Below are 57,671 nucleotides of genomic sequence, written 5' to 3' on the forward strand. Positions count from 1 at the left end.
TTGGCTGTGCGCGTTAGTGTATAGTTTTTCCCCCCAAAGCCCTCGGGCCAATAGTAGTAGAGGTCCCCCCTAAACCCGCTACAGAATCATTTAGAAACCCTGCCGCTAAACCATTACTACTCAGAGTTGCTAAACATCGAGAAGAATAGGGTTGGGGCGCTACTTCATACTGGGTCGCTTGATTAACCACCATTTCCAAGTCTTCTTGGATCCAACTCACTGCTTCATCATATTGAGTGGCTACAACGCGGAACGCAGTAGAGGTAACAATGGCTTGCATCGTCATAGAGACAAAAACAGCGGCAACAATCATCGCCACAAGTACTTCTATCAACGTAAAACCCATCCCTCGACTGTCAGCACAAGTTGAACTGGCTGGCATCAATTTCAATTGCAGCACCAGCCGCTGAATCAGATTCCTCACCTCACTTTGACGCATCCTCATAGCCTCATCAGCGTTCAAATCTTACACTCATCAAATGATGTAGCATCAATTCGTTCTCAACATCCGGTCAATATCAAACCTTAATTGGTGCTCTAAACTCAATACCCCTAACACTGCCATGCCCCTTCATTGGAGGGCCTTGTAAACGTGAGGCATCTAATTTATGAAGGCATCGATAGACCCACTAACAACTTTCATTGAAAGAAATGTATCTTTACACCTAATTCTCATTATTCGTTGGTCTCGCAATTTTTTCGACCGGAGGAACACTGATATTCGAGACCTCAGGGAATTATATTCTTCCCTGTAAATCTGTTATATTCTCACTCACTCCGTAGTTTTGACTAGACTAATGAGAAGAAAACTGAGTAAATTAACCTGGACTTGATCGAGAGACCTCTGTTGCCAAACAAACTCGATTTCGGCCCAGTTTCTTCGCTTGAAATAGGGCCTGATCGGCTTTTCGTAAAAGCGCCTCTTCTGACTGCACATCACTCGGAAATGTTGCTAACCCCAAACTTGCCGTTAGATGGATGCGATCTTCCGAAGAAATACGAATGGGTTGAATTGCAATTTCTCGACGAATACGATGGGCCACAGCTACACTGTCTTCTACAGAGGATTTGGGTAATATAATCGCAAATTCCTCTCCGCCATAGCGGCTGACGATATCCCCTGGACGCACTTCTTTCCTGAGAAGTTGAGCAACACAACATAACGCTTCATCCCCAGCCTGATGACCATAGGTATCATTTAATTGTTTGAAATGATCGAGATCCACCATAATTAAAGAAACGGGATGTTCATCGCGTCTAGACCGTTCAAACTCCACCGATAACCAGCGGTTAAATTCTCGGCGGTTATACACCTCCGTCAGGCCATCTAAAGTTGCTAACCGTTCTAAATCTGTTTGGCTTTGCTCTAAACTTCCTGCCATGGCATTAAAAGTATTGGCTAGGCGAGAAAACTCATCTTGGGTTTTGAGTTTAATTCGATATTTCAAGTTGCCATCTGCTAAATGCTTTACCCCCTCTTGTAACCGATACAAAGGAACCAAGATCGATCGAGATAAAGCATAGGCACAAATCACCGCTATGGTTAAAGCCAAAAGGAAAATGATGGCAACTAATAGCCTGACCCTTCCTCTGACTAATTGAGCTTGGCGAAGATTTTCTGTATTTTGAAATGCAATGAGTCGATAATTGAGCTCTTGTACATTTTGCAGTATTTCCTGCAGTTTTAACTGAAATTCTGATATTTTGGCATTTTTATCCGCTTTATAAGCCTGAATACTAGATCCTACGATCTCTAAGCCTAAATCTTCTAGTTGATTCCATTCTTCCTGAATGCGGTATATCGATTCATTCCGTTCAGGCAATTGTGAAGGCCGAGTTAAGATAATTTTAAAATTGTAGTTAATATCAGCAGCAGTTTTTTCAAATTTAGCAACAGAAACTGTTTTAGAGGTGGTATCTTCTACATTTACAACCCCAGAAATGTCAAGCATTAATCCCTCTATTCTAGCTAAGGGGAATAATTCTTCTAGTCCAACATTTTCTTGCTTTTCAAAACTATCTATTGCTCCCTCAAAGGATACCAATGCCCCTCCTGCCAGTAATAAAAAGGGGACTAACATCGTTCCTAGGCCGATGCTTAAACGCTGGCGGAGGGAGGTCTGGCGAGGAGACCTAATGCGCATAAGGAGCAAACTATACAAAGGGGGTAATTTTATTATTCCCTAATCATGAGGACTTGATAAAATTATGAAGCAGCGTATTGGTAATCCACTAAAGAATTTTCAATTATTTTAGAAACCCCATACTTATATTTGTCATTCTTAACTACCTTTACTCCATTTTTTGCAGTATAGATTGGTAATTATGACCTCCACAAAACAATATAATGCTTTTGAGGCAATCTTATTGAACAACAATCATATTCGACAGGTTGTCATTGTCGGGGGAACCCATGGGAACGAACGTATAGGATTGTACTTAGTCAAGAAATTTAATCAAGATTCATCATTACTCTTTCGCCCTAACCTGACAACCACTTGTCTAATTGGCAATCCCCAAGCTTGCAAAGAAAATCGACGATACATTGATACTGATTTGAACCGGTGTTTTATCAAAGCTGATTTAGATAATCAGCTTTTAGGTCGACACGAAGAGAGACAGGCTAAAGTCCTTCACCAGCAATTAGGTCCTAAAGGGAATTCCGATAATTTCCTATTAGATCTACATTCCACCACAGCCAATATGGGTCTAACTCTCATACTGGTAAATGACCATCCCTTTAATCTTCATTTAGCGGCCTACTTGACCCATCACAATCCTCAAGTGCGGGTCTACCGATGGACCCAAGGGAACCAGGAGAATGCTTTTGTCAGCTCCCTGTGTCAACTGGGTTTCGCTATAGAAGTGGGGCCCATTCCCCAAGGCATTCTATTAGCGTCCTTATTTCAGGAGACCGAAACTTTAATTCATCAAACCCTGGACTATTTGGAGCAAATCAATCGAGATGTCTCCCTCCCGTTACCCAGAACTCTGCCTCTATTTCAGCATCTTGATGTCGTTGACTTCCCCAAAACATCTAGTGGAGAACTAGCAGGTATGGTTCATCCTCAGCTTCAAGGAAAGGACTATCAGCCCTTGAATCCAGGTGATCCGATATTCTTAACCTTTGAAGGCCAAACTCTTTTCTATGAAGGTTGCTCGACTGTATGGCCCATTTTTATCAATGAAGCAGCCTATTACGAAAAAGACATTGCCATGTGTTTAACTCATAAACAAGACATTTCACTGAAGTGGAATTGAGTTGAATTCCTAATAAAACCAGGTTATTCAAGAGTCTGAACTAAATTTCTATTCATGCTTTTTCTGGCAATGCAGAGTGAGCAACATGTTTCTCCAACCAATGCTCCACATCTGCTAAAACCGTCTGATAACCGAGATCTAGATGAAGATCATGGTAGGCATTCGGATATTCAATATATGTCTTATCTGAATAGGTAATGCCTTGAAAGTAATCACGACTAGAGTCTGGCGGAATCGTTCGATCAGCCGCACCATGCAGCATAAGCACTGGAATGCTCAACTTCTCAACATGGGCGTTTAACCAATCCAACGTTGAGAAAAATTCTGTCGACATCCGAGCCCTACCCCGGGTATGGCGGAGGGGATCTTGAGCATGAGTCTGAATAACGGCAGGATTACGAGAGCCCGCCGATAAATCAATTCCTGTGTTAAGAGCAAAACTGGGCCAAATGGAAGACAAAATTCGGCCGATAAAGAATTTAACGGGAGATAGTCCAACTTTGCCAATCGGCAACGCACTCAAAATAACCCCTTGAATGCCATGGGGGAGGCGAACAACATAATCTAAAGCAATGGTTGCCCCTAAACTGTGGCCATAAATAAAGGAAGGACATCGAGGAGATTCCGTTGTCACAAGGTGGATAAATCCCCTTAAATCTTCTCGAAATTCCGACCATCGGTTAATGTAACCGCGCATCCCTTCCGACTGCCCATGACCTCGCAGATCGAAGCTATAAACTGCATACCCACACTCAACCAGGTGGCTTACGAGTGTGCTAAACGTATTTGAGTGGCTACCTAACCCATGAACAATGATAATGTTAGCCCGGACTTGATTTAGGGGCTGCCAGGTTTGATAGAACAGGCTGAGACCGCCAACCCCTTTAAACCTGCCGCTTCGATGGTTCATGACTGCCCTTTAATCTGATATCTATTCTTTAACGTTACCCAAATTTTTTCTAGGTTATCCTTTTTGCCAAAGTGGTCCACCAAAGTTGGTGGACTCTCTTTTTAGTACTATCAACGACTTCAGCTGCAATTTACGCTCTCCTATGATGCGATTTGGAAGAACAGACTATCTTGTTATGATGATGTGGCCTTTCTATAGTCGCCGTTAACACCCTAGGATGTTCTCGGTCTTTTTCTAGTTGGGGCTGTGGCTCAGTTGGATAGAGCAAGCGCCTCCTAAGCGCTAGGTCGGCGGTTCGAGTCCGCCCAGTCCCGTTACTTTTTTCCCGTCATGCGTCGATTCCCCTCTGTTTTGAGAGGACTGATAGGTAACTAAGAACCTATTAAAAGTGCAGAATGATCATTTTGCTAGATATCTCTTTGCTAAACTTATAGAATTTTCACCCCTATTTACCGAGTAGGGTGCTTAAACGTCCCCCTATACGCCTGTCCTACATAGACTCACTGTTTGAGGCATATTTGCTGATTATGACCCAATCCCCAACATCGACTCCCGTTTTTGCTGGACTTTCATCCTCTTCAGGAGATATCAGCAAGTTTGATTCCCTGGCTAAACTCCTGAAACCCTCTGATACCTTTGCTCACCGCCACATCGGCCCCAGCGAATCAGACATCAATCAGATGCTAGACACGATGAATGTTGAGGACTTGGAGGCGTTGATTGATGCAGCAGTCCCTGCTCAAATTCGCCTCAAGCAGCCTCTAAAGTTGGGGTATGAGCGAGGAGAGTATGAGCTAATCCAAGAATTACGCTCAATTGCTGCTAAGAATCAAATTTTTCGGTCCTATATTGGCATGGGGTATGCCGGATGTATTACCCCTCCAGTCATTCAGCGGAATATTCTGGAGAATCCCGGTTGGTATACCCAATACACCCCCTACCAAGCTGAAATCGCCCAGGGTCGGTTAGAGGCTCTGCTCAATTACCAAACCATGGTAATGGACTTAACGGGTTTGGAAATTGCCAATGCCTCCCTGTTGGATGAAGGGACTGCTGCGGCTGAGGCAATGGCCATGAGCTATAACCTGCAAAAGAAGCAGACGGCTAACACCTTTTTTGTTTCGGAGCAATGCCATCCCCAAACAATTGATATCATTCGGACTCGGGCATTACCCTTAGGCATTGAGGTCATTGTCGGTGATCACCAGCAATATAATTTTGCTGATCATGCAACCTTTGGGGCACTGCTCCAATACCCGGCTACAGATGGGAGCATTCATGACTATCGAACCTTTGTGGAGGCGGCCCATCAGGCCGGAGCCTTAGTCACCGTAGCCACAGATTTGCTCAGCCTACTATTGCTAACACCCCCGGGAGAATGGGGCGCTGATATTGCCGTGGGTAATAGCCAACGGTTTGGCGTGCCCCTGGGGTATGGCGGTCCCCATGCCGCATTTTTTGCAACTCGAGCAGCCTATCAGCGCAAAATTCCCGGTCGAATCGTCGGAATTTCCCATGACGTACAAGATAAGCCAGCCCTAAGGCTAGCGCTACAAACCCGCGAGCAACATATTCGTCGGGATAAAGCGACCAGCAATATTTGTACGGCTCAAGTTTTATTAGCTGTAATTGCGGGGATGTATGCGGTCTACCACGGTCCTCAAGGGTTAAAACAAATCGCAAACCGGGTGCATGGATTAACCAGTTTGCTAGGAGTTGGGTTGAAGAAGCTGGGGTTTGAGCTGACCTCAGAGCTATTCTTCGATACGGTAACGGTGAAGTTAGGAACGTTGTCGGCGGAGGAATTGCGGGTGCGATCGCAATCCCAATCCATCAATCTTCGGTATCTAGATGATGAAACTGCGAGCATCGCTTTTGATGAAACTACCACTCCAAAAGATCTCTGGGATGTCCTCAGCCTATTTACCTCGGATAATCTCAGCTTCACCCTAGAAGATTTACTCGCTGAAACCACCGTTGACTATCCTGAACTGCATCAACGCACCAGTCCTTATCTGACTGAGCCTGTTTTTAACAACTACCATTCAGAGTCAGAGCTGCTTCGCTATATGCATCGACTGCAGGCTAAGGATCTGTCATTAACCACCTCAATGATTCCCCTAGGATCCTGCACCATGAAGCTCAACGGTACCTCAGAGATGGCGCCCGTGACTTGGCCTGAGTTTGGTCAACTCCATCCGTTTGTCCCCGTGGAGCAAGCCCAGGGTTACAAAGTGCTTTTTCAACAGTTGGAAGCCATGCTGGCAGAAATCACGGGATTTGCCGGAATTTCTCTTCAACCCAATGCGGGTTCCCAAGGAGAATACACAGGCTTGTTGGTGATTCATCAGTATCATGCCAGCCGAGGAGAAACCCATCGCAATATCTGCTTAATTCCAGACTCTGCCCACGGCACCAACCCAGCCAGTGCAGTGATGGCTGGGATGAAAGTGGTGGTGGTAGCCTGCGATGAGCTGGGCAATATCGATATGGCCGATCTGCGCCAAAAAGCAGAGCAGCATCGCGACCATCTATCGGCCCTGATGGTGACCTATCCCTCTACCCACGGCGTCTTTGAAGAAACCATTCAAGAGATCTGTGACCTGATCCATGAGTGTGGCGGGCAGGTCTATATGGATGGCGCTAACCTCAACGCCCAGGTAGGGTTATGTCGTCCTGGCGATATTGGTGCGGATGTCTGTCACCTGAATTTGCATAAGACATTCTGTATTCCCCACGGTGGCGGTGGCCCAGGCATGGGGCCGATTGGCGTAGCAGCCCACCTTGCCCCGTTTATTCCTCAACACCCAGTCATCTCCATGGGAGGAGAAGCAGGCATTGGTGCCGTAGCAGCCGCCCCCTGGGGCAGTGCCAGTATTCTACCCATCTCTTGGGTGTATATTGCCTTGATGGGCGCGAGGGGCTTAACTCAGGCAACCAAGGTGGCAATACTGAATGCGAACTATATTGCCAAGCGCCTGGAAGCTTATTACCCCGTCCTTTACAAAGGTAAGTCGGGTTTAGTGGCCCATGAATGCATTCTGGACTTAAGAGGCGTCAAGAAAACGGCTGGGATTGAGGTCGAAGATATTGCCAAACGACTGATGGACTATGGCTATCATGCCCCGACCGTGTCTTGGCCAGTCCCTGGCACCATTATGATTGAGCCGACGGAAAGCGAATCCAAGGCTGAACTAGACCGATTCTGCGAAGCGATGATTGCCATCCGAGCAGAGATTGCCGAAATTGAGGCGGGACAGGCAGACGCCCAGAACAACGTCTTAAAAAATGCACCCCATCCTGCCGATGTGGTGATTGCCGATAGCTGGGACCGACCTTATTCAAGAGAGAAGGCAGCTTATCCTGCACCCTGGACTCGGGAGTCTAAGTTCTGGCCTGCCGTCAGTCGGATTAACAATGCCTATGGCGATCGTAACTTGGTCTGCTCCTGTGCACCGCTATCAGACTACGCTGAGCAATAACAGGAAGCTACATTCCCTGTAATTCTCTTTTGCCCCTTATTCATCGTTTATTACCCAAAAAAGATGAATAAGGGGCATATTTTATCGTTTAATCCTAACTGACCGTATTCTATTTAACAGATTTCAGGATGAGAATCATTTAATAATTAATTAAGATGGTTAGCGATTAATATTAATCACTATCCTGACTGACTTTAATCACAGTCAAGCATTATCACTCCACCCATAATAGCGACAGAAACTATCATCTGTTGCGACAGCATTTTAGTAGATTATCAGCTCTGTTAACTGATATATCCTCTTGCTACTGCAAACTTTTCAAGAAATATCAATATTACTAGTGAAGGTTGTTATGCCAGACCATATTTGCACTCAGATTCCAGTTATTAAAGATTCCTCAGATCTGGAGAATCAAGCTCAATCAGCAGCCTCACAAACTCAAGCATATTCGACATCCTCACCTTATTGGACACCTATTGCGCTGTACTACCTTGAGCGAGAAGTAGAGTGGGCTAGAGGATAGAGTCTTCATTATTATTTAGTGCTCTGATTTGATAGAGCCTAATTTGAGAGTTTGAGAATTAGGATAGCAACCCATTGATTGGCTTGAATCGCCCGCAAGATTGGTTCCCCAACATGAATTGAAGGCGAGTCTAGCTTTATGGAATTGTCCAAATTGAGGCGTTGCAGTGTGACCAAATTTCATCTTCGGACTGAGCAGATTCTCCAGGGGGACTTTACCCTTCAACCACTCAATCTCATTTTGAACTTTCAGGTGAATTGTCCAGGTTAGCTCGAATGCTGTGCTGAAGCGAAAAATCTCGAATTTACTAGAGCAGGCCCGGCTCCAGTATTGTCGAACCCAACAAAAGGCTCGATTATTTGATGGTGTCTACTACGCGGCTACCATCTGGGACTATCCTCGACGCCTGGTGATGAAGGCTAAATATCTGCCCAAAGGGGCCAATCCTCGGTTTGTCCTGACCAATATGATGTTGAGTCCGCAGCAGCTCTATGATACGTTTTATGTTCAGCGCGGTGGGGATAGTGAGCATCCCATTAAAGAACTCAAGCGAGGTATTCAAGCAGACCGACTCAGTTGTCACCGGTTTATGGCGAATCAATTTCGTCTGCTGTTAGCGCAGGCAGCCTATTTACTGGTGATTACGTTACGTCAAGCTGCCCAGGGAACGGAGTTAGCGACAGCTCAAGTAGAACGTCTGCGATGTGCGATGTGCCCTGATTAGGGTTTGCTGAAAAAGTAAATTGAGCTAATTCCTGGCATCAAATCGTACAATCAACCCAGTTGTGACGGCCAGGGCCATATTCCTTCACTGGCCCTAGAAAAGCCCCAAGGCAGCCCTGGCAGCTCCATAACGCTTTCCAACACCAGCAATCCCACCCAAAAATGAATGATAAAGGTGGCGGAGCCACCGCTCTAGATTCATCACCAAGAACGTGATAGCAATCGCACTAGCAGCCGTATCCGCTAACTTCGCCATCACTCGATTCAAGCCAAATCTTCGCTTGGCCTGCCCAAACTTGCCCTCAATTTGGACTCTCACCTTTTCGTCCTCCCGTGCTTGTTGCTTGAGTTGGCCCTGCACCTGGGGGTCTTGTTGAGGTCTTCCTAACGGTGGTCCACTCAATCGGATACCTCGAGCTTTACACCATCGTCGATTAGCTCGGGTTCGATAGATTTGGTCGGCATGGACTGAGAGAGGATAATGGCCAAAGCGACGATGAAAAGCTTCCACTTGATATTGAAGATGCTGGGATTCATTGAACGCATCCCAGCTTAAACGTTCCAGAAACACACATCCGTTGACACAACTGAGGGATAGCTTGGCCCCAAACTCAACAGGTACTCCAGCTTTGCCTCGGACCATCGGTCGGACATGAGGCTGAGTGAGGCTGATAATACGGTCATCTACTCGACGCACGTGCTGTTGATACATCCACTCTTGCTGTCGAAAGACTTCATGAATCACCAGCAACAGACGGTACTGTCGCCGGGACAGTCGGGACAGAGACGCTCCTAAAGCTATCAATCCATCAATGTGGGCTAGATTCCGACGCACATAGCCCAACTGCTGACGAATCCCTTTACGAATCAGCTTGCGACTCGGTTGACGTTTCTTGGCAATGGCCAGATAAGCTTTGCGGGCCTTTTGGCGGTAGGTGCGAGGTTTGCCCTTGAGAGACAGCATGACTTGAGCATATAAAGCATCAAGGATGGCTTCACTCGCTTTGCGGGCATCATTGAGCAGATCTAAGTCTGTCGGATAGCGAATATCGGCTGGCGCACAGGTCGCGTCTATCAACAATTGGCCCTGGTTGGGAGGGGCAGGAGGCTCATCTTCGTCATCTTCAGGAGAAGGAGATGACTCAGGGGACATCACAACAGGAGAACCCTCAGATGCGAGCACTGATTCCACGACTGCGTCGTTGACTTGAGTCAGCAGCTCTAGATTCAACCGTTGGCGAAAGTGAACCAGCATGGAGGCATCAAACGGAGCACTCTCTCGATATTCACTAAAACCCAGAAAGTACTGCAAGTAGGGGTTCTCTCGAATCTGTTCTACGGTCTCTGCATCGGATACACCCAGTTTCTCTTTGATGATTAAGGTCCCTAAGGCCACACGAAAGGGTTTGGCAGGTGCCCCCATGGTCTGACTGAATTCCTCTGCATACTCTGACTCAAAGCTCTCCCAAGGAATCAGCTCGGCGAGTTTGACCCAGCGATTCTCTTCTGATAGTTTGCCTCCGAAGGGCAAGTAGAAGTTCTTAAAGGACAGTTGACCGGGGGATGGGCGACGATACATTGGGGTGCATGTGCAAAGGTTTTGAGTATTTTGAACGATTTTCCTTGCACTTCTCAAGGGCGCTCAACACTTGGATACACTGCAAATATTCAACCTTAGACTTTCGAAGCAAGCCCTGATTAAAGGGGCTGCTCGGGTCAGAGTGTCTGTGTGACGAGTTCTTGTGGAGCTAGCAACATTTTGTCCCTTTGAAAAAGAGATTCGCTTAATTGCTCAACGATTATGTAACCCGATGCCACTCACGTTAAAGTCGCATCCAATTGGGTCATGAATAATCCAGGCTATGGATCTAATCGAGCAACGAGTCAAGTGTCTATTCTGGCAATGGGGCAAGCTTCGGTGGAATTATCGGGTCAGGCATCAGTACAATCTGATGGTCAGACAGCCATGGGCAATGCTTCTGTAGCAATCTCCATTATTTAAATAGACACAAGCTAAATTGATACCCATAAACAATTACTCAGTTGCCTTTTATGCCTGTCCCCTTCCTGGGATCAACGACTGCTCTCAAGTTTATTAGGAATCCCTTCGCAACCACCAGGAATTGATGCTCTCGTCTTTTTCCCTCCCCACGCACAACAGTAATACCGTTGCTCTTCGGATAATCCTTTCGCTTTAGAAAAATCGGCATTTTCAATTACAGCCCCAGTTTGAACACCGGTTTGAAAGTTGGGTGGATTCATGCGATCGCGTGGTGTTACCTGTTCCACTTCCCCATAGAAAAATCGGGTCCGGGTCAAATCCGTCTTAGATAAATTGGCTCCATACAAAATACAGCGGGACAAGTTAGCCCGACCCAAATCACAGCCCTGTAAGTTAGTGTGAACCAAATTAGCTTCACTCATTTCCGTCCGTCGGAGGTCCGTCCCGGACAAATCGACGTTCGCCAACATACCCACTAGGTCAATCACTCGTACGCCATATTCCAAGTCTTCCTCATATCCCCCTAACCCATCAAAAATGGCGCGACCTAATCTGCGATCGCGTTTTAACGGCGTCAATAACTTAGAACTGGACAGGAACCGAATCACCTTTGCCTTTCCTTCAGCACTCAGTCCCGTCAAGATTGCTGCGGTTCGGCCTTCAGCAATAGCTCGCTCCGGGGGCCAATCTTCTAACAATCCTTCTTCATTGATGACCAAATCAGAAATGCCCTGGAAATAGGCATCAATCGTTTGTTGTTGGGTAATCCGGTTTTGCTGCTCTGTTAATTCTTTGGAAATCACGTACTGACGCCAGGCCACATAAAGCGCTAAAAAGGCCACTAAAATTTGCCCCACTGCTCCAAAGGAGTCTGCTAGAGCACCCACTGCTTCCCAATTGACCGTCCGTCCCCCCAGTAACATTTGGGGCAACCCTGTAAATTGAATAACGCCGATCAGGCCAAAAACACTCAAAACACCCGCTAAAATCAGTTGCTGATTCCGAACAGACACCCATTCCTGCAGGGCTTTACTCAAGGGAGGCCACAGTACTCTGAGAGACAACCACAGCACCACCACGGCTGCCGGTAGGCCAATCCAGGGATTATGAAACAGCAAGCCCACAATCAGGACAACCGTTGCTGCTCCGGTTACCAGCTCGATAGAAGAAGAAGCGGTAGCAGATTGCAACAACCTGGTGGAAGACGATTTTAATCCTGCTAATGAGGGAGACAACTCTCCTTTGCCATTTGCAAGAGACCGTTCCGTCTCATCAACTGATCGATGAGATGCCGAAGACTTTTGTTCTTCTGGATTTGGCGTTGGGGATGAAGGCCGTGTCATGCACTTTTCGAAAAGAGACTACAGATACCGCTTTTATTTAATCGTAGTCTGCCCCAAACACGAAGATTGTTACCTTTAAGCGTTTATTCCCAGATTAATCGCCATCAATAAGTTCGGTTCTAACAGCAATTATCATAAATATTTTACTAAGAAGTAAAAATATTTATGATGTTCCCTTGCCCAATGGGAGTCTCCTTTTTCAAGATTAATTCCCAAATGGAGAATTTTCTTCTCTCCAGTTTGTTGGGATTTGTATAGGGACTTAATGCGATGTTCAAACGTCACTTTTTGGGGTTGGGTAGTGCAGGAGTGAGCATAGGTTTTCTCTGGCTGAACCCAGGTATAGCTTTGGCTGCACCAGGTTGTGAATCGGCTCAACCACTTACTTTAGCCAGTATTGGATCACCATCGAATCCTGCTCTACCTCCATGTATTTTGGCTAAGAGACCGTTTTCTGACACCCGTAATCATTGGGCAGAACCTTTTATCTCAGCCTTAGTCAAACGAAAAATTGTCAGCGGTTTTCCAGGGAATAGATTTAAGCCTGATGCCCCGGTAACCAGGGCAGAGTTTGCAGCCATGCTTGCCCAGACCTTTGACTATCGCTCGCCCCGTCAATCTCCTAAATCCTTCCCCGATGTCACAATTTCTTGGCAGAAACAACCCATTGGCAAAGCCTACGCCCTAGGGTTTATGTCCGGTGGCCCCAAGGGACGTTTCAACCCAAACCAGGCGATTACGCGATTGCAGGCACTGGTTGCCCTTTCCTCGGGGTTAGAACTGACCGCTCCAGGCAATCCGGTTCGGGAATTAAGTCAACAGTTTAGAGATGCAAATCAAGTTCCCAGTTGGGCTGTTGAAAAGATTGCAGCCAGCACTCGCCGTAAAATCGTCAGTAACTACCCCAGTCCCCAAGTATTGTCTCCCAATCGCACGGCAACCCGAGGAGAAGTGGCCGCCTTTATCTACCAAGCATTAGTCAACGCCAGAAAAGCGCCCCAACTAGCCGCCAAAAATGTATCTCGCAAATATATCGTCGGTTATCAAGGCAGTGCTACCTACGATATTAAAGATTTGGTCCCCCTGCATAATCAAGTCCGTTCAGAGGTAGGGGTTGGCCCCATCACTTGGTCTGATGATTTAGCAGAATATGCCACTGAATGGGCCAATTACCTGGCCACAAAAGGGGGCTGTAAACTCACCCATCGCCCCTTTAAAGGAAAGTGGAAGCAGAAATTCGGCGAAAACTTATTTATGGGCAGTTTCACCGCTTTTAACGTGACCGATGCTGTCAAGACTTGGTACACGGAAAAGAATAAATATGACGGGAAGCCGCTCAACCGTTCAAATGCTGTCTTGGCTAGCCACTACACCCAACTTGTCTGGGGAAAGACCCGAAAATTCGGCTGTGCCCAGGTTACCTGTCAGAAAAGACTGATTGTGGTGTGCAATTATGATCCACCTGGTAATCATCTGGGGGAAAAGCCATTTTAGTGGCTTGTTCGATTGCAAATTCAGCGGCTTCACCTTCCATAAACTTTCCAAAGTCCTTTTATGAAGATCAAGTATAAATAGCAATATAAAGTTGCATTTAAGGTTGAGTCACATCCCTTTGATCATTAGCTGATAGTTTGATAACTGAACTGATGCTCGTATCGTTTCTAATAAAGACTTGGCTTCAGGGCTAAGGGAATATTTCGGGTTAGTAGCAATGACAACTTCATGTACAAGAGGAATTCCAGGGATAGCTTTAACGACTAGATCATTATTTTGAAGGTTGGAGGCAACCTGAGAACCGGGTAAAATAGCAACTCCAAAGTTGGCTAGTAAGATTAATCGTAAGGATTGGGCACCACTAAATTCAACAACTGTCTTGATACTGTGCTTGTTAATTCGAAATAACTCTTCCACAACAGAACGTATTCCGTAATTAGAGTCTTGCCGAGGCAGAACAATAGGATACTGGCAAATATCGTCCCATGTAAAATTAGCGACTTGAGCCAATTCATGAACAGAAGAACATACTAAACTCAGAGGCTCTTCATACAAAACTTCAGTATGAAGCGTTTCGATGGGTAAAGGTGAAGACATCCAAGCTAAATCAATCTTCTGATTTTGCAAGCCATGAATAAGTTCATCCAGTGGATACTCAAAGATTTGCAGGTTGATATTAGGATTGAAATCATGGAAGTTTCTCAATACAACCGACAAACAGTGTTCAGCATTAACACTAGTTAACCCTAAACTTACTTTATTTACAGAGGTTTGAGCTGCCTTAAGAGCTGCAAATACGCCTGTTTCAACATTTTGCAAACCCGACTGGCAATACTCAATAAAAGCCTCACCCGCTTTACTTAAATAAACTTTATTTGAACCACGATTAAGTAACTTAACCCCAACAATACGCTCAAGTCTCTGTATTTGTTGGCTTACAGTGGGTTGAGATAAATTCAAGGCTAATGCGGCCTCAGTAAAACTGCCTCTCTCAGCAACTTCAATGAAAGAAATGAGGGCCGACATCTCTATATTACTAAGACAATACTTATCCATCAAAAAGGCTACAAGTCAAAGTTTAAACAACTAAAATCCTAGAAAATAGCTATTGAATTACACATTATGAACTTTCAGTATTTGATGTTCTCATTAATCAAAATCAAAATCTTTTCGACTTTATTGTGTTAATAAAATGCGATAGCTAATCAATAAAAACACTTACTTAAAACAGGCATCTATCTTAAGACTTTTATACTGCCAAATAGCGATGCAATAAGGAATTTGTGAGTTTATCAGTTTTACCTTTTTCCACGATAGCCCCCTTCTCCATGATGAAGAATTGCTGAGCAAGTTTACGAGCAAATTCAATTTTTTGCTCAACAACAATGATAGTAATGCCTTTCTCAATATTGATACGTCTCAAAGTATCTTCAATTTCTTGGACAATAGAGGGCTGAATTCCTTCTGTTGGCTCATCCAGCAACATAATTTTAGGGTTACACATTAAACCACGTGCTATGGCAAGTTGCTGCTGTTGACCTCCACTTAATAGTCCCCCTTGACGTTGCAAATGCTCTTTAAGCATTGGGAAAAAATCATAAATCTCGGCTGGAATACGCTTTGCTTTCTTCCCGCTCGCGCTAAAGCCCATCTTCAAATTATCTAATACGGTCAAGTAGGGAATAATTTCTCGACCTTGAGGAATATAGGCAATTCCTTTTCTAGCTCGTTTATAAGTTGGGGCCTTAGAGATATCAACATCATTGAAGAAAATCCCACCGCTAGTGATATTATTTAGTCCGATAATGCTTCGCAATAGCGTAGTTTTCCCAACACCATTTCGTCCTAACAAACAGGCGATCTGCCCTTCACCAACCGATAGGTCAACATCAAACAAAACTGGAGTTTGGCCATAGCCAGCCGTTACATTGACCAAATCTAATAATGGCCTAGTGACAGCCATATCATCTTCTTTACGCAGCAGAGTTGATGGTTTCACGACCGAGATAAACCTCAATAACTTTAGGGTTAGCTTGAATACTTTCGATAGAGCCTTCTGCCAAGACCTGGCCTTGGTGAAGCACTACGATTCTTTTGGCTATTTGTTTCACAAATTCCATATCATGCTCAATCACCACAACTGCATGAGATTTGGAAATGCTTTTAATAATTTCTCCTGTCATGTAGGTTTCGTCTCCTGTCATCCCAGCTGTAGGTTCATCCAGTAAGACGATGGATGGATCCTGAGCCAAAACCATTGCAATTTCAACCCATTGCTTTTGGCCATGGGATAGAGAAGAAACCTGTTCAAATGCTTTGTCGACTAAGCCGGTTCGTTCTAGAGCATTGTGAATTTTGCTTTTTTTGGTTTGAGTTAATTTGGCTGTGATGGAGGTCAGAATCCCATGGGTTCCCTTGAGAGCTAAGAGAATATTGTCAAATACGGTTAATTCGTTATAAACATTCGGATTTTGAAACTTCCGGCCAATTCCCATCCGAGCGACTTCATGGGGAAGCTTATTGGTAATCTCCTTTCCTTGATACCGAATATGCCCCGAGGTTACAGGAGATTTACTCACAATGGCATCCAGCAATGTACTTTTCCCAGCGCCATTGGGGCCAATAATCGTCACAATTTCACGATCGAATACATTCAGGTTCACACCACTCAAGGCTTTAAATCCTGAAAAAGTGACATTTAAATCTTCAACGGATAAAACAGCATCCATATACTCCAACCCTCAATCCAATACTATTTATTTTTCGTCAATGCAGATATGGGTAATGGCTTCGGCTTTGATAAATTTGCCATTGAAGCTTGCTTAGGTAACAGACTCATCAATCCATTCGGAAGGAATAGGACGACAACTAATAACAAAATCCCAACAACAAGTTGCCAATCCTGAGTCACTTTTTCAGCATAGTTTTGTACTTGTCCCAATAAAATCGCGGCAACCAATGGCCCCACTAAGGATCCTCGACCGCCGATAGCCACCCAGATAACCACTTGAGTACCAAAAGCAACCGCTAAGTACACTGGAGAAATGAAGCGATTGAGGGGGACAAATAGCCCCCCCGCTACACCTGCGATCGCAGCTGAAAGGGTCCAGATAAAAATCTTGAATTGCGCTACATCATATCCCAAAAAAGATATCCGTTTTTCATTCTCATTAATCGAACGTAAAATCAGACCAAAATTAGATTGCGTGAGGAACCAACTTAAAGCAATCACAAAGGCCGCATAGGCCAAAATCAGAAAATATAGTCCTATCGGTTTAACTTGAACCCCAAAAAATCTAAGGCTGCTAACATCGGTAATCCCATTTGTGCCACCGGTATAGGCCTGTTGACTAATGAAAAAAGTGGTTAAGGCAGATGAGATCGCTAAAGTAATGATGGTGATATAGACCCCACTCACTTTAGAACGAAAGATAAAATAGCCAATAATATAAGCAAATAATGCTGGAACAGCGAAAGTTGCAACTAGAGCCACAGGAAAATGCTTCAAAGGAGCAATAAACCAAGGCAATTTTTCTAGTCCATTCCAAACCATAAAGTCTGGCAATTCTCCACCATAAGTATTTGAAGCGGCCGAGAGATTCAGCTTGAGATAATAGGCAGAAGCATAGCCTCCCAACGTAAAAAAGACCCCATGGGCAAAACTTAGAATACCTGTAAATCCCCAAACTAAGTCTAGGGAAACTCCTAGCGTGCCAAACAGCAACAGTTTAGACATCAAAGACAACTGAAAGCTATTCAAAGCAAAGGGCAATATAGTAAAAATCAGTAGTGAAATACCACTCACCACAACCAACTTCTTGGGAAAAGTTGTTTGTTTATATCCCATAACAATATTCGTCATTTTTAAACCTCCAAAAGATCATCAACTTGTTCGGACTTAATTCTGGGAATTATGCCCGCTTCTGAACTGTAAATAGACCTTCCGGACGATAACGAATTAACATGATGACGGCTCCCAACACGATGACTCTAGCCAGGGGGTCATTGAGAAGAAAGGCGATGATGGCATTAGCCTCACCAATCAGTAGAGAGCCCGCTAAAATTCCAATCAACTTATCAACGCCCCCAGTGACCACCACCATCCAAGCGTCTACTAAGTAATCTTGGCCCATCGGAGGGGCCACAGACTTTAAAGCCGAAATAACGGCACCCGCTACTCCAGCTAAACCACAGCCGTATGCAAAAGTCCCCATATCTACTAGTTTGGTGTTCACGCCAAGGCACATGGCCATATCTCGATTTTGAGTCACTGCTCTAATCTGCCTTCCCCAGGAAGTGCCATAAAAGAGATACAAGGTGAGTCCTAATAATGCCAGTGCGACGCCAACAATAAAAAGACGATAGTAGGAAATAGCGACTACCGCAGCACCGTTTTCATCTGAAACCAAGGGTATATTTCCAGACAAATAAGCGGGAGCTTTCACATACTTCAATTGAGCTGTAAAAATCAGCTTTACAACGCCCTGCATCACAATACTCAATCCCCAGGTCGCTAATAGGGTTTCTAGGGGATTACCATACAATCTACGAATAATAGTAATTTCTACGGCTGCACCAATTAGAGCAGTAATTAAGAACGCTAAAGGAATTGTCAGGAGTAGGTCTAATTGAAAGGCATCTTGAAACACAAAGGTGACATATGCCCCTAGCATAATGAACTCACCATGAGCCAAATTTATAATGCGCATCACTCCAAAAGTGATCGCTAAGCCTAAACCTGTTAACAGCAAAATTCCCACAATACCGATCCCATTGAGGGCTTGATTAAGAAGGGTATAAACATCAAAACCTTCAGGAGAGGCAGCTTCTTCCTGAGCCAACAAGAAGTAGGGGGTCGAAAATACTGAAGAGAATGAATAATCCAACATAGGCTTAATTCCTAAGACCTAATAAAGCTAAAGACTACGGGTGAAGTAGAAAAACAGCACCCAGTTCTACATTTCTAGACTGAGAATCTGGTTATTGATAGTTAGGAGAGATACTTAGGTTCTAAATCTTTACCCGTCTCAACCGTTGGGTCTACACGAGTGTCAGGCGTAGGATGAACACAAGTCCTACCTTTATAGAGGGTCTGGCTCCAAGCAATCGGTTTCACTGCTGCATCTGTCGAAAAGACAATTTCTGCTTGGCCATCCTCTTTCCACTTGCCAATTCTGGAATAAAGGTAGGTATGGTAATTCTCAGGGTCTATTTTGACCTTTCCTTGAGGTGCATTAAACTCCTGCCCTCTTGTTGCCTCCCGGATGGTTGCTGTATTGAGTTCTCCACCTTCATCCAGAATCTTCTTCATCGCCTGGGCCATAAAGAAAGTTTGTAAATATGCAGCTTCCATCACACCGTTCGTAACCCGGTTCCCACCAAACATCTCTTTAAACTGCTCTACAAAGAGCTTGTTTTCTGGTGTGTCTACGGTCTGAAAATAGTTAAAGCTTGTGTAGTGTCCAGCTGAGTATTCAGGTCCCATAGCCTGAATTTCTTCTTCGGTAGTGGGATAAGCCATAATCGGCATCTTATCTGCAGTAATTCCCGCGTCCTTAAATTGCCGATAAAAGGCTGGAATACTATCACCAACCAGGTTACTTAAAACAAAATCAGGTTTTGCTGCTTTGATTTTGTTGATAATCGTAATGAATTCTGTTGTACCCAGAGCTGCGTATTCATCCCCTACAACCTTTCCACCAATTTTTTCTAATTCTGCCTTGGCAATACGGTTACTCTCTTTAGGGTAGATATAGTCAGAACCAATAAAGAATCCTTTGGGACCAAAGTTTTTGTGACAATAGGGAATAGAGTCCGTGATCTGTTGGTTTGGAGCCGCTCCAGTATAAAAGACATTAGAACTACATTCATTGCCCTCGTAATAGACCGGATAGTAGAGAATGGCGTCCTTGTCTTCAAAAACAGGTAAGACAGATTTTCGACTAGCGGATGTGTAACATCCCAATACACATACGACCTTATCTTCATCGATCAGGCGCTTGGACATTTGATTATATAAATCCCAGTTGGAGTCTGGATTGACGACAACCTTTTGGATTTTACGGCCAGCAATACCCTCACCATTCCCTTCCCAGGGTCCAGTTCCAGAATTAATTTGCTCAATGGCCAAGAAAGTCGCATCTTGGAGTGATTTTTCTACAATGGCAATGGTGCCCGTCGTAGAATACATCACACCAACCTTGATAGGATTCTCTCCTAAATCAACACTCTGGGTAGAAGAACCGCTTGAACATGCTGCGACAATACCAGAGCCAACTGCTAACGAACTATACTGAATAAATTTTCGACGACTGATGCCTACAGAGGATGATTGGGGCTTTGTCATAGTTTTAGCTAACCAAAACAGGTGCAAATACAACATAATCAGGCGAAAATACTTAAGCCTAAGGAAGAACAAGAGCCATTTAATATTCAACAAAAAAGCTGGTGCTCTTTTAATGGCTGTCCTTCAAAAGTATTTCACTCGAAATTATTTTATTTGAGGTGCATAGGTTACTCGCTCAGCTAGCAGGTAAAGACCTAAGTACCGATCAGAAGAAATATCATTAGTAAAAGATTACTGTAGTTTTAAATTGATTTTGTAATCCTATATACAAGGTAGCTGCTATTATAATAAAATTGACTTTATACGTAAAAAAATAGGTTTGTATGTCATGAAACCACTACTTTATGAAGCTAGGCAGAAACTAATGCATGGGCTTTTTAAGTGAGATATCTGGAGAAAAGGACGAATCTGATTACTTGAACATCAGCATTATTGGGTTTCACAATATGCCTATTGATTAACTCAATAATTCTTCTGCTATTTTATCGTTGCTTATGAATTAGTATTGTCACCAATGAAATAAGCGTATTAATTACGGGAATAAGCCTTTTTAAAAATATTCTATGCAATGTATAAAGGAATACATTTGTTTAGAGATGTTTGTTTGACTTATGGTCAATTTCTCTTGTGAACCCCATTAAAATAGGAGAGTCAGATGGCATTCCATGGTGATATTTCTTCAAGTTATGATTCTGTTGGCGTTGCTGTCGTTAACTACAAAATGCCGAGGCTACATACTCAAGATGAAGTATTAGCTAATTGCAATAATATTGCTGAAGTTATAGATGGAATGAAGCAGGGCCTGCCTGGTTTAGACCTTGTGATTTTCCCTGAGTATTCAACTCATGGCATCATGTATGATTCCCAAGAGATGATGGATACAGCTTCCAGCATTCCAGGCCCTGAAACGGATATTTTTTCAGAAGCTTGTATCCGGAATAAAGTGTGGGGTGTGTTTTCCCTCACGGGGGAGCGCCATGAACAACACCCAGATAAAGTCCCCTATAACACCCTTATTCTGATGAATGATCAGGGGGATATCGTCCAAAAGTATCGCAAAATTATGCCTTGGACTCCCATTGAAGGATGGTATCCAGGAAACTGTACGTATGTTACCGATGGTCCCAAAGGTTTAAAAATTAGTCTGATTATTTGTGATGATGGCAATTATCCTGAAATTTGGCGTGATTGTGTTATGAAGGGCGCTGAATTAGTCATTCGCTGCCAAGGATATATGTATCCCGCCAAAGAACAGCAAATCATTGTTTCGAAGGCGATGGCATGGATGAACAATACTTACGTGGCGGTTGCAAATGCTGCGGGCTTTGATGGCGTGTATAGCTACTTTGGTCATTCTGCCATCGTTGGGTTTGATGGTCGAACCTTAGGTGAATGTGGTGAAGAAGAAAATGGTATTCAATACGCTGCGTTATCCAAATTTTCGATTCGCGATTTTCGTAAACACGCCCAATCTCAAAACCACCTCTTCAAATTGTTGCATCGGGGATATACCGGCATCATTAATTCAGGGGAGGGAGATCAAGGCATGATGGAATGCCCCTATGACTTCTATAGGGAATGGGTTTTAGATCCTGAATCAACGAAGAAAAAGGTAGAAGCGTTAACACGACCAACGGTGGGAACCCATGAATGTCCCATTGATGGCATCCCCAATCAAGCTACCAAGATCCCTGAAGTGAGAGTGAAAGAATCAGAGCCGATTCCGGTAAGACAAATCATTCCCTAAGAATAGATGGTTGGGAAATCTCAGGATAGAGACCTCAAGGATCTATTTAAAACGTTGGGCCAGTCCTTTTTTGATTAACTAAATCAAGATAATTTCATAATATTAATATTTTTAAAAAATGATCTAATTATACAATTAGGGTCTTAGGTTTTGTTTGAGAATTATTTAATAATAGATTAAATATAAATAGTATCATAGCAAACAAAAATAATATTTAGTCGTTGTATAGTTTTAGTTAGATTCACTCCAGCCTATGTTCTACGTAGGCCTTTTCTTTGCTTTTTTAAAATTTTATTCTATGTAAGTATTCAAATCTGAAATCATTTCTATATATGTTTTAAGACAATTAAGCCTTATAACTTTAGATTTATATATAGTCAATAAAATTATTCTAAATAAGCTTAGAGAATTTTGCGTAAGGTGGATATTCTATGGGTATTTAGGGAATTGCTTTAATCCATCTAAATCAATATTTACTCCGGCTAGGAATTTATAAAAATACTTTAATCCGTGGGAAAATAAATATTTTTATTAATCTTTAACAAAAAGTATCTAAATTATCTTTTAACTAAATTTTCCTGCTTTAATCTAACAATCATATTCATTCCAGAAATTAATATTCTTGAGACTAATTCATAGATAAATAAATATAAATAGATAAGTTTCGTTATTACTACTATTAGGACTGCATCACTATGCCCGAAACTCTCTTCAAAATAGATCTGACGAAACCGATGCATGAACAAGATGTGCCAGGCCATAATCGATGGCACCCTGATATTCCAGCTGTCGTCTCTGTTAATCCAGGAGATATCTTCAGAATCGAATGTAAAGACTGGACAGATGGACAAATTGGCAATAATGATGATCCCAGTGATATCCGAGATGTTGAGCTACAAGTTGTTCATGTACTCAGTGGTCCGATTCATGTAAATGGTGCAGAACCAGGGGATATCCTAGTTGTGGACTTGCTTGATATTGGTGCTTTACCCGGAGATGAATGGGGGTTTACAGGCATATTCGATCGTAATAATGGAGGAGGATTCCTGACGGATCACTTTCCTGAGGCAGCAAAAGCCTGTTGGGATTTAGAAGGTATCTATACTAAAACTCGTCATATCCCTGGGGTAAAATTTGCGGGCATTACCCATCCTGGACTTATTGGATGTGCTCCATCCCAAGAATTATTAAATACCTGGAATCAAAGGGAACAAGCATTAGTTGACAAAGGGGACAGTGGTTGGGGGCCACCTTGGAAACCCCCAATCCCTCCCTATGCAGCGCTTCCCAACCCAAATTATGCCGTCCTTGGGAAATTGGGGAGCTATGTCAATAAGGGACCAGAGTTTGACCGTGTTGCAGCAGAAGCCGCGCGTACGGTCCCTCCCCGAGAACATGGTGGTAACTGCGACATCAAAAACTTATCAAAAGGATCCCGCATCTATTTCCCGGTTTATGTTGAAGGAGCTAAGTTATCCATGGGGGATATTCATTTCTCTCAAGGAGATGGAGAGATTTCTTTCTGTGGGGCCATTGAGATGTCTGGCTATATTGACTTACACGTCGACATCATTAAGGGGGGGATGGAAAAGTATTCGATGATCAACCCCATCTTTAAACCTGGTCCCGTTGAACCTCATTATTCTGAGTATCTAATCTTTGAAGGAATTTCTGTGGATGAATTTAGCGGAGAGCAATATTATCTTGATGCTCATGTGGCTTATCGAAGAGCCTGTTTGAATGCGATTAACTACTTGAAAAACTTTGGATTCACGGGAGAACAAGCTTACTTGTTACTGAGTTGTGCTCCCGTTGAAGGGCGAGTTAGCGGTATTGTGGATGTTCCCAATGCTTGTTGTACCCTTGCTTTACCCACTGCCATTTTTGAGCAAGATATTGTTCCCTCTTAATTCAATCTAATTGGTCATCCATTGTTGATGTGTTCTTCTCCTCAATGATTGAGTGCTGAGTCAGTTTTCAGTGCTCAATCTTCTCTCGTTTCTTATTTATTCAATAGTTTTGGAGAGTAAATTTTTATATGCCTTTGTACGATTATCGGTGTAATGAATGTGGAGATTTTGAACAATGGCTCCAGATTTCTGATTTAGATTCACCTGTCTATTGTTCAGATTGTGATCAGGTTGCCAATCGGCTCATTTCTGCTCCAAACATTAGTCTTAATTCGGGTCGTTTTCCCAAAAAGTATGACACTCCTGAATTGGTGACTCGTAAAAAAAGATCTGTGCCTCCCCCTCGCTTACAAGAGGCCAAAGCTGGACGTCCCTGGATGGTCAGTCATTCCCCCGCTCGGTATTAACATCGCTCTTCCTGCATACTATTCGACAGGAATAGATAGGGCTGGGGATGCTAGAAAGTACAATTTGGATTTTGATCGTTGGGTTTGGGGCTGGACAGTTCGCCAAACGCCTAGGGGCGCCTAGCCTGATTGGTATGATTTTGGTCGGTATTCTCCTGGGCCCCGAAGGATTCAATCGCATTAGTGCTGGTATGCTTGCCAATGCGTCCGAGTTACGCCAGTTTGCCGTTATGGTGATCTTGATGCGAGCGGGGCTGGGACTCGATCGAGACAAGCTGAAGCAGCAAGGAAGTGTGGCCCTGCGGCTGGGGTTTTTACCTGCAATATGTGAAGCGATCGCAATCACCGTAACCGCGATGGTGCTCTTTCAATTCAACTGGGTTACAGGGCTACTATTAGGATGCATCATTAGTGCTGAATCTCCTGCAGTTATCGTTCCAGGAATGCTGCGGCTGAAAAATCTAGGATGGGGCGTAGGCAAAGGTATCGCTGATGCCATCTTGACAGGGAGCGCTTTATCAGATGTCTTTGTCCTCCTGGTCTTTAGCTTGTTGATCAATTTCCTGACTCAGGAGCAAAGCAATGGGCTGGCCCTGCTTCCCCTACAAGTTGTAATGCAAATTGGTGTCGGTGCATTATTTGGCTATGGCGTTGCCCGATTATTTACCCTTCTCTTGACCCAATCATTGTGGGTGGAAACTCAGGTGCAAGAAGTGCTCGTCGCGGTCTGTCTTGCCCTCTTGCTGGTGGTTGGCAACCGTTTCTTACCGATTTATTCTGGCTACCTGGCAGTGATGGCCTTTGGCTTTTTCATGATTGAATTTTCTCCTCCCCTGGCACGGCGCATGCGTATTGGGTTTAACACCTTGTGGGTCGGTGCTGAAATCGTCTTGTTTGTTCTTATGGGAGCCAGCATCCAGCTTCAGGTTTTGGGCAAAACTTTTTGGCCAGCACTACTAATATTGGTAATTGGCATTGTGTTTGGCCGAACGCTGGGGTGGACCTTATCCACCTACCGTAGCAATTGGAACTGGAAGGAGCGATTGTTTCTCCTACCGGGCAATTCAGCTAAAGCGACCGTTCAGGCAGCCATCGGTGCTGTACCCCTCAGTCTCAATCTAGACGGTGGTGACATTATTCTTGCGGTAGCCGCTCTATCCATCCTGATCACGGCTCCCTTTGGTGCTTGGGCTATTCCTGCTTTTGCACCTGAGTTACTGACTCAAGATCCCATTGATCCCGCTAAAGTAACGGTCAATCGTAAGACTATCCTGTTAGCCGCAGTGGATACCTCAGAATTAGCGGTGCCCGTGTTAACGAAAACAGCTGAAGTTGCTCGTCGTTGTCAAGCTGAAGTGATCGTCGTCCATGCCCTCCAAGGTGAACCCGCCGCATCGACCCAGATTTTAGAAACCCAAATCAGTCGATTGTTATTAGATGTGCCCCACCAATTTATAATGATCGCTGGAACGGTATCAGATGTACTTCTCAAGTCTGCACAGCAATATCAAGCGGATGAAATCATCATGGGCAAACGGGGGCATCGACCTTGGCAACAAGTCTTTATCGGTTCTGTATCTAGAGCTGTATTAGCAACCAGCACTATTCCAGTGATGTTGGTCGAACCCCAATACAGTTCGGATAGACTCTAAGCCGTGTTAGGTATGGCAAAAGCTAATCTCTGCACATTAGTTCCACAGCCTCTGTGTACTGGTTTTCTTGAGGGGAACTTTGACCTTGGCTTGTTGACAACTCTGGGATTGCTCCTTCCCAGTCGAGGGGGTAGGGTCTGTTCTAAAATCTCGTGCGCTAGCCAACTGAGAAAAAAGGAGATCTTTAGCAGATGCGGCTTGAAAAGTGGGAACTGCTCTGCGTAGAACTTTGAGGGTGCCAGTGAACCCGATACTCAATGGTGAAATCTCACGTTGTTGTGCGGCTTGAAACATTAAGCACCGAATCGCCCAATGGGCTAATAACCATCCATACACTTCTTGAATCACTTCCCGTGGATTCTTGGAACGAATCGGGGTTTTGCGACCATTGAGGTGGGTCTTCAATTCATCCAGTGTGTTTTCGACCTCCCATCTTTGGTGGTATTCTTTCGCCAGCAATAAAGCTGGGAACAAGGCAATATCGAGCAAGTCCGTTATCAATCGGTAGACCTGGGGTTCGGCCGCTTCCTCCATGGTGTATTCAATGACTCGCACTTGAATGCGGGTGCCTCCTTTTTTCTTGGATTTACGGTCTGGGGCAATCCAACTCAGATAAGACCCGTCTGCAAGATCTTTGACTCGTTCAAATTTCACATTGGCAGGCACCCGTCCGAGGAGGTGGCACTTCTGCTTGAGCGTCGCGTTGACCATCTTGTACGAATGCAGTCCTCGGTCCCACATCAGCAGCATCCCTTCGCTCACCGAACGCAGCAGTTTAATCGCTCTAACTCGTTCCCCCATCCGATAGGGACATATCAGCGCATCCGTGATCAGATGCGTCCCTGCTTCCACCAGAATCACCAACCGAGCTTTAGGAAAGGCTGAACGGGTGCCTGCTCGACTACCGGGATAGCCAAATACGCTGGCATTCGCGTCCGTATCGGGCACATCAAACAGTGTTCCATCCAGACTCATGATTCGCAATCCCCCGAGAAAAGCACCAGGAGTTTGTAAGGTCGCTAACGGATGCACGATTAAGGCAAACAAATGGCTTACCACCCGAGGACCAACTCGTTGACGCGCTTCAGTGATGGAAGATTTGCTCGGTACTCGCCAGCGTTGGGATAGCCGTATCCAGTCTCCGCTTAAGCCGGATACTAAGTTCTTGATAACATCGACAACCGAGTCATCTGACCAAAAGTGCATTGCAATCACTAAGGCGATGACCATGTGCGTGGGTAAGCGTCGGTTCCGTTGCTCTCGGCTATCAGTAGCGTCAATGGCTTCGGTAATCTTGTTCGCAGGAATAGCCGTCTCAATGGCCTGGAACAGCTCTCCTGGCTTGATATCAGGAGAAATCAGAGTGAAATCTTGCAACAGCATTAATGGGCAGTCTTACTAGCAGGACAGCCAATAATCTACCTTGTCTTATGCTTAACCGAACAGTATTGGGTCGAACCCGATCGTTCTACCTCTAAACCTATTTGCTAGTCAAAGAATTTTATTCAGCATGAAAACAATTTGACTAGATAGGTATACGGATAATCTGATTTTGAATTGTCCTTCAGGTTTTCGCTCAAGATAGATACTCTTTCTGCACGTAAATAAGCTAGCTATGAATTTACTTTGTTAGTAATTTATTTATTGTAGGCGATGCTCTTGTTCTAGTGAATCTGCTATTAAATTAAATAATTGATATATTAGATTATTTTATAGTTAATTTTACCTAGATATCTATGCCTTACCCACAAGTGGATTAAACGCATATGCAGAAGCATTTTTGGTGCTAAGACAAATGTTTCAATATCCCGTAGATTGGCCTTTTCCACAGCATCGTCAACGACAGAATAGGGGTTCAACCTCCTCGCCGTGCCCACTAGGCATTCTCTGGGGCAAAGAATAAGGGGGGTTAGCTCACCTCAAGTCTTTTGCTGGTAAGTACTTCAGGACTTGTGGGTAAGGCATAGACCTAGATATAGTAGTTAACTTTTGGGTTTAGTAAAGCTAAAGAAGCTACTATACTCTAGACGGCTAAGATATTAACATTCTTAAAAGACTGAAACTTGAGTGATAGAAGGCTTGTGAGTTTCGCCTTGTGCTCACCATTGCACTGGTCGAGGCACTGTTGAATGGCCCCTTTGAAGGCGGGAAAATCAGCATAATACTTCGAGTAGAGACATTCTTTGCGCACAAAGCGCCAGAGCCGCTCAATCAAATTCAACTGGGGTGAATAGGCGGGCAAAGAGACTAACTCAATATCGACGATCTCGGCACAGTCTGTCACCAGTTGGCATTTTTGATATCGAGCATTGTCTAAAATCACGCTGATGGGTATGACTGGATCGAGTAGTGCGAACTTGGCTAGCAACAGACACATGCTATGAGAGTTGATGTAGGTGTGGTTGGTGATGCTGATGACGTCTTTGGTGATGGCGTTGAGTGCACCGAGAACATTGAATCGTTGACGACCAGAAGCGGAGGGGATGAAGATCCGACGGATGCACCAGAGAAACCCCAGATAAGCCCGGTGAACAAAATGAGCAGCATCCATAAAAAGACAAGACGCTCTTGGCGTTGAGCTTCCTCTAGTAAAGGCTGAAGGCGAGTGTGTCGCAAGTGCTCTTGTTCCTCAATTTTCTCGGGCAGACTCGACTTTCCCGGCACATACCCCACTTTTCGATAGCGACAACCGATGCGCTTGAGGAAAGCTTTGATCTGGGTTGGACTACGCTTAATGCCCGTTAATTGTTCAATGACGGCTTGAGCTTCTGCACTGGTGCGGGGCGGGTGTTGTTCAAAGTAGGCTCTCACACTATCGCTATAAGCGTTGAGTGAACTGGGTTGACCTTTGTATTCCAGGGTCTTCAGCCCTTCAATTCCTTCTTGTTGATACAGACGAAGGGTTTTGGCTAAGGTCGGACGGCTAATCTGACAAAGCTGGCAGATTTGGGTATGGGAAAGACCTTGGCTCTTCAAGTAGAGAACTTCCATGCGTCGCTGCACCCGTGGGTGAGGATGATGATAGCGTTCGTCGTTGAGGTGTTGGATTTCCTCTACGGTGAAATCAATTTTAATCATGCAAGTAGGAGAGTAGGTTGGAGGATACTCCCAGCATGCCAAATCTCTTCGTGACTATGTTAAGTCACAAGTCGTCCGCAGTATAAAAAATTGGGGAATATGATTTCTATGACATTAGACCGGGCGTAAGCACAGAATCGGGGATGTATGGCTCAAAGAAAAACGGGTCAAGGACAATAGATCCTGTACCCGAATCAAAAACTTGTCATGAGCCTAACATCGCAATTGCCAACCGTACTAGAGCATCACGAATTTCTAGAACAGGTCGAAGCACTCAAAGAATCACCCAGCCTGAGTCAGATGGTTTATATCGTTCTGCAAATGGGTTTGTATTTGGCTCGATGGCTTCTGGAGGATGAACTCTCACGGCGAGCAAAACAGTATTTGAATGGCCTAGGTGTAGCACCTGCGGAACCCGCTTGCACTCGAAGGGATGGGAATCTCGTCAGATGCAGACACTGGTGGGAAATATTTACTGAAAGCGACGGGTGGGTCGTTGTCCAAAAGGGTGTCCAGGTAGTCTATCAGCTCCTCTGGACCAATCCATTGGGATTACCTCTTACCAGCACAGCAGTAAAGAACTGGTGCGTCTAGGCTGCTTGTTAAGTCTATTTATGCCCTATGAACTGGCCAGTTGGATGCTGAGTCAGTGGAGTGGTTTATCCGTCAGTTCATCAAGCTTGTGGAATTGGGTGCAAGTCATGGGCAACAAAGCTTATCAGGAGCTAGAGGCTCAACTCAAAGCTCAAGCATCAGGTGAACAGGCTCCTAGTGAAGCGATTTCAGAGGTGTTGTCTGCTCTGCCTTTGGCCATTGCTGCTGACGGTGTGATGGTGCCCTTTCGCCCCACTCCGAAAACCCCCAAGGGAAAAATCCAGTGGCGAGAAGTTAAAGTCGCTATCTTAGCCCGCCTGGGAACACGGCTCACCCGAGCTAAAAAGAGTGTCCCCCAACTACTGCGTCGAAGACTGGTAGCAGTATTGGGTATTAGACGACAATCGAGCTGACGGATTAATGACGATGTCGTGTCGGCTATAGCTATGAAGAAACCAGCCATCCCCTGAGAGGGATAAAACAAAATCTCAATTCTCTAGAAACGATGTGTGAGATCGCGTTTCTAGAATTTAATCTCAAGAAAAAAGACACTTTTAACATCCCCATTCGATAGAGGGCTGTACAAGTGCCTAACAAAACAATTGATTCCTATCATACTCGTGTTTATATGAACGGAAGAGACCTCGGCTTGAAACAAGCTGATGCAGCTTACATTGCCGAAATATCCCCCCGAACCGGCCAACGAATTGAGGCCGGTACCCATCAACCTAATCGCGGCCGCATGCAGGACCAACGCACCGTCCCTGACCCCTTGGCGGATGTGTGGGAAGACGAGCTAGAGCCAATGCTGCGTCGAGATCCGCGCCTCAAACCCATGACCCTGTACGAGTATCTGCAGGATAAATATCCAGGCCAGTATCCCCAAGTCCTGCGGACCCTGCAACGTCGGGTAAGAACGTGGAAAGCCTTGCATGGTCCGAGCCCTGAAGTGATGTTTGAACTACGTCATGAACCAGGGTACAAGGGTTCTCCGATTTTACAGAACTCAAGGGCATCACGATTACCATTGCCGGTAAACCGTTTGAGCATCTGATATACCATTACCGTCTGGGATATAGCGGCTGGCGATATGCCCAGATTATCCAAGGAGGCGAAAGCTTTGTCGCCCTTTCAGAAGGATTACAAAATGCCTTTGAAGCCTGTGGAGGTGTTCCTAAACAGCATCGTACCGATAGTTTGAGTGCAGCCTATCGCAACATGGGCGGCCGTCGGTCCAAAAATCTCACGCGTTTGTACGACGAACTGTGTGACCACTATCGGCTAGAACCCACTCGTAACAACAAAGGTATAGCCCATGAAAACGGTTCAATCGAGTCTCCCCATGGTCATTTGAAGAACCGAATTAAGCAGGCGATCTATCTGCGCGGCAGTGCAGATTTTACGAGCGTTGCTGAATATCAAGCCTTGATTGATGCACAGGTCGCCAAGTTAAATCAGCAGTGCCAAACCAAGTATGAGCAGGAAAAAGAGCATCTGCAACCCTTACCTAAATATCGAACCCCTGACTATGAAGTGCTCACGGCCAAAGTCAGCAAACGCAGCACCATTGATGTCCGCTGCATTCTATACACCGTTCCTTCTCGGCTAATTGGCCGTCAATTGGAACTGCATCTATACCACGACCGGATTGTCGGCTATCTGGAACGACACCCGGTTGTGGAACTGCCAAGAAAACGCGTCAGTGGCAAAGGCAAACGTCGAGACCGTTGCATCAACTATCGCCATGTGATTGGTTCAATGCGATTGAAGCCTCGTGCTTTTATCTATTGCACCTGGCAATCAGACCTACTTCCCAATCCTGAATACCGCCAAATTTGGAAACAGCTCAAAGCTCAATTTGACCTGGAGCAGGCTGCCAAAATCATCGTTGAAGGTCTCTATATTGCTGCAGTTCAAGATAAAGAGCAGGCCGTAGCAGCATACTTACAGCAGCAACTCCAGGCGTCCAGTCTCACCCTCAATCGCCTGAAAAAGCAGTTTGAGCCTCCTCAGATGAAGCAGGTTCCTGACCTCAGCATTGAACAACATTCCCTCGACCTTTATGACAAACTCCTCCCCTCCTACTCAGTCCCCGCTAAGCCCCTACCAACACCTGAGCCTCTATTTAAAAAAGCTCAGGCTCTCCCACATGCTGACCCATTGGGAATCTATCGAATCCCAAGCTATGCAGGAAAGCTGGTCCTATGCGGAATTCTTACTGGCCTTGTGCGAAACGGAAACTCAACGAAGAGAACAAGCTCGTCTAAAGCGAGCTCTCACCGAAGCCAGACTCCCAAACGCAAAAAGTTTTACCAACTTTGACTTTAGCCATTGCCCCCAGCTCAATCCAGCTCCCTTAATGCAATTAGCCGCAGATCCAGGGTGGTTGGAGCGGGCCGAGAACTGCCTCCTTCTGGGGCCTTCGGGCGTTGGAAAAACACATTTGGCTACTGGGGTCTCCCAAAAGATGCTGGAGTTTGGTAAACGGGTGAAGTTCTTTGCAGCCAATGCATTGGTCCAACAATTGCAACAGGCTAAGCTCCAACTGCAGCTGCATCCGGTGCTCAAAAACTGGACCGCTATGATCTATTGGTCTTGGATGACTTGGGCTATTGCAAAAGTCGGAAGCGGAAACATCCGTTCTGTTTGAATTAATTGCGCATCGCTATGAACGTAAGAGTTTGTTGATTACAGCCAACCAACCCTTTAGCCAGTGGGACGACATCTTTACTGATTCGATGATGGCGGTGGCTGCCATTGATCGCTTAATTCATCACGGTTTGATTATCGAAATTCAAGCCGATAGTTATCGACGTAAATCAGCGACTCAGAGGACTACTCAAACTCAGTCTCAACCTCAAAAATCTCAGTCCAAATAATCGAGCGATCACAGGTTGTCATTTCGATCACGGGTTGTCGTTTTGATCTGAAAGTGTCGTGTTAGGTCTGAAAAAGAGCTAGCGCAAAGGAGGTGTGCGCCAAATAATACGGTTCAATTTTAGGGGCTGATCCGACTTTTGGTTGTCGCGACATCGCCTATGGGGTTGACATCCAATAATTGGGCGATATCGACCAGTTCATCCCCTTACTGCAACTCGAAGCCCGCAAACAAGACTTTGAATCGGCCCCAAGCGTCATCTGGTTGAGTGATGGGGGGCGAGGCTTCTGGCGAGTCTACCGCACCTTGTTCTCTCACTGTGCTGTGGCAGTTCTCGATTTTTTCATGCAGCAGGCCATCTTGCACGAGCAACAAAAGTGATGTTTGGGGATGTTCGCTCTGCTCAAGCCCAAGCCTGGTTTCGGCGCTGGCGACACCAATTGCGACATGGGCAACACCTATTAGTATTGCGGTCCTTGACGATGTTGATTCACTCACAATTGTTTACGGGCAAATCTTTTACGACGTTGCTCCAGGTACAGGCTTATTTCCAGCGCCATCTGCGACACATCCAATATCGCCACTTTGAACAACTACAGATACCGCTGGGGTCAGGAATGGTCGAAAGTGCTTGTAAGTGGCTGATTCAACAGCGCTTTAAGGGGGTTGGTATGCGCTGGAGTGAGGATGGTTTCAATCATCTACTCATGCTGCGGCTTGCCTGGGTCAATCAACGGTTTGACTCCCTATTCCCAGGGGTAACCATTCCGAAGTCTAAGGCATCCCCGATCCATTAGCTACGCCCCATTAGACCTCTTACATAATTGGATTTGCGATATGGTATTGAATCTGATGTTGTTCCTATTCAGTGCCATACCCCATGAATTACGAAGCAGCCCAAAAGCTGAGTGTAAAAGACTTTAAGCGACGAACTGGAGTCTACAAACAAACCTTTAAACGCATGCTCCACGCATGGCATACCTATCACCTCAATCGCTCAAATGCAGGAAGACCTCCAAAGTTGTGTCGTTGTGATCAACTGTTGGTGGCCCTTCAATATTGGCGAGAATATCGGACTTATTTCCACATTGCTAGAGATTGGGAAGTCTCTGAATCAACCGTCTGCCGTATTGTCCACCAGGTCGAGAGTGCTCTGATGAACTCAGGGGGAGCATGTCACCTTTGCATTCCAATTAAGCCATTGAGGTAAGCACACCGATGTTCCAGCACTTGCGGGACATTACTTTCATTCCACTGTGCTCCTGAAATTTTGACTCTGCGACTAATCTGTTTGATAGCAGATTCAACAGCCCCAGACCCAATAGAGCAGATGTCCTCACTTTGGTAATAGTCATAATTGACGATCCGATGACGATGTTTGCGAATATAGTTGCAAAAAACTTGGGCCTGCTTTTTCTTCAACGACTCAAACAGAGCCAAGGTTTCATCTACCTTCCCTTGCCATAAAAGCTGCTCAGCCTGGTGCAGACGTTTGAGGGACCCACCGACCTTATGAAGATTCTCCACCAGATGATACCAATCCAGAATCTCTCGCCGTTGCTCAGGGATGCTCAGCTGACGAATGATATTCCAAATGCCTTCATGACCATCCCCTAAGCAAGTCAGTGGAGAGGCTAACGGTTGCTGGTGAGTCCAGTCAATGAGCCGGGCATTATTGTGATAATCCGCGATGAGTCCCACATCCGTTGCCAGGGTTTTATAGTCTTTCCACTGACAAGGTTGTCCTGCAGGGGTGCGGATGCGCACTTTCCCACCATCTACACTCACTTCGGTTAAAGCTTCATGAGCCTGGGGGGTAGGAAACTGTTGCTGATGGACCAATCGTTGCTGGGTTTTGGCTGGAACCTGAATCCCAGTTAAATAAGCCACATCTTTAGCGGCTTGAGCATAAGAGACATTCGCACTGATGCGCAAACAACAATTCTCTAAATGAGGACTGATTTGATGATAGTGGGAAACGGCTAGATGCTGTGCCTGTTGAGTTGTAATGCTTAGTTCACCCAAGGTAAGTACTTAGCTAAAATTAATTACATAATCATCGCCGTAGGTTTTCAAAACTCTTTCCACATATTCGACCAAAGATGACCACCCCCAGTAGGCACTCATTTCAATCCACTGATATTTCATGAATTGCCACAGACGCTCAATCAAATTTAGATGGGGAGAATAGCTTGGCAACTCAAACAAGGTAATTCCCCGTTCGGCCCACTCTGCCTTCATCTCATAGATTGCTTGGCTCGTATGGATAGGGGCTTGATCCATCACAATGACGGTGGGCAACTCCACGTCAGCAAAGAAGGTATCAATGCAATGACTGACAACCTCACTGGTGATGGTCTGTTCTGATGTATAAGCATGTAGCCCTTGTCGTCGACTCAAAAACCCCAGAACATTCAAGCGTTTACTTGAGCGAGTCGGGATTTCCAGATAAGGGATCTACAAATAAATAAGGTACCCATCAATTGGGCACAATCTTGATATCCCATTTGGGTAACGCTTCAGAACATAGCCATTGTTGTTTGTAGGCTTCTAGCTCATCTGAGGGCACAGTAATGTTCTTTTCATAGGTGCCCTCAATCAAATGAACCAAAGGCTTCAATCCATTCCAGGTCATATTCGATGCCCACTGGACAGCCGTATCAATGGAGTTGAGGATAGTGCCATTCCAATATTGTTCCAAGGCTGCCCAACATCGCTCAATCGGATTGTATTTGCTGTGATAGGGCGGATAGTAAATCAGATGAACCGATAATCGTGTCATTTGGACAAACTCAACCATACGCTTGATAAATTGTGTGCGGTTACTGCGCACTGCAGAGCCGCCATCAAGGTTAATTTCTAATCCCTCTATCTGAGGATAGTTATCGTGATGTTCGCGCCACCAAGCCTCTAAACAATCAACAATAAAATCAGTAGTTTCAGCAGACTGACCAAAGTAAATTGACAGTTGCCCTGCGAGCACATCGAGAATCCCGAAGGGTACCAAAATAGCGTCCCAATGGTCATCATGGTCATTGGCTTTTGTCGCGTCTAGGGTACGAGCTTTGCCGCCACGAGAGAGGTTGCCAATTTTAACTTTGGCTTTGCTATCAATCGAGATGCGCAATAGGTTGGGGGCCGCATCGGCAGCATAATTGGCTTGAGCGACATTTGCGAAAATCGCATCGGTTTGCGGCAGTTTTTTCAGGGGTTTAACTTTTTGGGTTTTTTAAGCGATAACCCATTCGATTCAATAGATTGCCGATGGTTTGACGGGTTGGTAATGCCTCATCGCTGTAGCCTTTCTCCTCAATCAATGCCTCACGCACGGCCCTGGCACTGATACGGGTGTAGTACAACGTTGATTTGAACTTCGGATCAGCTTGGGCTTCACCATCAACTAAATCCCGAATGTCAGTTGCTAAATGGGGTAGTTTCGTTTCGCTAAGCTGACGACCTCGGGCTTGATAGTTGTCAACGCATCTAATGCCAGTCCGTCGTTCATCAAGGCCCAGTTGAACACTGGTACGTCTCCAACCTAAATGACGCTCAGCTTTGCGGGCAGAGCCGTCCAGGTAGTCTTCAGCCACTTTTGCCATGAATGCTCGCTTGTGTGGGCCTGTCAGTTTCTTGGCGGCATCTCGAAACGTCTCTTTTATAGGGGCATCTAGCATCAGATATCCTCAAAACAATCGGTCAATCATGTATTGACTTGTTTCTTAGATTCGCAGGTACTTTATTTCTTGGCAAGTCCCTAAGTCCCTATGGGTTGCCATCCATAGGGAATACAGGGGACTAACGAAAAACCACTCTCATCCATAAAGAATAGGTGGATGTCTCCCTTCTCTTCTTGTTTCTTGAGATGTTCTAACTGCTGTTTTTTTCGAGGTAGTCGGCATATAAAGGCTGGCCTGATGTCCCTTGGCGAAAGCGATGCCAGCTCATGTCCATCTGCTTCAAGACGCGTTTAACGGTGGCCTTTGACACGCGTACTGACCACTGCTGTTCAATCTGAGCTAGCACCCGATTGAGTTGGATGGGAGATGCCTGAGTCCACTCATAAATCTGCTGTTGTTGGTCGGGATTAAACATCGGTTTTCGACCTCGGCCTGGGCGATTATAGAGTCCTGCAAAACCACGGTTATTCCAAGCCTTAAGCCAGTTGTACACGGTTTTAGGACTCACACTAAAAGGGAGGCTAAGGTGTAGGGACTCCAACCCTGGGCAGACAAAATGAGGCAATGGGCGCGTTGTCTGACCTGATGATGGCGACTACAGTGATAAATCCGATGCAATAAGCGTAAGCTTTCGGTGGAGATAGGACGGACTAATGACATCAAATCAATGGATGTAAAAAAGAGGACTCAGGTAGTTTACAACCTGGAAATTCTATGTAATTAATTTTGTCCATCTGCTTAGGTCCATTCATAGCGATGGTCCACCTCAGCAATTGGACGCTGACCCACAGGCGCCCAAATCTTTCGAATAATGGGTTTAAGGCCTAAACGATGTTCATCAAAAGACCAAACTTCGACCTGAGCATTAGGGTAGCGTCGCTCCAATTCTGCTTTGTACTCAGGCAGTTTTTTTAAAAGCGGCTTGGGCCTCTGGTTCACCTTTACGATGATGAGGACGTGGGCATTGCAAGGACTGCTCCAATCGCTTGAGATAGTCCCAACCGCGTTGGGGCCACACCTTCTCGACTCCGGTCATCTGAGCGATGACCTGGGCTACTTTAGGTCCGTTCCATAGACCACCGTCGGCGGGTGGGGTTTGTAGACGAGTCAACAATTGTGCACATTGGTCTTGAGTCAGAAGACTGCGAGATTGATGAGGTCGCTTATCTTTGCGTCGGTTGCGTAACCCATGGGCGCCATTGTGGTTATACTCCCTGACGATTTCTCGAGCGTAATCGTAGTTGAGACCGACCACTTGGGCTGCTTGAGTTAGCGTTGTTTGCTCACTGACGAGCCACAGCAGATGCCAGCGGCGCGATTCTACTGGGTCTTGGCTGGCTCGATAATGAGACTTCAGCTCCTCGGGCGAAAAATGGGGTTCGAGATATAGTTTTCTTGGCATTCTCTAATTATGCATTATATCGGAGTTATATAAATCGGATTTGGTATTATTCACCTCAAAGGTGGGATAGTGCCGCAAGTAGAACAGGCACAGGCAAACCTCCTCTGCGACCGATAACAGCGGTTTGCGTCCTCCTCCTTTGGCATTGACCCGGCTTTTATGTCGCTCTATCTCGGCTTTTTGCTCGTTGTGCTTCAACTCGGCTTGTTCCAACAGTTGGAGAAATTGAGGGTATTCAATGCCCAACACTCGCTTGCTGCGATGGGGATATTTATGAATATAATCAAGGGGATTTTTGATCATTGGTAGAGCGGTAAAACTCCGTTCTACTATCTTTTTTCTCCACCATTTATATTTCGGACAGGTCTAATGGTTTAATCAAGCCCTACAAAGCTTTGCTCAGCAAGTTGGAGCGGGAAAGCACAAACGGATTCTTCTCGTTCTGGATGGAGCCGGATGGCATACCTGTAAGAATCGGGTGGTGCCACCTGGCATTCATCTGAAGGTTTTACCCCCCTATTCTCCAGAGCTACAGCCCACTGAACGGTTGTGGCGGCTAGCGGATGAACCACTGGCCAATCGATGCTTTGAGACCCTGGATGAGTTGGAAGATGTGCTCGAGCAGCGCTGTCGAACTTTAATGACCATGCAATCAGACATTAAAGCTCTCACTCACTACCATTGGTGGCCAGCTTGACAGATAAGATATTTCGGGGGTTAATGAGTCGGATTTGGTATTAGAGATTATCTGTCTGAGCTTTGACAAAGGTCGTCGGCATGATTTTCAGATATTCAAGGTTTCAGGTATCCATATCCATCCAGATACCGAGAGTCTGCAAGATAGCAGATATCAAGGGATTGCAGCCTACCACGCCAACCGCTATGTTCCTCTCAAGAAGCCACAACACGGTGAACTGACTTCCCTGCAGCGAGAGTATAACCGTGCTTTGAGTCAGGAACGAATGGGGATTGAACACATTAATCGCAGCCTGAAGATTTTCAGGATTTTGTCGGAGCGCTATCGCAATCGTCGTCGTCGCTACGCGCTTCGGTGTAACTTGATTTCAGCCATCTAAAACCATGAGCTATCTTTGGCTGCTTAAGGGATGGCAAACAGCAATACCACATCGTGAAATGAATATTGCAAGAGGTCTATTCATCAGCTTTGAAAGACTGACGAATCATCATCATGCCAATAAAACCTAAAACAACAAAACTACCTAGCCAAACAATAGTTCCAGCCTGCAGCCACTGGATTTTATGCACCGAAGCATCTACCACTGTCATCCCGATCAAAACTAAAAGGCTAAATGTCAACTGAGTCAGCCCCATCGTCAACAGCTCAACTGAAGTTGCCGCTCGCTGCAATACCCAACTGCCCACCGCTCCAGCAATAAAAATTGAGCTGTACAACTGGCAGTGAAAAAGATCGAGGGGCCAAGGCCAAAATTGGCCAAATAAAGCGGGGATTCCGAGCAAGCCTACGCCAAACCCGCCCAATGCAAAGCTCTGAACCCGCAATACCAAAGCCCACCGTTTCCCGACTCGTGATGAACGCGCAGGAGGACGACTGTGAAATTTGCCCAAGTAGTAAGTGGCTCCCAAGCAGTCAACTAAATAGAGCCAATACCAAATCCCCGTGACACGACGGTTTAACGCAAACTGCTCAGGGTGGGAAAACGAGGCTATCAGAATAAAAGTAGTTACGACCCAAAGCATCGGTAAAATTAGCCGTGCAGGCGCCCATCGACGAACCCATAAGACCACCGTTAAAGGCACCCATGCACTTAGATACACGGCCCCTAAGAAATTGGTATTAAAAGGAGTCAATGCCCACATCCAGTGGCTGCGAGCAAACCCAGGGAAGAAGAATAAACTTCCGCCTACAAATAGAAGCAACACCCACGAGATAACAATCATCACCATAAATTGAGCGGGTAATGACGGATTTATAAATTTATCCGTAGAAATTACCGATGGTTTAGGGGGGGCTTGCATATAGGTAAAGAATCTTCTCCATTTAATGACATATCGGCTAATCTCATCATAGACATGGTAGATGATCTTTAGCACCTAACGACCTTAAAGTCGCCTTCTGGGCTGGCGTTAACCCGGTCACATCTGTAATATTCATTCCTTCATAGGGTTTGGGAGACCTTAAGGTTTTAAGACAGTCATAGGTGTTCACATCCCAAAGCTTCAGGGTTTGATCGTCTCCTCCACTTGCTAAGATCTGGCCATCAGGACTAAAGGCCACTGACCAGACTTCATTTTGATGACCTGACAATGTCTGTAAACACTCACTGCTTTGAACATCCCATACCTTGAGGGTATGGTCTGCACTGGCACTCGCTAACAATCGTCCCAAAGGATGGAAAGCAACCGACATCACCCAATTTCCATGTCCTCTCAGGGTATTCAGACATTGTCCAGTCTGGACGTCCCAAAGCTTAATCGTTTGATCTGTGCCGGAGCTTGCCAATAGTTCACCATCTGGACTAAACGCAATCGCCCATAAACCGCTAGTATGTCCTTTCAGAGTTTGCACACATTGCCCTGACGTCATATTCCAAAGTTTAATCGTGCGATCATAAGACCCACTAGCCAGCACTTCTGCTTGGGGATGAAAGGCCACGGAACAAACCCAGTTTTCATGACCTGAAAAGGTTTGTAGCAACTGCCCTGTCTCAGTCTGCCAGAGTTTCATCGTCTGATCGGCACTACCACTTACCAGGTAATCTCCCGATGGATTAAAGGCAACTGACCACACTGTATTGAGATGCCCAGTGATGGTATGGATGCATTGGTGAGTTTGAAGATCCCACAGCTTTAAACTGCTATCTTCATGTCCACTCGCTAACCATTGAGCCGTGGGGTGGCACGCCATGGTCCAAATGGCATTAGCACTTTCCGATAAAGCCCCTAAATACTTTCCAGACTGGGCAGACCACCGTTTGATCATTTGGTCAGTGCTACCGCTGTACAGTACTTCCCCTTGGGGGTGAAAAACAATGGATCTCACCCAATTGCCATATCCTTGCCAGGTTTTGAGGCATTGACCTTGGTGGATATCCCATAGCCTTAAGGTGCGGTCTTCACTGCCACTGGCCATCAGATTTCCTTCAGGACTCACAGCGACAGACCACACCCAATTTTGATGGCCAGACAAGATTCTAAGGCATTGTCCTGTTTGTATCTTCCACAGCCGGATAGATTGATCTGCACTACCACTGACGAGGATATCTCCTTGGGGATAGAAACAGACCGACCACACCCAATTTTGATGGCCCTTGAATGTATTTAGGCACTGTCCCGTTTGCACATTCCACAGCTTGATGGTTTGGTCTGCACTACCTGTCGCTAAAAGCTTGCCATCCGGGCTAAAGGTCACGGACCAAACCCCTTGTGAGTGTCCCTTGAATGTTCGTAAACACTGTCCAGTTTGGACATCCCACAGCTTAATCGTCTGATCTGCACTAGCACTGGCTACGTATTTCCCTTGAGGGTCAATCGCAATAGACCAGACGCCATGTTGATGTTCTGCCAACGTTTGCAGGCATTGCCCCGTTTGCACATCCCAGAGTTTAATCTTGCGGTCTGCACTACAGCTGGCAAGAAATGGCTGCGATTCCTTCCCACTAGGGCTATAGGCAACTGACATGACCCAGCTGCGATGGCCTATCAATGTATTGAGGCACTGTCCAGTATGAGTATCCCAAATTTTGATGCTGTGATCGGCACTGGCACTAGCAAGCAACTTTTCTTTGGGATGAAAAGCTAAAGCACAAACCCAATTAGTATGCCCCGATAGGGTTAATATATTTTGGCCTTCTGGCACCTGCCATAGGCGGATTTCGCCGCTGGTATCACCCGTTGCCAAAAGTTGATTCTTCACATCTGACTGAGACCATTCAGGGCTAAAGGTAACGGCCCGGATACTGCTAAAGGTCTGAGAGAAGGATGAATGCGCTAAATCACATCCAGACAAGTTGATGTTGTTAAGACGGAGACCCTGAAGATTAGCCTGCTTCAGAGGTAGATTGGAAAAATCATAATGTCCTAAGTCAACCTGTAGGTGTCGCAACAGATTGAAAATGGTGCCCCCAATGTAGCCTGCAAGTTGCAACGGCTGCTGTCGGGCTTGAGCCAACATCTGTTTTAGATGTTCCTCAAGATTTGGTAAGGAACCAAGGTGAGTCTGCAATCTTTGAGTAATAGGATCTAGAACTAAGCAAGTTTGTATATCTTGCAGGTAATCATTGCTGTTGACCTTGATCAAACAGTGGGAACTCAGCCGACATAGATCTTGGGCAATCAGTGCTTCGACCATCATCCCCACAAACTCTTGAATCAAGAAGTCCATCACTACGGCAGATTGAGTAAAGCCTTGATTTTGTCTCTCGATCAGTGACTTTCGTTCTAAGGATGAGATCGCTCGTAAAATCTCTGCCGATGAATGGGGATTGGCTAAATCAGATTGCAGCTCTTGCCACGTGGTGGGTTCCCGATTTAGAGCCAACCAATACATAATGTCTTGTTCTAAAGCGGTGAGGCGGTCAAATTGTTCTGCTAATAAGTTATGGATATCGTCAACGACAAATGTCTCTTCCTTCAGCAGGGCTAGGAATTGGGAAATGTTGCCATTGAAAAAATTCTGAATCGCAGAGGCAATAATTTTTAGGGCCAGGGGATTACCGCTGTAATGGTCAATCAGGGTTTCCCATTCACTAGATTGGCCTTCAAAATCGCCTTTAACAGGAAAGAGTTGCTGAGCCTCTGTATAGGGCAACCCCTTGAGGATAAAGTTTCGGACTGGGCTCGTGTCTCCGGTTAATGTAGTTAAGGATCGGGGAACTTCCCGAGACGTCAAAATCAGACAGCTCTGATGCTGAGTTTCACCCATCACTTTGAAGAGATGTTGGTAGCCTTCGTGGGCAGCGTGGAATTGGCCATTGCGATCGCAACTTTGTAAAATCGATTCCACATTATCCAGAACAATCAAACAACGATTTTCTCGCACATACGCTAGTAACTGGAGAATTTTGGCATCCAACGACGTTTGATTCTGCTGAGAAGGGAAAAAGCATTGAGAGAGTTGGTCCAGAATAGCCTCTACTGAGGGGGCATTCCGAAGACTCCGCCATATTACACAGTCAAACTTCTCTTGAACTTGGTGAACCAAAGTGACCGAAAGTGAGGTTTTGCCGATGCCTCCCATCCCCAGAATCATAATCAAGCGACATCGAGCAACCTCTATCCAATGGCGAAGAATCGATAGTTCAGCCGAGCGACCGACAAAAGAGGATACGTCTGGAGACTCTCCCCAGTTTAAACGTCGATCCTGAGCTGGACGACTTGGGAGCTGATCGGCAGACTGATGGATTGGCGTTGGCTGAGAGCCGCCAACATCAGCCAAGCTTTGCCAATCTAGAGACAGATGTGCACTCAGCTCGACAAAGGTTGCAAAATCAACCGGTAGCCCCCGTAAAAAATTGCTAACTGTTGCTAACGAAAAACCTGCAGCTTCAGCGAGTGCTCTCTGACTATGAAATCCATTGCGTTTAAGGGCTAATTTAGCTTGGTCGGTACGATCACTACGAACCTTGAGGGAACGGGACATAAATTGCTCCCGAATAGTATTTCTGCTCTAGCACTGAGGATAGAACTAGACACTGCAAATCTCAATCAATCGAGGAACGGGATACTAATCATTGAAATGGAATGAACTTTACCATCACTAACAAATTAAAGCCCGGAAAAATCATTATCTACTCCAGCAGACAAAGGGGGTTACATCATGCAGATATGGTGTTGTGACTACTCAATAATGAGACAATTACCCAAGTATATTAGACCTCTCACAATATTTATTTGACGATGGGTTATGGATGGCTTCCATACCTTAAGCTACCAAAGATCACTCGTCGTAATAGATGGCTACCATCAAGCTATACCAAAAGAGATAGCGGCGGCAAAACCCAATCTCTCTTGGATCAAGAGCGATGCATCCAGCAATTAGCGAGTAATGCGCAGAATCTTATCTCGGTCTGCTGAGCATCTACCCCGACCGTCACAATTACTCGTCGTGATATACAAGTCACCATCAGGTCCCATCACAGCCTCTCTCAAACGTCCTTGCTGACCTTGCAAATAAACTTCATGCTGCTGCAACTGACCGGATTGAGGATCAATGACGATGCGCTGCAACTGTTCAGCCCGCAGTCCTGCTACCAAAAAGCTCCCTTTCCACTCTGGAATAGCATCCCCTGTATAGACTGCAGCACCGCCAGGGGGTAGGGCTTGACGCCAGGTGAGGGTCGGAGGGACCAATCCAGGTTGGGATTCACATCGATACACCGTGGGCCAGCCCAAATTATCCCCAGCTTGGGCCACGCTGATTTCATCATGTCCTGACCGTCCCAACTCACCACTTGGACCATGATCACTCACCCAAAGGGTGGAAGGATTGATCCAATCAAATCCTTGGGTATTGCGAATCCCCGAAATATAGACTGGATTATTGGCAAAAGGATTATCGGCGGGGACCTGTCCTTCTGGTGTAACCCGCAATATCTTACCTGCTAAGCTGTTGATATCCTGAGATAGGTCAGGATCTCGGGCATCACCCGTGCCAATATAGAGCATCCCGTCCGGGCCGAATCGAATTCGTCCACCATTATGGAAGCGGGCAACGGGAATGTTGTCTACAATAATGCGATCGCGGATTGCTTTGCCCCCATCTTCTGACAATCGCCAGCGCTCAACTCGATTGACAGATTTCCCAGGCTGGCTGGCGGTGAAATAGATATAGAAGAATCGGTTATTGGCAAAATCAGGATGGGTGGCAATCCCCAACAATCCCCCTTCACCTTGATCGCTGACCCTAACTGTAGCAATGGGCTGAGAGCGTAACTTGCCATTCTGAACCAACCGAATTTGTCCGAGCCGCTCTGTTACCAACATGCGGTTATTCGGCAAAAAGGCAATGCCCCAGGGCACCTCTAACCCTGATACCACTTCTTCCACCCTGATCTGAACTTGTCCTTGAGGGCCAAAGCCATTGTCCACTAAGGTACATTGAGCTGCTCCTGGCTGGGCAGCCAACTCCTGTTTCTCAGAAGCTAGAGAGCTTGGACCCGTTCGTTGTGGGGAAGTACAAGACACTACTCCGAAGGCAATGAGTGCTATTCCTTGAACGAAAATCTTTGAGGAATCGAGCATATCAAAGGTCATCCAAATTAAAGCACCGTTTGGATCAAGGATACAGATTCCATCAGAATCCTAAAAGCTATGGTGCTACCATTCCCATGATACAAAGGTCGCTCCTGAGATGCCTCCATCTGAAATTGTGACCTGATAGGGGTAGGGTAGGTGAAAACGGATAGGTGACTCAGACCAAACTTTATGGTCTGCAAACGCTGTCAAGGTTGGCGATGGGAGATGGAGATTTGCGCGCAAATAAACAGCTTCGGGGCACCAAACAGACTTCCAACTTGTGCCTTCCTAGATACGGAAGTGCAAGGTTCCCTCTGGTGGCATTTAAAACTTGGACTGGAAGAATTGATAGCCTGGATCACTACGACGTTGATTGTTCTGAAGCTCTGACTGCCACTGGAATGAAGGGTCAGGCTGAGGGGAAAGACGGCGGGAGATTTCTGTGCCTTTCAGTTGGGAATTAACGTCTTCAATGAGTTTGGTCGCCGGAGTTGGCTCAACAATTTTCGGGTTGGGTGAAACGATGATGGGTTCCCCCAAACTAGATGCAGTTTTGTTAGAAGACTGGGGAGCCGCCCAAACCGGAAGGCTGACAGAACTCACAGCAATTAAAACACCAAGTGAACGAATAGCGGAGTGAAGTGAGGGCATCGTTAATCCTTTGTTTTGGTAGCAGAACTAGACATTGATGCAGACCGTACGTGGCAATCATTGAAATCACTCATCCATCGAGGATTAGAGTAAGAGATGCATCAACCTTTGAATGTCTATGTTGATTAAGTCATAGGAAACTGAGGTTGAATCCAGAGGATTCTGAGAATTTTCCAAGATAGGGTTCATATGGCATTAATCCATATCTAGAGTGAGTAATGTGTAATAAGTTAAGTCTGTTATTCACAATGAGATCGGGGAACTAGAACCAATGCTTGCATGGCTCGAAGCCCTAGTTCTTCAACGCTACAGTGTAAAGGCATCACCCATTACTACAGGGAATCAGTCATGGCCAAAAGTGCACTAGACCAACTCAAAGCAGTTACAGTTGTTGTTGCTGACACTGGTGATATTCAAGCGATCGAGCAGTTTACCCCCCGTGATGCAACCACCAATCCATCTCTGATAACTGCAGCAGCACAAATGCCTGAATATCAAGAGATTGTCGATGAAACCTTGCTGCAAGCCAAAGCAGATGCAGGTTCAGGTGCAACTCATGCAGACATTGCGTCCTTAGCCTTTGATCGCTTAGCAGTATCCTTTGGCAAAAAGATTTTAGAAATCGTTCCTCAGCGGGTCTCAACGGAAGTTGATGCGAGACTTTCCTACGATCAAGAGGCCACGATTGCCAAAGGACGTTACCTTATTTCTGAATATGAAAAAGCAGGAATTAACCGAGATCGCATCTTAATCAAAATCGCCTCCACATGGGAAGGGATTCAAGCTGCAGAAGTCTTGGAAAAAGAAGGCATCCACTGCAACCTGACGCTACTTTTTGGTCTCCACCAGGCCATCGCCTGTGCCGAAGCAGGGGTTACCTTAATCTCTCCTTTTGTCGGTCGGATTCTGGATTGGTATAAAAAAGAGACTGGCCAAGATTACACACCTTCTGACGATCCGGGGGTACAGTCTGTTACTCAGATATATAACTACTACAAAAAGTTCGGGTATACGACTGAAGTTATGGGTGCTAGCTTCCGCAATACTGGCGAGATCTTAGAATTAGCCGGATGTGATCTCCTCACCATTTCACCTAAGCTACTGGCACAGCTACAAGCCAGTACTGATAATGTGCCGCGAAAACTCGATCCCAGTAAGGCAGCAGGGATGGAGATAGAAAAGTTGGCCATCGATCAAGCAACCTTTATGCAGATGCATGCCAACGATCCCATGGCTTCCGAAAAATTAGAAGAAGGGATTAAGGGGTTTAGTAAAGCGCTGGAAACTTTAGAACAATTGCTAGTTAACCGATTGGTGCGACTAGAATCTGACGTTAAGGTTAGTACTGCAACCGCCGATATTTTTCACAGCTACGATCTAGATGGTGATGGTTGTATCACCCGGGAAGAATGGTTAGGAACAGATGCTGTATTTGATGCCCTAGACCAAGACCATGACGGCAAAATCACTCCTGCAGAAATGAGTTCAGGTTTGGGGGCTATTTTACAAATGGTACTCGAATCATCATCGGTCCAAATCGGATGATGTCTGATGAGCACAAAGATTGACATTGAATAGTATCCGGTACGGTATGAATTTAGCGATTGCTATCGTCTGAAGACTTTGGCATAAAAGTTGAGCTGTGAACCGCTATATCATTAACCCTTACGTTAGATAGCAGAAACAGAGTGTCAGTCCTGTTAGGTCTAGGATATAGGCTAGTAAGCAACAAAGATCTTGCATGCCATTACATACTCTTTGGCTGAGTAGGTGGACTACAGATGAAGCTTGAATGGGACTTTGGGACAACTATTTTAGATATAACCACTAAAACGTAAGCTCGATCACAATGCGAAAAAAGCAAAACGTGTACGGTTAAAGATGATTATTGAAAAGTCTCCCAGAAACCTTATCGCTAAATAAGAGCATAGGCATTCAGTGAGTAACCTCAGTGACTCAAATTGCCTGTCTTATTGATGAGGATTTATTGATGAGGATGGTTTTTTGCTGCCAAATTAATGAGAAAGAAATGGCATTGCACCCACCTATTTGACTGCCAATCACCACAAACAACTTAAATAGATATGAATAAGTTTTTACTTAAGCTTTTTAAGTTTGCTTCGCTCCAATTCCTCATACTCGCTGCAATTGCGTTCTACTACATTCAAACTCATGATCAGCTAGCACAAAAACAGTATTTAGCTGCAACAATCGACAAGCACGCTCTCCTCAAGCGGCAAGCCCAACCCAGAATTATCTTTGTGGGAGGGTCTAATGTTGCTTTTGGAATTAACTCTAACTATATCTCCAGTCAGCTTAACCATCAACCGGTCAATATGGGACTTCATGCTGCCCTCGGCCTTGAGTATACCCTGAATGAAGTTGAGCAGAAGTTGGCGTCGGGTGATGTCGTAGTTGTTTCCCTAGAATATGAGAATTTCTCTAATCATTTACCTGATATTCCAGAACGCCTGTTTAACACCATTGACAATCGATTTCAAAATATCAAGTTTGTTCCTTATTACTATGCTCCTGTGATGTTAGATAAAGGGCAACTCTATCTAGGCGGTGTAATTCGTAATGTCATTTCGACCTTTACTGGGACCTATGAACTAGATAAAACCTATAAACGGGTTAATTTTAATCCAGTTGGAGATATGACGGCGAATACAGGAACACCACGAGATATTTCGAAGATAAAGGGTACATTGGAAGTGACGAATAGTTCAATTCAAACGGCCTTAAGAATCATTCAGGAATTTGATCAAGTTGCGAAAGATAAGGGTGCACAAGTCTATTTCTCTTATCCACCACTGGCTGAAAATGTTTATAAGGATAATTCAGAGGCCATTGGTGAAATTAGTGCTGCCCTAAAGGATTCTTCTGAGCTTGATTTTATTGATACCTCTAAAGAGATGGCCTTACAGGTAAATTATTTCTTTGATAGTGAATACCATTTAAACCAGGCTGGCGCTTTATTTCGGGCTAAACATATTGTCAACCGATTATCAAAGAAGTTGTAGCAAAAGAAATACCTAGGTAACCTGAGTTCGGGATAAGCTGAAACCCTTATTCTTGCGTAGACTGAAACCTGCATTCTTTCGTAGAAGAATCTCAAAAATGGGCTTAACCCGAACTGGGGCTAGGTAGCAAATAGCTCTAATTTTTACATTGAATTCATCCAAATAAGTCAGACTATTTTTATCTCAACAATTAGATTTTACTTTGTGACCTAAGCCACTTCTTTATAACTTTCCGGTGCTTAGTATAAAACTTGAATCTTTAATTTACTGACAAGTTTTTGACTATGATATTAGCACCAGAACGGAAAATCATTTCTCCTAGATTTGAGTTTAATTCTGATAATCCTTATCAGCCTTCTGTTTCTGAAACCCAGAAAAATTACATAGACAAAATAAAATTAAATATTGCCAATAAGTCATATAATCTTCAGCATTCGGCCTGTCCTTGCGGAGCAGAATCATCAGAAGATATTCTCGTTTCTGAGATCGATAGATATGGCATTCCGCTAAAATCAGTCTTATGTAATCAATGCGGAACGGTAAGATTTGATCCGTATTTAGATGAAGCTAGCCTAGCTGATTTTTATACCAACATCTATCGAAAAATGTATGCCATGGATGTTGATGACTCGGCTGATTATGGAGATTATATTGCGAGCCAAAGCAGTTATTCTGAGAAACTCCTTCAATTCGCCGGTGACTCCTTAACACCAAAAAGCCGACTGTGTGAGGTTGGTTGTGGAGGAGGAGGTAGTGTTAAATTCATGCAGGAACGGGGATATGACGCCATTGGCTGTGATTACGATGTAGCAGCCTTGCAAGCGGGTCGCCACTATGGGGTTAAACATCTTTACTATGGCGACCTAAATTCCCTGCCAGAAGAGCAAAGAAAAGCGAAGTTTGATTTGATCTATCTACATCACGTTTTTGAACATCTTGATCAGCCACTTAATTTTCTGCAAGAGGCTCGTCAGTATCTCACCCCTAATGGGAAGATTGTCTTGATTGTGCCTGATATTAGCCGCATTGATCAGTTTGGGCATCTACCTGCTCTGGGTAATTTATTGATGTACCTACACATTGCCCATAAGTACAACTTTTCCATTGACGGATTGCATCGGATTGCAAATCAGGTCGACTTTGCGGTTGATAAGCTGGAACTTGGCAGCTCATCAAAATCTTCTTCACCCTGGTCAAGTTCTCCAGAGATTTGGATTCAGATTTCTCCAAACAGTACACAGGGAAATACCACTGTTCATCAAGAGTCCTCGTCTCGACCTTCTAGAATGCTGAACTACTTGTTGAGAACTGAAAAGCTCTTCAGGTTGGGGTTATGTCGGGGTCAAATTATCTATAAAATGTCAGCTCTCGCTTCCCCTAAGAAGCTAACAACTAAACTAAGACGGATAATGCCCTAGTGCTCTAATCTTTCGAGGACAGCTAGCATTATGACCAGTTCTAAATCAAGGAGGGGCTGCCCCGTTTTCAGGTGTAACGATTCTATGGAAAAGTATGGCTAGCTAATTGGAATTCATTAAAAAGTACTGCCTTTGAGTATTCACTGAATAACTGATCCATCCCCTCGATCAATGCAAGTTTCGTTTATTGCTGCCGGTACCTGTTACCCATAAGCTATAAGCAACTGAATTCTAAACTTGCAAATCATATCTGCTTGAGTGCTATGAGTGATGGCCCAGATTTCACTGCCCCACAGCATATTTATGATGTTTTGATTGTAGGGGCTGGCCCAGTTGGCTTAGCAACTGCGATCGCACTTCTAAAACGAGGCATCACGAATATTCTGGTCATCGATCAGACCCGTGAATTTCGCAGGGTGGGGCAAGTCGTTGATTTACTCCCCAATGGCTTACGAGCCATCAAATATATTGACCCAAATGCTTACGAGCAAATCAAAGCATCCCAGCTTGGCGTGAGTAAACCTTCTAGTTCTTCGGTCTCTCAATCTCAGCCAGCCCCTGCAACACAACGGTGGTGCAAAAGAAATCTACAGGGAGACATTTTGCGCTCGTTTCCCATGGATTTTCAAAGTTGGTTTGACCGCTATGGAGAAGGACGGGTCTCCTTGTCCTGGTTTAATTTACAAACTGAATTGAGAAATCTACTCCCCGCAGAAAAGGTCCTAGCCAATCATCGTTGTGTTCACATTGAGGACAGTCCTGACTGGGTGCGCGTAGATTCGACCTCGGATGCAGCGACGCCCATAAATCCTTTTGCCCATTGGGAAATATTGCGTTCTGGCTCAGAACCTTCTACTACGCCTGAAACCAATCAAGCATCCATCAGTAGCCGATTTTATGCCAAGTTAGTCGTTGCTGCAGATGGAATCAACTCAACGATACGCCAAGTGCTTTATAGAAATAAAGGGTTAGAAGAATGGGCAAAACCGCAATATTCTGGTTTCGCCACGATCAGTTGCTTTAAGTGTGACAATTTACCAGATTCCATACTCGACACTTTAGAGACTCGATATTTGCAAGGAGCAAAGGTCGTTACCCTTAAGAGTGATTCAGCTCAATTTGATACTCCAGAACAAGAACAGACCCGTGTAAGTTTGATCCGAATTTCTGATACAGCAATAGGCTATGCCATTACCAGTACAGTTAAATTGGATGTATTGCACAAGAGTTCACCTGCAGAAGTTCTCGAGTTAGGGCTGAAAATTTTAAGAGATGCTGATTTTCTACCTATTTTCTCTGAAATTGTGAGGGCATCAGCCCCTGAAACAGTTTATTATCGCCCCTATTTTATACATCCAATCGCAGGTCTAAAGGATGTGCAGTCGATTTGGAGTCATGGACGGTCAGTTCTCGTCGGTGATGCAGCCCATGGAATGCCTCCGTTTATGGCCCAAGGGGCTAATCAAGGGCTGGAAGATGCAGCTGTGGTTGGCACCTATATCGTTCAGCTGATTCAGAATAACGAGTTGGATGATAGAACTGCAATCTCAAATGCATTTCACCAATATGAGCACATTCGTAGACCTTTGGTAGAACAAGTCCAATCTGGAGTTCAATCTGGAAGGATGAACTGTAACCAATGGTCTCAACAACAGTGGTATGACTTTAATGAAATTCTTCATCGGCGCGAATATCCATCCACCACTACCCTAGGAAAACTGAGATAGAAGATGGAATGGAGCTTTACCTGCAGGCTATGACTCATCTGAAAAACCAGATTGGGTAAGACAGAAACTATGCCAATTGTATGGAACAGAGAACCAATTACGGGCACCCTCTAGGTCTCCATAATTGGGATGAGATTTCTCTGATAGCATTGGGAGAAGGACAGAAATCTCACCCTTAAACCAAATCAATGGCAATCAAAGTTGGTAATTCAGTTCCCGATGTAACTCTCCAAACCCCGACAGGAGAAACCGTTAGCCTTAAAAGCTTCCTAGGGGAAAAGATTGTTGTCCTCTATTTTTATCCCAAAGATGATACCCCTGGCTGTACGAAAGAGGCCTGCGGTTTTCGGGATAGTTATACCGTTTTTCAAGATGCGGGGGCAGAGGTGATTGGCGTCAGTAACGACACTCCAAATTCCCATCAACAGTTTGCCAATAAGTACCAACTCCCCTTTACCTTATTGAGCGATGGAGCCAATCAAGCCCGTAAGGCCTTTGGGGTTCCCTCTACATTAGGACTATTACCTGGCCGAGTGACCTATGTGATTGATACAGACGGCGTAGTTCGTCATATTTTTAATTCGCAGTTGAACTTCCAGGGCCATATTGATGAGTCCCTCAAGATAGTCCAATCTCTGACGAAAGATGCTTGACTACAATCGCTACTGGCAAGCAAACCTAAATTAGAAGCCTTGCCATGGGAGTTAGGATGGCTTCAACAGTACAAATTGACGTCGGCGAGACCATGATAGAACGCCCTGTTGCTCCAAGTCACCTATTAAGCGAGTGGCTGTAACTCTCGTGACATTAGCGGTTTCTGCTAACTCTTGATGGGTGATGGGCAACGTTGTGCAGGTTCCTGCTGGGGTTACATAGCCAAAACGATGGGCCAACCATTGAAGCAAGCTTAATAACCGATCGTCTGCTCGTTTAATACTAATGATTTTTAGCAGAATGGTGAGTTGTTGGGCATGACTGAGAATTGCTTCAGGATTATTCCATTGATTAGAGACTTGAGACGTTGCTTCAACGGTTCCTAAGGCCTGGATCATATAAGGTGTAACGTTTGACAGGGATTGGCCGACGATATCTCCAGTTCCCCAAATTCCCAAGGTGGTGATATTGCCATTGGAATCCCAGGTATAGGTTCGCACAAGCCCTCGCGTAATTTTCCACAATTCTTGCGATTCAGAGGGTAAAAAGGCTCGATCTGAGAAGAAGGACGATTGCAAACCACTAGATTGAGAGTGCATGAACGAAGAAAAAGGAGCGGTAGATAGTGAAGAAACCATCAGACAACCAAAGTAAAAAACTGATGCTGAATTAAACGGAGCAAACATCCCAAGTTTCAGATGGAAGGGGAGGCTCTGATTTGATTTGCCAAAAGTCCAGAATTTGTTCTGCGATAGGCTGTGGATGAAAACAGTGGAAAAAGTGGTAACCGCTCTTGCATTGCCATATGCGATCGCATCCTTTCATCCAACGCTGCCATTCCTTCAAAGCCTGGCTATCGACAACAGGATCATTTTTACAGCCACAAACAAATAGGGGCATTGATACACCGCTGGGAGGCAAACTGTAGCGTTGAAGCAGGGAATGAGGCGAAGGAGAAACCATCATTTCCTTTTCCAATAGCCGACTGAGATAGCAAGTTACGGTTGAATTTTGTTCACCAAATAGATCGGGAATCAGCTGAGCTAAAATTTGACGGCGATTGCTAGGTACAAACTGCAGATGAAAATAATAGTGGGCCATCCAATCTAGGGTGGCTGATGCGCCCACCCCCAGTATGGTGAGGGACCGAACATTCTGTGGGCATTGACGCGCATACAATAGGCTCACTAACCCGCCTGTACCATGCCCCATTAAATGGATAGGATGGTCAAAATTTTGGATATATTCATGTAGGAGATCTACTGCTGTACTCAGGGAACTGGGTTCATCCGCAGTTTGTTGGTACTGCCACTGAGCAATCGTTTTGTGTTTGCTCAATCGATCCAGTAAGGGTTGGTCAAAACGTTTGAGATAGGGACTAGTCGTTGTCCAGACAGCATCAATGGAGTGAGTCATGTATTTCGTCGCAAATGGAGTAAGGAAGAATTCAAAAAATGGGAGATGAAGGGCCAGGAATAAGCCCTGACCCGGCTTTTGGAACCCTATATTCCGAATTCTGTTTTAACTTGGGCAACCCAAGCTTCAATGCGTTCATCAGAGAGTTCAGACTGGTTATCTTCATCCAGTGCCAAACCACAAAATTTTCCGCCTCTGTCTGCCTTAGAACCATCAAATTCATACCCATCCGTTGACCAATAGCCAACGGTTTGGCCGCCCTTTTCAGAGATTTTTGCCTCAATCATGCCGATGGCATCCATATAGTTATCGGCATAGCCCACTTGATCACCGGTACCAAAATAGGCCACTTTCTTGCCGGAAAAATCAATGCTGTCTAGGTTAGGGAAAAATGCGTCCCAATCACTTTGCAGTTCACCGATATCCCAAGTCGGACAACCAATCAACAAGAAGTTGTAACTGGAAAAGTCATCGTTTTCAGCATCTGGGATTTCGATCAGAGTAACAATATCTTCCCCGCCAAAGGCTTCCTGGATTTTTTCAGCCACTTCTGCTGTTTTACCAGTGGTTGTGCCATAGAACATTCCGATTTGTGTCATATCTACTCCAAAGGATTACTACTAAAAAACTAAGTTTCGTTAAGATGAAAGTGGCAAGAGCGTGAAGCGCCCAGGTTGTTCACGCTCTTACCGTGGCGCTCTTATTCAACAGAGTTGAATAGGGAAAAAACCTACTTATCTGCGGTCGCCTGTGCAGGTGGGGCAGTCGCCGGAACAGGTGCCATAGCATTCTTCGATTGCGCTGGTTTGGCAGAGGTCACTGGTTCATCGTAGGTCAAAGAATTGAGGAACTTCTCAACGGATTTAAAGTCAAAGCCAAGCCCCCTCAAGGCATGCCAAAGATGACCTTGGAGGAAATAGAACGCCAAGATATAGGTTGCATTAGATAGCCAACAACGGGCGGAATGGATACCGTAGGGAAGTACTGCCGTATCAGCAAAATAGGGAGTAAAGCCAAATTTAATTTGTAAGGCCGGTCCGTAAAATTCTTCTGGCCACACATAGGTATTCACTGAACACCAATAGGCAGAGAGAAAACCGAAGAAAGCCACTGCTCCCAAGGAATAGGATAATATTGCTTCTCCATTGACAGGGACGCGCTTCTTAGCCCAAGGAAGCATGGGAACAAGCAAGTGAAAAATCCCACCGACAATATCTAGGACAGCAATAAAAATATGGCCCCCAACGATATCTTCCAAATTATCTACGCTGTCGAAATGAGTTTGATAACCAAAAATCACAGAGGGGCTGAGGGTTGGATTCGTAACTAGGCGAACCTCTTGTAGGTCAGGATCGTAGAGCCCTCCCCAAAACATGGCCCAACCCACAAATAAGAGCGCATATAGGCCCAGGATGAGAAGATGATGCCCTAATATCCGCCCCAATTGAGTAGGGTTGTCCCACTCGAAGTGATAGGTACGAGCTGCACCTGAGGCGTCGCTGAGATCAAGCGGCGCTTTCAGGATATGAAACAACGCGCCAGCACCCAGAACGGCCCCAGCGATAATGTGGACCATACCCACTGCTACCAGTTGTTGTGGATCATTTAAAATTCCACCAGACCCAAAACCAATGCCTTCAGCAGCCAGGTGAGGCAGGAGCACAAGTCCCTGATCCCACATGGGAGATTCAGTGGAATACCGACCCAGTTCAAATAACGTAAAACCACCAGCCCAAACCGAAATTAAGCCAGCATGACCTGCATGGGCAGCAATAAATAATCCTGAAGAATTCGCTACACGGGAGTTACCCGCCCACCAGCCATAGGCAACTTCAGGGTTACCGTAGTTTTGCATAGGAAAGTCTCCTTCCTTTTTGAATGTCCATATTCATCGCTCTGTTATGAGCATTGCGAAAGATTTTAAGTAAAGGCCAGAGGTTGAAGGAACCAACCTCTGACATATATGTGAGGGCTGTGCTAACAAAAGGAATGCCGTTTCCGACGGATGTTTTTTTAGCTAGCGTTTTGGTACAACGTCTTCTTGCTATCCAGTCCTAGGGTAGGTTTGAAAGGAAGATTGTTGGGTTTAGAGCTTTATTGAGAATTAAAGTCAATAAAGCTCTTCCGCTATTTAAGCAGGCATTGCCAATAATGGCAATAAGCTTAGGGCTTTTTTAAAAAATTTTTTCTCTGGATTGACGATGAAAGAATGAGTAAGCCTTTCATTTGAGCAGCTTGTCACTATCCATATTGTAGATAGTGGTAAGCTTTAAGTAAGCCGCTCAAAGCAATATCAATTAAATCTAATTGAGAAAATATCTATAAAATTTGATCTTCCAAGGTCTATATTGAGGGTCTAATCGGAAACCTCTAGGTCGACATCATGTATGAAACCCTGCTAAAACACCTATATATCAGCTGTTTCATCCCTCGAATGCTTAAAGTCAATCTGAAAAAAACCTGAAGTTTTGGGCAATCATTTTTCTTTTTAATGAGAGTTGATGTGAATAAACGGTAGGATGATTCCAGCTCTGTTGAAAATTTAAGTGACTACAATGAAACGTTCCAAATCAGTTGAGTTATTTCTTGCCTTAGGTTTATCGGCTACCCTTTTTGCCTGTGATGGTGGCACAACAAATGGTGAAGGTGGTGAACAAGAAAGCCCCAGCCCAGCTGTAGAAAGCCCTGCAGATGATGGTGGCGAAGGCGGAGAAGATGGTTCCACCGATGATGGTGGAGAAGGTGGAGAAGATGGTTCATCTGATGATGGTGGAGAAGGTGGAGAGGGATAAGCGTCCTCTGTCTTCATGGTTTTAATAAGGTTTCATTCCTAATTGACAATACTGGAATTTCCCCCTCATTCTCATTACTCCTGTTGGGTTTCGAAAATGAGGGGGATTTACTGTGTTCACAATGATAGTGAGGATATTTGCTGCTAATGCGTGTAGAAATTCTCTCTACGATGGTGATCTTGTGAATGATAAAGATGGATTGGATTGTTGCTTCTCTTGGATATTTAATCCACTACCATCGAGAGTTGTTTGATTAAGAATCAGTGAATTCGTTATGGGCCATGCTATTTGTTTTTGCCAGCATCTGGCTTTAAGCTCTAACTGAGAAACGATAAAGGTGTCAGTATATGGGGTACTTTCCCTGGTAATTCTCCAATCCCCCTCTGTTGTCCTGCATTCCGTAACAATATTCACTTATGAGAATGAAATTTGTTACTTTGGGGAAGAGTATTCTGTAGGCTAAGCCATGACGATTGGCCCCACCCTAATCCAAAACTCTCACAAAATTGGTGAGCGTTTGTGTGCTTCAGATCTGATTACGCCCCATCAGCTAGAGACTGCCCTTTATGAGCAGCGGCTGTATGAAATGATGCGCTTGGGTGAAATTCTGACACTCCATGGGTGGGTTCAACAACAAACGGCTGACTTTTTTGGCGATCAGTGGCCCTACCCAGATACTCAAGCAGAGCCAGTTCCCATTGGTAGCTATTTTCGTCGGGCTGGACTGATTGATCGAAACATGGTCGATGCTATCTTGGCAGCTCAGAAAAAGACAGGGTTACGGTTTGGAGCCCTTGCCGTTCTGAATGGCTATATTCGACAAGCCACCTTGGATTTTTTCGTTGAGCAGTTTTATCCAGAGCATATTGGGGAACCCCCCTACATGATTATTGATCCGGATAGTCTCACGGATGTGAGCGTCAATCCGTTTATTCAGTTTGACCCCAATGAAGGAATGCCTTCGACTTCAGAGGCTAATCTGGCCAATGAATCCCCCCCCACGCCTGATAATGGAGTGCATTGGCTTGATTAATGGGATTCCTTTTGGGCGTAGACTATTGGGTTTTTAAAACAACTAAACGGTGCTGGTATCTTCTGAAGAACACCAGCTCCCAGGAGCAATTTGAGCCCAAGATTTTTCTTGGAAGATATGGGCTGCGAGATGAACAATAGACAAAAGCAGGGCTGCGATCGCAAGTACGTAGCTGTGCAAAGTATACATATGCTGCAGCGTTAGGGTATTGATAGCGCTCCCACCGGCTAAGACCTCCCTGAGAAATGAGCCTGCAGGTAAGGATCCAATAATGCTGAGCTCAATCTTGAATCGCCAGAACCCGACCTGGTCC

At 45.2% G+C, this 57,671-nt stretch carries 45 protein-coding genes, 1 tRNA gene and 11 pseudogenes (1 of these 57 only partly in view); 27 read left to right on the plus strand and 30 right to left on the minus strand.

Going from position 1 to position 57,671, the window contains the following annotated elements:
• Positions 1-13: 13 nt before the first annotated feature.
• Together ON05_RS00930 and ON05_RS00935 are read right to left on the minus strand one after the other, a co-directional pair.
• A complete protein-coding gene (locus ON05_RS00930; protein WP_010472952.1) occupies positions 14-439 on the minus strand; it encodes a type II secretion system protein J in 426 nt (141 codons plus the stop codon).
• Positions 440-818: 379 nt separating this feature from the next.
• A complete protein-coding gene (locus ON05_RS00935; RefSeq protein ID WP_236618941.1) occupies positions 819-2,144 on the minus strand; it encodes a diguanylate cyclase in 1,326 nt (441 codons plus the stop codon).
• A gap of 181 nt (positions 2,145-2,325) precedes the next feature.
• Between ON05_RS00935 and ON05_RS00940 the strand changes: the two genes are divergently transcribed.
• On the plus strand, positions 2,326-3,261 hold the full coding sequence (locus tag ON05_RS00940; protein WP_010472947.1) for an aspartoacylase: 936 nt from the start codon (positions 2,326-2,328) through the stop codon (positions 3,259-3,261).
• Between the two features lie 52 nt (positions 3,262-3,313).
• Here ON05_RS00940 and ON05_RS00945 read toward each other — a convergent pair whose 3' ends face one another.
• On the minus strand, positions 3,314-4,171 hold the full coding sequence (locus ON05_RS00945) for an alpha/beta hydrolase (RefSeq protein WP_010472945.1): 858 nt from the start codon (positions 4,169-4,171) through the stop codon (positions 3,314-3,316).
• Between the two features lie 240 nt (positions 4,172-4,411).
• Between ON05_RS00945 and ON05_RS00950 the strand changes: the two genes are divergently transcribed.
• From ON05_RS00950 to ON05_RS00960, 3 genes and pseudogenes are all read left to right on the plus strand, one after another.
• A tRNA-Arg gene (locus ON05_RS00950) sits at positions 4,412-4,485 on the plus strand.
• A gap of 213 nt (positions 4,486-4,698) precedes the next feature.
• A complete protein-coding gene (gene gcvP, locus ON05_RS00955; protein WP_010472943.1) occupies positions 4,699-7,653 on the plus strand; it encodes an aminomethyl-transferring glycine dehydrogenase in 2,955 nt (984 codons plus the stop codon).
• Between the two features lie 791 nt (positions 7,654-8,444).
• A pseudogene (locus ON05_RS00960) lies at positions 8,445-8,900 on the plus strand (transposase); the annotation flags it as partial.
• Positions 8,901-8,950: 50 nt separating this feature from the next.
• On the opposite strand, the pseudogene ON05_RS00965 reads toward ON05_RS00960, so the two are convergent.
• Positions 8,951-10,478, minus strand: a pseudogene (locus ON05_RS00965) (IS5 family transposase).
• Positions 10,479-10,745: 267 nt separating this feature from the next.
• Here ON05_RS00965 and ON05_RS00970 point away from each other — a divergent pair.
• The gene (locus ON05_RS00970) at positions 10,746-10,901 is read left to right on the plus strand and encodes a hypothetical protein (RefSeq protein WP_175307166.1); all 156 of its coding nucleotides are present in this window, start codon (positions 10,746-10,748) and stop codon (positions 10,899-10,901) included.
• A 71-nt stretch (positions 10,902-10,972) separates the two neighbouring features.
• Here the strand turns inward: ON05_RS00970 and ON05_RS00975 are convergent, their stop codons facing one another.
• The gene (locus ON05_RS00975) at positions 10,973-12,244 is read right to left on the minus strand and encodes a pentapeptide repeat-containing protein (protein ID WP_010467598.1); all 1,272 of its coding nucleotides are present in this window, start codon (positions 12,242-12,244) and stop codon (positions 10,973-10,975) included.
• A 270-nt stretch (positions 12,245-12,514) separates the two neighbouring features.
• Between ON05_RS00975 and ON05_RS00980 the strand changes: the two genes are divergently transcribed.
• On the plus strand, positions 12,515-13,738 hold the full coding sequence (locus ON05_RS00980; RefSeq protein ID WP_010467600.1) for an S-layer homology domain-containing protein: 1,224 nt from the start codon (positions 12,515-12,517) through the stop codon (positions 13,736-13,738).
• A 108-nt stretch (positions 13,739-13,846) separates the two neighbouring features.
• Here the strand turns inward: ON05_RS00980 and ON05_RS00985 are convergent, their stop codons facing one another.
• The 6 genes from ON05_RS00985 to ON05_RS01010 form a co-directional block, all read right to left on the minus strand.
• Positions 13,847-14,764, minus strand: a complete 918-nt coding sequence (locus tag ON05_RS00985; protein WP_010467602.1) for a LysR family transcriptional regulator — start codon at positions 14,762-14,764, stop codon at positions 13,847-13,849.
• A gap of 223 nt (positions 14,765-14,987) precedes the next feature.
• Positions 14,988-15,701, minus strand: coding sequence for an urea ABC transporter ATP-binding subunit UrtE (gene urtE, locus ON05_RS00990; RefSeq protein ID WP_010467603.1), 714 nt, complete (start codon positions 15,699-15,701; stop codon positions 14,988-14,990).
• A 10-nt stretch (positions 15,702-15,711) separates the two neighbouring features.
• Positions 15,712-16,467: an urea ABC transporter ATP-binding protein UrtD gene (urtD, locus tag ON05_RS00995; protein WP_010467605.1), complete on the minus strand. Its 756-nt coding sequence runs from the start codon at positions 16,465-16,467 to the stop codon at positions 15,712-15,714.
• Between the two features lie 23 nt (positions 16,468-16,490).
• The gene (gene urtC, locus ON05_RS01000) at positions 16,491-17,600 is read right to left on the minus strand and encodes an urea ABC transporter permease subunit UrtC (RefSeq protein WP_010467607.1); all 1,110 of its coding nucleotides are present in this window, start codon (positions 17,598-17,600) and stop codon (positions 16,491-16,493) included.
• Between the two features lie 49 nt (positions 17,601-17,649).
• Entirely contained in the window at positions 17,650-18,627 is a 978-nt protein-coding gene (gene urtB, locus ON05_RS01005; protein ID WP_010467609.1) for an urea ABC transporter permease subunit UrtB, read from the minus strand.
• A 101-nt stretch (positions 18,628-18,728) separates the two neighbouring features.
• Positions 18,729-20,084 (minus strand): ABC transporter substrate-binding protein, encoded by a 1,356-nt coding sequence (locus tag ON05_RS01010; RefSeq protein WP_236618787.1) that lies wholly within the window; start codon positions 20,082-20,084, stop codon positions 18,729-18,731.
• 655 nt (positions 20,085-20,739) lie between these two features.
• Between ON05_RS01010 and ON05_RS01015 the strand changes: the two genes are divergently transcribed.
• From ON05_RS01015 to ON05_RS01030, 4 genes are all read left to right on the plus strand, one after another.
• The gene (locus tag ON05_RS01015; protein WP_010467612.1) at positions 20,740-21,831 is read left to right on the plus strand and encodes an aliphatic amidase; all 1,092 of its coding nucleotides are present in this window, start codon (positions 20,740-20,742) and stop codon (positions 21,829-21,831) included.
• A 695-nt stretch (positions 21,832-22,526) separates the two neighbouring features.
• Complete coding sequence (fmdA, locus tag ON05_RS01020; protein WP_010467614.1) at positions 22,527-23,741, plus strand: formamidase; 1,215 nt, start codon at positions 22,527-22,529, stop codon at positions 23,739-23,741.
• Between the two features lie 128 nt (positions 23,742-23,869).
• Positions 23,870-24,148, plus strand: a complete 279-nt coding sequence (locus ON05_RS01025) for an FmdB family zinc ribbon protein (protein WP_010467616.1) — start codon at positions 23,870-23,872, stop codon at positions 24,146-24,148.
• A 47-nt stretch (positions 24,149-24,195) separates the two neighbouring features.
• Positions 24,196-25,800 (plus strand): cation:proton antiporter, encoded by a 1,605-nt coding sequence (locus ON05_RS01030; RefSeq protein ID WP_010467618.1) that lies wholly within the window; start codon positions 24,196-24,198, stop codon positions 25,798-25,800.
• Between the two features lie 177 nt (positions 25,801-25,977).
• Here the strand turns inward: ON05_RS01030 and ON05_RS01035 are convergent.
• Both ON05_RS01035 and ON05_RS01040 read right to left on the minus strand, forming a co-directional pair.
• Positions 25,978-27,183: pseudogene (locus tag ON05_RS01035) on the minus strand (IS4 family transposase); the annotation flags it as partial.
• A 640-nt stretch (positions 27,184-27,823) separates the two neighbouring features.
• Positions 27,824-28,920: pseudogene (locus ON05_RS01040) on the minus strand (IS630 family transposase).
• A 165-nt stretch (positions 28,921-29,085) separates the two neighbouring features.
• Between ON05_RS01040 and ON05_RS01045 the strand changes: the two are divergent.
• The 8 genes and pseudogenes from ON05_RS01045 to ON05_RS01075 all read left to right on the plus strand — a co-directional run bounded on the left by ON05_RS01045 (position 29,086) and on the right by ON05_RS01075 (position 33,560).
• The gene (locus ON05_RS01045; RefSeq protein ID WP_262561025.1) at positions 29,086-29,472 is read left to right on the plus strand and encodes a hypothetical protein; all 387 of its coding nucleotides are present in this window, start codon (positions 29,086-29,088) and stop codon (positions 29,470-29,472) included.
• A gap of 20 nt (positions 29,473-29,492) precedes the next feature.
• Entirely contained in the window at positions 29,493-29,885 is a 393-nt protein-coding gene (locus ON05_RS01050) for a hypothetical protein (RefSeq protein ID WP_262561026.1), read from the plus strand.
• Positions 29,886-30,121: 236 nt separating this feature from the next.
• The gene (locus ON05_RS38300) at positions 30,122-30,526 is read left to right on the plus strand and encodes a hypothetical protein (protein ID WP_396148458.1); all 405 of its coding nucleotides are present in this window, start codon (positions 30,122-30,124) and stop codon (positions 30,524-30,526) included.
• Positions 30,527-30,690: 164 nt separating this feature from the next.
• Positions 30,691-31,104: pseudogene (locus ON05_RS38305) on the plus strand (IS21 family transposase); the annotation flags it as partial.
• Positions 31,105-31,534: 430 nt separating this feature from the next.
• Positions 31,535-32,351 (plus strand): annotated as a pseudogene (gene istB, locus ON05_RS01060) (IS21-like element ISAcma26 family helper ATPase IstB).
• Between the two features lie 179 nt (positions 32,352-32,530).
• On the plus strand, positions 32,531-32,731 hold the full coding sequence (locus ON05_RS01065) for a hypothetical protein (RefSeq protein ID WP_262561027.1): 201 nt from the start codon (positions 32,531-32,533) through the stop codon (positions 32,729-32,731).
• Positions 32,731-33,147, plus strand: a complete 417-nt coding sequence (locus tag ON05_RS01070) for a hypothetical protein (RefSeq protein ID WP_262561028.1) — start codon at positions 32,731-32,733, stop codon at positions 33,145-33,147. Before ON05_RS01065 ends, ON05_RS01070 begins: the two co-directional genes overlap by 1 nt.
• An 83-nt stretch (positions 33,148-33,230) precedes the next feature.
• The gene (locus ON05_RS01075; RefSeq protein WP_262561029.1) at positions 33,231-33,560 is read left to right on the plus strand and encodes a transposase family protein; all 330 of its coding nucleotides are present in this window, start codon (positions 33,231-33,233) and stop codon (positions 33,558-33,560) included.
• Here the strand turns inward: ON05_RS01075 and ON05_RS01080 are convergent.
• The 8 genes and pseudogenes from ON05_RS01080 to ON05_RS01115 all read right to left on the minus strand — a co-directional run.
• A pseudogene (locus ON05_RS01080) lies at positions 33,527-34,375 on the minus strand (ISKra4 family transposase); the annotation flags it as partial. The gene ON05_RS01075 and the pseudogene ON05_RS01080 sit on opposite strands and share 34 nt — an antisense overlap.
• A gap of 9 nt (positions 34,376-34,384) precedes the next feature.
• Positions 34,385-34,801: pseudogene (locus ON05_RS01085) on the minus strand (transposase); the annotation flags it as partial.
• A 28-nt stretch (positions 34,802-34,829) separates the two neighbouring features.
• Positions 34,830-35,558, minus strand: a complete 729-nt coding sequence (locus ON05_RS38310; protein ID WP_139026231.1) for an ISAzo13-like element transposase-related protein — start codon at positions 35,556-35,558, stop codon at positions 34,830-34,832.
• Between the two features lie 4 nt (positions 35,559-35,562).
• The gene (locus ON05_RS38315; protein WP_010482546.1) at positions 35,563-36,024 is read right to left on the minus strand and encodes an ISAzo13-like element transposase-related protein; all 462 of its coding nucleotides are present in this window, start codon (positions 36,022-36,024) and stop codon (positions 35,563-35,565) included.
• Between the two features lie 83 nt (positions 36,025-36,107).
• Positions 36,108-36,687, minus strand: a pseudogene (locus ON05_RS01100) (IS630 family transposase); the annotation flags it as partial.
• Positions 36,688-36,765: 78 nt separating this feature from the next.
• A complete protein-coding gene (locus tag ON05_RS01105; RefSeq protein ID WP_010474406.1) occupies positions 36,766-36,912 on the minus strand; it encodes a hypothetical protein in 147 nt (48 codons plus the stop codon).
• Between the two features lie 13 nt (positions 36,913-36,925).
• Positions 36,926-37,429, minus strand: coding sequence for a winged helix-turn-helix domain-containing protein (locus ON05_RS01110; protein WP_262561031.1), 504 nt, complete (start codon positions 37,427-37,429; stop codon positions 36,926-36,928).
• Positions 37,430-37,432: 3 nt separating this feature from the next.
• Positions 37,433-37,732 carry a DDE transposase family protein gene (locus tag ON05_RS01115; protein WP_010472390.1) on the minus strand — a complete coding sequence of 100 codons (300 nt, stop codon included), beginning with the start codon at positions 37,730-37,732 and terminating at the stop codon, positions 37,433-37,435.
• A gap of 82 nt (positions 37,733-37,814) precedes the next feature.
• On the opposite strand from ON05_RS01115, the pseudogene ON05_RS01120 reads away from it, so the two are divergent.
• Both ON05_RS01120 and ON05_RS01125 read left to right on the plus strand, forming a co-directional pair.
• Positions 37,815-38,126, plus strand: a pseudogene (locus tag ON05_RS01120) (transposase); the annotation flags it as partial.
• A gap of 43 nt (positions 38,127-38,169) precedes the next feature.
• Positions 38,170-38,505, plus strand: a pseudogene (locus ON05_RS01125) (transposase family protein); the annotation flags it as partial.
• A 76-nt stretch (positions 38,506-38,581) separates the two neighbouring features.
• On the opposite strand, the gene ON05_RS01130 reads toward ON05_RS01125, so the two are convergent.
• From ON05_RS01130 to ON05_RS01145, 4 genes are all read right to left on the minus strand, one after another.
• The gene (locus ON05_RS01130) at positions 38,582-39,427 is read right to left on the minus strand and encodes a hypothetical protein (protein WP_010473130.1); all 846 of its coding nucleotides are present in this window, start codon (positions 39,425-39,427) and stop codon (positions 38,582-38,584) included.
• A 46-nt stretch (positions 39,428-39,473) separates the two neighbouring features.
• On the minus strand, positions 39,474-43,049 hold the full coding sequence (locus ON05_RS01135; RefSeq protein ID WP_010473132.1) for an NB-ARC domain-containing protein: 3,576 nt from the start codon (positions 43,047-43,049) through the stop codon (positions 39,474-39,476).
• Between the two features lie 395 nt (positions 43,050-43,444).
• Positions 43,445-44,650, minus strand: coding sequence for a sorbosone dehydrogenase family protein (locus ON05_RS01140; RefSeq protein WP_039779973.1), 1,206 nt, complete (start codon positions 44,648-44,650; stop codon positions 43,445-43,447).
• Positions 44,651-44,968: 318 nt separating this feature from the next.
• Positions 44,969-45,295, minus strand: coding sequence for a hypothetical protein (locus tag ON05_RS01145; protein WP_029315181.1), 327 nt, complete (start codon positions 45,293-45,295; stop codon positions 44,969-44,971).
• A gap of 348 nt (positions 45,296-45,643) precedes the next feature.
• On the opposite strand from ON05_RS01145, the gene ON05_RS01150 reads away from it, so the two are divergent.
• From ON05_RS01150 to ON05_RS01170, 5 genes are all read left to right on the plus strand, one after another.
• A complete protein-coding gene (locus ON05_RS01150) occupies positions 45,644-46,840 on the plus strand; it encodes a transaldolase (RefSeq protein WP_010473139.1) in 1,197 nt (398 codons plus the stop codon).
• A gap of 539 nt (positions 46,841-47,379) precedes the next feature.
• A complete protein-coding gene (locus ON05_RS01155; RefSeq protein ID WP_010473141.1) occupies positions 47,380-48,318 on the plus strand; it encodes a hypothetical protein in 939 nt (312 codons plus the stop codon).
• Between the two features lie 284 nt (positions 48,319-48,602).
• Positions 48,603-49,736 carry a bifunctional 2-polyprenyl-6-hydroxyphenol methylase/3-demethylubiquinol 3-O-methyltransferase UbiG gene (locus ON05_RS01160; RefSeq protein ID WP_010473143.1) on the plus strand — a complete coding sequence of 378 codons (1,134 nt, stop codon included), beginning with the start codon at positions 48,603-48,605 and terminating at the stop codon, positions 49,734-49,736.
• Positions 49,737-49,999: 263 nt separating this feature from the next.
• On the plus strand, positions 50,000-51,463 hold the full coding sequence (locus tag ON05_RS01165) for an NAD(P)/FAD-dependent oxidoreductase (protein ID WP_010473145.1): 1,464 nt from the start codon (positions 50,000-50,002) through the stop codon (positions 51,461-51,463).
• A 188-nt stretch (positions 51,464-51,651) separates the two neighbouring features.
• Positions 51,652-52,116 carry a peroxiredoxin gene (locus tag ON05_RS01170; RefSeq protein ID WP_010473146.1) on the plus strand — a complete coding sequence of 155 codons (465 nt, stop codon included), beginning with the start codon at positions 51,652-51,654 and terminating at the stop codon, positions 52,114-52,116.
• 51 nt (positions 52,117-52,167) lie between these two features.
• On the opposite strand, the gene ON05_RS01175 is transcribed toward ON05_RS01170, so the two are convergent.
• The 4 genes from ON05_RS01175 to ON05_RS01190 all read right to left on the minus strand — a co-directional run bounded on the left by ON05_RS01175 (position 52,168) and on the right by ON05_RS01190 (position 55,388).
• A complete protein-coding gene (locus ON05_RS01175) occupies positions 52,168-52,755 on the minus strand; it encodes a Crp/Fnr family transcriptional regulator (RefSeq protein WP_039779976.1) in 588 nt (195 codons plus the stop codon).
• Between the two features lie 31 nt (positions 52,756-52,786).
• Positions 52,787-53,533 carry an alpha/beta fold hydrolase gene (locus tag ON05_RS01180; RefSeq protein ID WP_010473149.1) on the minus strand — a complete coding sequence of 249 codons (747 nt, stop codon included), beginning with the start codon at positions 53,531-53,533 and terminating at the stop codon, positions 52,787-52,789.
• An 86-nt stretch (positions 53,534-53,619) separates the two neighbouring features.
• The gene (fldA, locus tag ON05_RS01185; RefSeq protein ID WP_010473151.1) at positions 53,620-54,132 is read right to left on the minus strand and encodes a flavodoxin FldA; all 513 of its coding nucleotides are present in this window, start codon (positions 54,130-54,132) and stop codon (positions 53,620-53,622) included.
• Between the two features lie 131 nt (positions 54,133-54,263).
• Complete coding sequence (locus ON05_RS01190; protein ID WP_010473152.1) at positions 54,264-55,388, minus strand: chlorophyll a/b binding light-harvesting protein; 1,125 nt, start codon at positions 55,386-55,388, stop codon at positions 54,264-54,266.
• A 700-nt stretch (positions 55,389-56,088) separates the two neighbouring features.
• On the opposite strand from ON05_RS01190, the gene ON05_RS01195 reads away from it, so the two are divergent.
• On the plus strand, positions 56,089-56,325 hold the full coding sequence (locus ON05_RS01195) for a hypothetical protein (protein WP_010473155.1): 237 nt from the start codon (positions 56,089-56,091) through the stop codon (positions 56,323-56,325).
• Positions 56,326-56,791: 466 nt separating this feature from the next.
• Positions 56,792-57,358: a hypothetical protein gene (locus ON05_RS01200; protein ID WP_010473156.1), complete on the plus strand. Its 567-nt coding sequence runs from the start codon at positions 56,792-56,794 to the stop codon at positions 57,356-57,358.
• 42 nt (positions 57,359-57,400) lie between these two features.
• Here ON05_RS01200 and ON05_RS01205 read toward each other — a convergent pair whose 3' ends face one another.
• Positions 57,401-57,671: the end of a cytochrome b N-terminal domain-containing protein gene (locus tag ON05_RS01205; protein ID WP_010473157.1), read on the minus strand. It continues 668 nt past the right edge of the window; 271 of the gene's 939 nt are visible here — the last part of the coding sequence; its start codon lies off the right edge, out of view — the gene reads right to left on this strand; the stop codon is at positions 57,401-57,403.

Origin of the sequence: Acaryochloris sp. CCMEE 5410 (assembly GCF_000238775.2) — a bacterium.
GTDB lineage: Bacteria > Cyanobacteriota > Cyanobacteriia > Thermosynechococcales > Thermosynechococcaceae > Acaryochloris.

Coding starts and splice junctions, on each gene's coding strand:
- ON05_RS01115 (WP_010472390.1), bottom strand. CDS start 37,732: ATGATCAAAAATCCCCTTGATTATATTCATAAATATCCCCATCGCAGC.
- ON05_RS01180 (WP_010473149.1), bottom strand. CDS start 53,533: ATGACTCACTCCATTGATGCTGTCTGGACAACGACTAGTCCCTATCTC.
- ON05_RS00980 (WP_010467600.1), top strand. CDS start 12,515: ATGTTCAAACGTCACTTTTTGGGGTTGGGTAGTGCAGGAGTGAGCATA.
- ON05_RS01015 (WP_010467612.1), top strand. CDS start 20,740: ATGGCATTCCATGGTGATATTTCTTCAAGTTATGATTCTGTTGGCGTT.
- ON05_RS00930 (WP_010472952.1), bottom strand. CDS start 439: ATGCGTCAAAGTGAGGTGAGGAATCTGATTCAGCGGCTGGTGCTGCAA.
- ON05_RS01145 (WP_029315181.1), bottom strand. CDS start 45,295: ATGCCCTCACTTCACTCCGCTATTCGTTCACTTGGTGTTTTAATTGCT.
- ON05_RS01130 (WP_010473130.1), bottom strand. CDS start 39,427: ATGCAAGCCCCCCCTAAACCATCGGTAATTTCTACGGATAAATTTATA.
- ON05_RS01135 (WP_010473132.1), bottom strand. CDS start 43,049: ATGTCCCGTTCCCTCAAGGTTCGTAGTGATCGTACCGACCAAGCTAAA.
- urtD (WP_010467605.1), bottom strand. CDS start 16,467: ATGGATGCTGTTTTATCCGTTGAAGATTTAAATGTCACTTTTTCAGGA.
- ON05_RS00935 (WP_236618941.1), bottom strand. CDS start 2,144: ATGCGCATTAGGTCTCCTCGCCAGACCTCCCTCCGCCAGCGTTTAAGC.
- ON05_RS01050 (WP_262561026.1), top strand. CDS start 29,493: ATGCCCTATGAACTGGCCAGTTGGATGCTGAGTCAGTGGAGTGGTTTA.
- ON05_RS01195 (WP_010473155.1), top strand. CDS start 56,089: ATGAAACGTTCCAAATCAGTTGAGTTATTTCTTGCCTTAGGTTTATCG.
- ON05_RS00970 (WP_175307166.1), top strand. CDS start 10,746: ATGAATAATCCAGGCTATGGATCTAATCGAGCAACGAGTCAAGTGTCT.
- urtC (WP_010467607.1), bottom strand. CDS start 17,600: ATGACGAATATTGTTATGGGATATAAACAAACAACTTTTCCCAAGAAG.
- fldA (WP_010473151.1), bottom strand. CDS start 54,132: ATGACACAAATCGGAATGTTCTATGGCACAACCACTGGTAAAACAGCA.
- ON05_RS01150 (WP_010473139.1), top strand. CDS start 45,644: ATGGCCAAAAGTGCACTAGACCAACTCAAAGCAGTTACAGTTGTTGTT.
- urtB (WP_010467609.1), bottom strand. CDS start 18,627: ATGTTGGATTATTCATTCTCTTCAGTATTTTCGACCCCCTACTTCTTG.
- ON05_RS00940 (WP_010472947.1), top strand. CDS start 2,326: ATGACCTCCACAAAACAATATAATGCTTTTGAGGCAATCTTATTGAAC.
- ON05_RS00975 (WP_010467598.1), bottom strand. CDS start 12,244: ATGACACGGCCTTCATCCCCAACGCCAAATCCAGAAGAACAAAAGTCT.
- ON05_RS01155 (WP_010473141.1), top strand. CDS start 47,380: ATGAATAAGTTTTTACTTAAGCTTTTTAAGTTTGCTTCGCTCCAATTC.
- ON05_RS01030 (WP_010467618.1), top strand. CDS start 24,196: ATGCTAGAAAGTACAATTTGGATTTTGATCGTTGGGTTTGGGGCTGGA.
- ON05_RS01045 (WP_262561025.1), top strand. CDS start 29,086: ATGAGCCTAACATCGCAATTGCCAACCGTACTAGAGCATCACGAATTT.
- ON05_RS01160 (WP_010473143.1), top strand. CDS start 48,603: ATGATATTAGCACCAGAACGGAAAATCATTTCTCCTAGATTTGAGTTT.
- ON05_RS00985 (WP_010467602.1), bottom strand. CDS start 14,764: ATGTCGGCCCTCATTTCTTTCATTGAAGTTGCTGAGAGAGGCAGTTTT.
- fmdA (WP_010467614.1), top strand. CDS start 22,527: ATGCCCGAAACTCTCTTCAAAATAGATCTGACGAAACCGATGCATGAA.
- ON05_RS38315 (WP_010482546.1), bottom strand. CDS start 36,024: ATGCTAGATGCCCCTATAAAAGAGACGTTTCGAGATGCCGCCAAGAAA.
- ON05_RS01190 (WP_010473152.1), bottom strand. CDS start 55,388: ATGCAAAACTACGGTAACCCTGAAGTTGCCTATGGCTGGTGGGCGGGT.
- ON05_RS01175 (WP_039779976.1), bottom strand. CDS start 52,755: ATGGTTTCTTCACTATCTACCGCTCCTTTTTCTTCGTTCATGCACTCT.
- ON05_RS01170 (WP_010473146.1), top strand. CDS start 51,652: ATGGCAATCAAAGTTGGTAATTCAGTTCCCGATGTAACTCTCCAAACC.
- ON05_RS00945 (WP_010472945.1), bottom strand. CDS start 4,171: ATGAACCATCGAAGCGGCAGGTTTAAAGGGGTTGGCGGTCTCAGCCTG.
- urtE (WP_010467603.1), bottom strand. CDS start 15,701: ATGGCTGTCACTAGGCCATTATTAGATTTGGTCAATGTAACGGCTGGC.
- ON05_RS01140 (WP_039779973.1), bottom strand. CDS start 44,650: ATGCTCGATTCCTCAAAGATTTTCGTTCAAGGAATAGCACTCATTGCC.
- ON05_RS01165 (WP_010473145.1), top strand. CDS start 50,000: ATGAGTGATGGCCCAGATTTCACTGCCCCACAGCATATTTATGATGTT.
- ON05_RS01010 (WP_236618787.1), bottom strand. CDS start 20,084: ATGACAAAGCCCCAATCATCCTCTGTAGGCATCAGTCGTCGAAAATTT.
- ON05_RS01070 (WP_262561028.1), top strand. CDS start 32,731: ATGTTTGGGGATGTTCGCTCTGCTCAAGCCCAAGCCTGGTTTCGGCGC.
- ON05_RS01075 (WP_262561029.1), top strand. CDS start 33,231: ATGAATTACGAAGCAGCCCAAAAGCTGAGTGTAAAAGACTTTAAGCGA.
- ON05_RS01110 (WP_262561031.1), bottom strand. CDS start 37,429: ATGCCAAGAAAACTATATCTCGAACCCCATTTTTCGCCCGAGGAGCTG.
- ON05_RS01025 (WP_010467616.1), top strand. CDS start 23,870: ATGCCTTTGTACGATTATCGGTGTAATGAATGTGGAGATTTTGAACAA.
- ON05_RS01200 (WP_010473156.1), top strand. CDS start 56,792: ATGACGATTGGCCCCACCCTAATCCAAAACTCTCACAAAATTGGTGAG.
- gcvP (WP_010472943.1), top strand. CDS start 4,699: ATGACCCAATCCCCAACATCGACTCCCGTTTTTGCTGGACTTTCATCC.